General features: G+C 71.3%; 45 protein-coding genes, 1 tRNA gene and 2 rRNA genes. 22 read left to right on the top strand and 26 right to left on the bottom strand.

The genetic code is table 11. The features are described from left to right. Window positions 1-259: 259 nt before the first annotated feature. Both NOSIN_RS26350 and NOSIN_RS26345 read left to right on the top strand, forming a co-directional pair. Window positions 260-1627 (top strand): serine/threonine-protein kinase, encoded by a 1368-nt coding sequence (locus NOSIN_RS26350; protein WP_077693307.1) that lies wholly within the window; start codon window positions 260-262, stop codon window positions 1625-1627. Between the two features lie 136 nt (window positions 1628-1763). Continuing rightward, a complete protein-coding gene (locus tag NOSIN_RS26345) occupies window positions 1764-2573 on the top strand; it encodes an alpha/beta fold hydrolase (RefSeq protein ID WP_077693306.1) in 810 nt (269 codons plus the stop codon). A 12-nt stretch (window positions 2574-2585) separates the two neighbouring features. Here the strand turns inward: NOSIN_RS26345 and NOSIN_RS26340 are convergent, their stop codons facing one another. The 3 genes from NOSIN_RS26340 to mca all read right to left on the bottom strand — a co-directional run bounded on the left by NOSIN_RS26340 (window position 2586) and on the right by mca (window position 5828). Continuing rightward, window positions 2586-4619: a thioredoxin domain-containing protein gene (locus NOSIN_RS26340; protein ID WP_077693305.1), complete on the bottom strand. Its 2034-nt coding sequence runs from the start codon at window positions 4617-4619 to the stop codon at window positions 2586-2588. Between the two features lie 91 nt (window positions 4620-4710). Then, a complete protein-coding gene (locus NOSIN_RS26335) occupies window positions 4711-4944 on the bottom strand; it encodes a hypothetical protein (RefSeq protein WP_077693304.1) in 234 nt (77 codons plus the stop codon). 5 nt (window positions 4945-4949) lie between these two features. Continuing rightward, window positions 4950-5828: a mycothiol conjugate amidase Mca gene (mca, locus tag NOSIN_RS26330; RefSeq protein ID WP_077693303.1), complete on the bottom strand. Its 879-nt coding sequence runs from the start codon at window positions 5826-5828 to the stop codon at window positions 4950-4952. 152 nt (window positions 5829-5980) lie between these two features. On the opposite strand from mca, the gene NOSIN_RS26325 reads away from it, so the two are divergent. The 3 genes from NOSIN_RS26325 to NOSIN_RS26315 all read left to right on the top strand — a co-directional run bounded on the left by NOSIN_RS26325 (window position 5981) and on the right by NOSIN_RS26315 (window position 8008). After that, window positions 5981-6442: a DUF4307 domain-containing protein gene (locus NOSIN_RS26325; RefSeq protein WP_077693302.1), complete on the top strand. Its 462-nt coding sequence runs from the start codon at window positions 5981-5983 to the stop codon at window positions 6440-6442. Between the two features lie 136 nt (window positions 6443-6578). Further along, window positions 6579-7079, top strand: coding sequence for a transcription elongation factor GreA (gene greA, locus NOSIN_RS26320; protein ID WP_077693301.1), 501 nt, complete (start codon window positions 6579-6581; stop codon window positions 7077-7079). 419 nt (window positions 7080-7498) lie between these two features. Further along, window positions 7499-8008 carry an RDD family protein gene (locus NOSIN_RS26315; RefSeq protein WP_227015394.1) on the top strand — a complete coding sequence of 170 codons (510 nt, stop codon included), beginning with the start codon at window positions 7499-7501 and terminating at the stop codon, window positions 8006-8008. Between the two features lie 18 nt (window positions 8009-8026). On the opposite strand, the gene NOSIN_RS26310 is transcribed toward NOSIN_RS26315, so the two are convergent. Then, entirely contained in the window at window positions 8027-9178 is a 1152-nt protein-coding gene (locus NOSIN_RS26310) for an FIST signal transduction protein (protein WP_077693784.1), read from the bottom strand. Window positions 9179-9393: 215 nt separating this feature from the next. Here NOSIN_RS26310 and NOSIN_RS26305 point away from each other — a divergent pair, with 215 nt between their 5' ends. Both NOSIN_RS26305 and NOSIN_RS26300 read left to right on the top strand, forming a co-directional pair. After that, window positions 9394-10821 carry a sigma 54-interacting transcriptional regulator gene (locus tag NOSIN_RS26305; RefSeq protein ID WP_077693299.1) on the top strand — a complete coding sequence of 476 codons (1428 nt, stop codon included), beginning with the start codon at window positions 9394-9396 and terminating at the stop codon, window positions 10819-10821. Window positions 10822-11037: 216 nt separating this feature from the next. Further along, entirely contained in the window at window positions 11038-12204 is a 1167-nt protein-coding gene (locus tag NOSIN_RS26300) for a VWA domain-containing protein (RefSeq protein ID WP_236743440.1), read from the top strand. A 39-nt stretch (window positions 12205-12243) separates the two neighbouring features. Here the strand turns inward: NOSIN_RS26300 and NOSIN_RS26295 are convergent, their stop codons facing one another. Then, window positions 12244-13053 carry a GntR family transcriptional regulator gene (locus NOSIN_RS26295; protein ID WP_077693298.1) on the bottom strand — a complete coding sequence of 270 codons (810 nt, stop codon included), beginning with the start codon at window positions 13051-13053 and terminating at the stop codon, window positions 12244-12246. 8 nt (window positions 13054-13061) lie between these two features. Beyond that, window positions 13062-13793 (bottom strand): GntR family transcriptional regulator, encoded by a 732-nt coding sequence (locus NOSIN_RS26290; protein WP_077693297.1) that lies wholly within the window; start codon window positions 13791-13793, stop codon window positions 13062-13064. Between the two features lie 314 nt (window positions 13794-14107). On the opposite strand from NOSIN_RS26290, the gene NOSIN_RS26285 reads away from it, so the two are divergent. Continuing rightward, window positions 14108-14377 (top strand): hypothetical protein, encoded by a 270-nt coding sequence (locus NOSIN_RS26285; protein ID WP_077693296.1) that lies wholly within the window; start codon window positions 14108-14110, stop codon window positions 14375-14377. Window positions 14378-14776: 399 nt separating this feature from the next. Here the strand turns inward: NOSIN_RS26285 and NOSIN_RS26280 are convergent, their stop codons facing one another. Further along, window positions 14777-15922: a cystathionine gamma-synthase gene (locus tag NOSIN_RS26280; protein ID WP_077693295.1), complete on the bottom strand. Its 1146-nt coding sequence runs from the start codon at window positions 15920-15922 to the stop codon at window positions 14777-14779. Window positions 15923-16105: 183 nt separating this feature from the next. Between NOSIN_RS26280 and map the strand changes: the two genes are divergently transcribed. Continuing rightward, window positions 16106-16888, top strand: a complete 783-nt coding sequence (gene map, locus NOSIN_RS26275) for a type I methionyl aminopeptidase (RefSeq protein WP_077693294.1) — start codon at window positions 16106-16108, stop codon at window positions 16886-16888. Window positions 16889-17087: 199 nt separating this feature from the next. Here the strand turns inward: map and NOSIN_RS26270 are convergent, their stop codons facing one another. Together NOSIN_RS26270 and NOSIN_RS26265 are read right to left on the bottom strand one after the other, a co-directional pair. Continuing rightward, a complete protein-coding gene (locus tag NOSIN_RS26270; RefSeq protein ID WP_077693293.1) occupies window positions 17088-17828 on the bottom strand; it encodes an acyltransferase in 741 nt (246 codons plus the stop codon). Between the two features lie 140 nt (window positions 17829-17968). Continuing rightward, entirely contained in the window at window positions 17969-19345 is a 1377-nt protein-coding gene (locus tag NOSIN_RS26265) for a cystathionine beta-synthase (RefSeq protein WP_077693292.1), read from the bottom strand. 355 nt (window positions 19346-19700) lie between these two features. Here NOSIN_RS26265 and NOSIN_RS26260 point away from each other — a divergent pair, with 355 nt between their 5' ends. The 3 genes from NOSIN_RS26260 (at window position 19701) to NOSIN_RS26250 (ending at window position 22720) form a co-directional block, all read left to right on the top strand. After that, entirely contained in the window at window positions 19701-20744 is a 1044-nt protein-coding gene (locus NOSIN_RS26260; RefSeq protein ID WP_077693291.1) for an SGNH/GDSL hydrolase family protein, read from the top strand. 137 nt (window positions 20745-20881) lie between these two features. Next, the gene (locus NOSIN_RS26255) at window positions 20882-22102 is read left to right on the top strand and encodes an acetyl-CoA C-acetyltransferase (RefSeq protein WP_077693290.1); all 1221 of its coding nucleotides are present in this window, start codon (window positions 20882-20884) and stop codon (window positions 22100-22102) included. 366 nt (window positions 22103-22468) lie between these two features. Further along, the gene (locus NOSIN_RS26250) at window positions 22469-22720 is read left to right on the top strand and encodes a DUF4287 domain-containing protein (protein WP_077693289.1); all 252 of its coding nucleotides are present in this window, start codon (window positions 22469-22471) and stop codon (window positions 22718-22720) included. An 89-nt stretch (window positions 22721-22809) separates the two neighbouring features. Here NOSIN_RS26250 and NOSIN_RS26245 read toward each other — a convergent pair whose 3' ends face one another. The 3 genes from NOSIN_RS26245 to pruA form a co-directional block, all read right to left on the bottom strand. Beyond that, window positions 22810-23730 carry a Bax inhibitor-1/YccA family protein gene (locus tag NOSIN_RS26245; RefSeq protein ID WP_077693288.1) on the bottom strand — a complete coding sequence of 307 codons (921 nt, stop codon included), beginning with the start codon at window positions 23728-23730 and terminating at the stop codon, window positions 22810-22812. Window positions 23731-24023: 293 nt separating this feature from the next. After that, on the bottom strand, window positions 24024-24950 hold the full coding sequence (locus NOSIN_RS26240) for a proline dehydrogenase family protein (protein WP_077693287.1): 927 nt from the start codon (window positions 24948-24950) through the stop codon (window positions 24024-24026). Between the two features lie 315 nt (window positions 24951-25265). Next, complete coding sequence (gene pruA / locus NOSIN_RS26235) at window positions 25266-26891, bottom strand: L-glutamate gamma-semialdehyde dehydrogenase (RefSeq protein WP_077693286.1); 1626 nt, start codon at window positions 26889-26891, stop codon at window positions 25266-25268. A 142-nt stretch (window positions 26892-27033) separates the two neighbouring features. Here pruA and NOSIN_RS26230 point away from each other — a divergent pair, with 142 nt between their 5' ends. After that, entirely contained in the window at window positions 27034-28884 is a 1851-nt protein-coding gene (locus NOSIN_RS26230) for a helix-turn-helix domain-containing protein (RefSeq protein WP_077693285.1), read from the top strand. Window positions 28885-29284: 400 nt separating this feature from the next. Here NOSIN_RS26230 and NOSIN_RS26225 read toward each other — a convergent pair. From NOSIN_RS26225 to NOSIN_RS26210, 4 genes are all read right to left on the bottom strand, one after another. Next, window positions 29285-29358: transfer RNA gene (locus NOSIN_RS26225), tRNA-Leu, on the bottom strand. A gap of 152 nt (window positions 29359-29510) precedes the next feature. Then, on the bottom strand, window positions 29511-30887 hold the full coding sequence (locus NOSIN_RS26220) for an NAD(P)/FAD-dependent oxidoreductase (protein WP_077693284.1): 1377 nt from the start codon (window positions 30885-30887) through the stop codon (window positions 29511-29513). 329 nt (window positions 30888-31216) lie between these two features. Continuing rightward, the gene (locus NOSIN_RS26215; protein ID WP_077693283.1) at window positions 31217-32206 is read right to left on the bottom strand and encodes a Ppx/GppA phosphatase family protein; all 990 of its coding nucleotides are present in this window, start codon (window positions 32204-32206) and stop codon (window positions 31217-31219) included. Continuing rightward, window positions 32203-32814: a DUF501 domain-containing protein gene (locus NOSIN_RS26210; protein WP_077693282.1), complete on the bottom strand. Its 612-nt coding sequence runs from the start codon at window positions 32812-32814 to the stop codon at window positions 32203-32205. Before NOSIN_RS26210 ends, NOSIN_RS26215 begins: the two co-directional genes overlap by 4 nt. A 192-nt stretch (window positions 32815-33006) precedes the next feature. Here NOSIN_RS26210 and crcB (NOSIN_RS26205) point away from each other — a divergent pair, with 192 nt between their 5' ends. Together crcB (NOSIN_RS26205) and crcB (NOSIN_RS26200) are read left to right on the top strand one after the other, a co-directional pair. Beyond that, a complete protein-coding gene (crcB, locus tag NOSIN_RS26205) occupies window positions 33007-33459 on the top strand; it encodes a fluoride efflux transporter CrcB (RefSeq protein ID WP_077693281.1) in 453 nt (150 codons plus the stop codon). Further along, on the top strand, window positions 33456-33836 hold the full coding sequence (gene crcB / locus NOSIN_RS26200; RefSeq protein WP_077693280.1) for a fluoride efflux transporter CrcB: 381 nt from the start codon (window positions 33456-33458) through the stop codon (window positions 33834-33836). Before crcB (NOSIN_RS26205) ends, crcB (NOSIN_RS26200) begins: the two co-directional genes overlap by 4 nt. Window positions 33837-33915: 79 nt before the next feature. Here crcB (NOSIN_RS26200) and NOSIN_RS26195 read toward each other — a convergent pair whose 3' ends face one another. Further along, window positions 33916-34287: an FtsB family cell division protein gene (locus tag NOSIN_RS26195; RefSeq protein WP_077693279.1), complete on the bottom strand. Its 372-nt coding sequence runs from the start codon at window positions 34285-34287 to the stop codon at window positions 33916-33918. Window positions 34288-34428: 141 nt separating this feature from the next. Next, window positions 34429-35712 carry a phosphopyruvate hydratase gene (gene eno, locus NOSIN_RS26190; protein ID WP_077693278.1) on the bottom strand — a complete coding sequence of 428 codons (1284 nt, stop codon included), beginning with the start codon at window positions 35710-35712 and terminating at the stop codon, window positions 34429-34431. 474 nt (window positions 35713-36186) lie between these two features. Here eno and NOSIN_RS26185 point away from each other — a divergent pair, with 474 nt between their 5' ends. Further along, window positions 36187-37656 carry an FtsW/RodA/SpoVE family cell cycle protein gene (locus NOSIN_RS26185; protein WP_077693277.1) on the top strand — a complete coding sequence of 490 codons (1470 nt, stop codon included), beginning with the start codon at window positions 36187-36189 and terminating at the stop codon, window positions 37654-37656. Window positions 37657-37772: 116 nt separating this feature from the next. Here NOSIN_RS26185 and NOSIN_RS26180 read toward each other — a convergent pair whose 3' ends face one another. Next, window positions 37773-38534 (bottom strand): MazG family protein, encoded by a 762-nt coding sequence (locus NOSIN_RS26180; RefSeq protein ID WP_077693276.1) that lies wholly within the window; start codon window positions 38532-38534, stop codon window positions 37773-37775. Beyond that, the gene (gene cysC / locus NOSIN_RS26175) at window positions 38534-40144 is read right to left on the bottom strand and encodes an adenylyl-sulfate kinase (RefSeq protein ID WP_077693275.1); all 1611 of its coding nucleotides are present in this window, start codon (window positions 40142-40144) and stop codon (window positions 38534-38536) included. The genes NOSIN_RS26180 and cysC overlap by 1 nt, the downstream gene beginning before the upstream one ends. A gap of 323 nt (window positions 40145-40467) precedes the next feature. Here cysC and mfd point away from each other — a divergent pair, with 323 nt between their 5' ends. Next, on the top strand, window positions 40468-44079 hold the full coding sequence (mfd, locus tag NOSIN_RS26170; RefSeq protein ID WP_077693274.1) for a transcription-repair coupling factor: 3612 nt from the start codon (window positions 40468-40470) through the stop codon (window positions 44077-44079). Between the two features lie 120 nt (window positions 44080-44199). Here the strand turns inward: mfd and NOSIN_RS26165 are convergent, their stop codons facing one another. Then, window positions 44200-45921: a cell division protein PerM gene (locus tag NOSIN_RS26165; protein ID WP_077693273.1), complete on the bottom strand. Its 1722-nt coding sequence runs from the start codon at window positions 45919-45921 to the stop codon at window positions 44200-44202. Between the two features lie 367 nt (window positions 45922-46288). Between NOSIN_RS26165 and NOSIN_RS26160 the strand changes: the two genes are divergently transcribed. Continuing rightward, window positions 46289-46786: a DUF1707 SHOCT-like domain-containing protein gene (locus tag NOSIN_RS26160; RefSeq protein WP_077693272.1), complete on the top strand. Its 498-nt coding sequence runs from the start codon at window positions 46289-46291 to the stop codon at window positions 46784-46786. Between the two features lie 89 nt (window positions 46787-46875). Here NOSIN_RS26160 and sucD read toward each other — a convergent pair whose 3' ends face one another. The 3 genes from sucD to NOSIN_RS26145 form a co-directional block, all read right to left on the bottom strand. Then, window positions 46876-47754 carry a succinate--CoA ligase subunit alpha gene (gene sucD, locus NOSIN_RS26155; RefSeq protein WP_077693271.1) on the bottom strand — a complete coding sequence of 293 codons (879 nt, stop codon included), beginning with the start codon at window positions 47752-47754 and terminating at the stop codon, window positions 46876-46878. A 13-nt stretch (window positions 47755-47767) separates the two neighbouring features. Continuing rightward, window positions 47768-48949 (bottom strand): ADP-forming succinate--CoA ligase subunit beta, encoded by a 1182-nt coding sequence (gene sucC / locus NOSIN_RS26150; RefSeq protein ID WP_077693270.1) that lies wholly within the window; start codon window positions 48947-48949, stop codon window positions 47768-47770. A gap of 379 nt (window positions 48950-49328) precedes the next feature. Continuing rightward, window positions 49329-49739 (bottom strand): cobalamin B12-binding domain-containing protein, encoded by a 411-nt coding sequence (locus NOSIN_RS26145; RefSeq protein WP_077693269.1) that lies wholly within the window; start codon window positions 49737-49739, stop codon window positions 49329-49331. A gap of 146 nt (window positions 49740-49885) precedes the next feature. Between NOSIN_RS26145 and NOSIN_RS26140 the strand changes: the two genes are divergently transcribed. The 4 genes from NOSIN_RS26140 to NOSIN_RS26125 all read left to right on the top strand — a co-directional run bounded on the left by NOSIN_RS26140 (window position 49886) and on the right by NOSIN_RS26125 (window position 53736). Next, a complete protein-coding gene (locus tag NOSIN_RS26140; RefSeq protein WP_077693268.1) occupies window positions 49886-50242 on the top strand; it encodes a hypothetical protein in 357 nt (118 codons plus the stop codon). Between the two features lie 69 nt (window positions 50243-50311). After that, on the top strand, window positions 50312-51751 hold the full coding sequence (locus NOSIN_RS26135) for a DNA-3-methyladenine glycosylase 2 family protein (protein ID WP_077693782.1): 1440 nt from the start codon (window positions 50312-50314) through the stop codon (window positions 51749-51751). Next, window positions 51748-52341: a methylated-DNA--[protein]-cysteine S-methyltransferase gene (locus NOSIN_RS26130; RefSeq protein ID WP_077693267.1), complete on the top strand. Its 594-nt coding sequence runs from the start codon at window positions 51748-51750 to the stop codon at window positions 52339-52341. Before NOSIN_RS26135 ends, NOSIN_RS26130 begins: the two co-directional genes overlap by 4 nt. A gap of 330 nt (window positions 52342-52671) precedes the next feature. After that, window positions 52672-53736 (top strand): M23 family metallopeptidase, encoded by a 1065-nt coding sequence (locus tag NOSIN_RS26125; protein WP_077693266.1) that lies wholly within the window; start codon window positions 52672-52674, stop codon window positions 53734-53736. Between the two features lie 97 nt (window positions 53737-53833). On the opposite strand, the gene rrf is transcribed toward NOSIN_RS26125, so the two are convergent. Then, window positions 53834-53949, bottom strand: a 5S ribosomal RNA gene (gene rrf, locus NOSIN_RS26120). A 92-nt stretch (window positions 53950-54041) separates the two neighbouring features. After that, window positions 54042-57135 (bottom strand): 23S ribosomal RNA (locus NOSIN_RS26115). Window positions 57136-57212: the final 77 nt, after the last annotated feature.

Raw genomic sequence — 57212 nt, 5'->3', positions numbered from 1 at the left:
TGTGCGCCCGTCTGTTTCGAGGGTCACACGTGTATGGGACGTCTACGGTCCCCGTCCGGCTCCGCCCCCGCGAAAATCCACATTTCCTCGCGGCCGTTCACACGGCGCGGAATCCGTCGGGCCGTCTTCGGTGTCCATGGCCGAAGGATCCCGGTACCACCCGGTGAGGGGATCATATAGACGGTAGGCAATGTGAAGGTACAGATGGTGTATTAGTGGGCAGCGACCGCGTATTCACCCCCGACAGACCGAGGCGGAAATGAGCCAACCGGAGGCCTTCGGACGTTACCGCGTCATTCGGCGCCTTGGTTCCGGCTCCTTCGCCACGGTCTGGCTGGCGCAGGACGACCTGCTCAACTATCCGGTGGCCATCAAGGTACTCGCCGAGAACTGGGCGCACCAGATGGACATCCAGTACCGCTTCCTGGAGGAGGCGCGCATTCTGCGCCAGACCGACTCCACGTGGCTGGTGGCGGTGCACGACGTGGACGTGCTGCCCGACGGGCGGCCCTACATGGTGATGACCTACGCCGACCAGGGAAGCGTTGCAGACCTCGTCCAACGAGGTCAACTGCCCTTGGACGAGGTCCTGAGGCTGCTGACCGAGATCGGCCAGGGCATCACCGTGCTGCACAACCACGGCACGATCCACCGTGACATCAAGCCGTCGAACGTGCTGCTCCAGTCGTCACCGGTGGGTCAGCGGGTGCTGGTGGCGGACCTGGGGTTCGCCAAGTCGATCGACGAGGCCTCGGGGTTCACCGCCGCGGCCGGGACGCCCGGCTACATGTCGCCGGAGCAGAGCATCCCCGGCGGTGACCTGGACGTTCGCTCCGACGTGTACTCGCTGGGCGCGGTCGCCTACGAACTCATCACCGGCCGGCCGCCGTCGCGTCCGCCGGTGAGGATTCCCCCTGGCCGGATCCGGCCAGGTCTGCCTCCGGCGCTCGACGAACTCATTCTGTCGGCACTTTCGGTGGACCGGGAAAGCCGTCCTGCGGACGCCAAAACCTTCACCGACCGGGTCAGGACGATCCGTATGGCGCCCGACCTGCCCCAGGCGGTGCCGTGGTGGCAGCGGTACCGGATGCCGTGGCAGCGGACGGCGGCGCTGCTGGTATCCCTCGCCGTGCTGACGGGCACCGTCACGGCCTCGGCCGGCAGTCCGGGCCTGTCCCTGACCACGGTGCGCTACGCCACCCAGCAGCTCCGCGTGCAGGTGCCGCTGGTGTGGGCCCGCGAGTTCCACACCGGCCGGGAGGTGTACCCGGCGGCCGGGACCGGGTCCGAGCCCGAACCGGGGCTGCTGGTGGCGACAGACGCCGACGGGTGGTCCTCCGACGACACGCGGTCCTACGGGGTGTACGCGACGGTGGTGCCGGACGACCGCGGCCTGGGCGGGACCGGCACCGGTCCGTGCGGGAGCGCGCCGAGGGAGCGCGAGCTGGACACCGGCGTCTGGAGGGGCACGGTGTGGGAGTGGCCCGAGTGCGCCGGCAACGGCTCGTTCAGCAGCGCCGCCGTGCACCAGCCGGGCGTGCCGGGAACCGTGTACCTGGAGGTCCGCCAGCCGGGATACCGCCCCGACCTGGTGGACGAGATCATCAACGGCACGTCCGTGAACTGAGCACGCACCGAGGCCGCCGCCTTCGCCCCTTCTCCTCTTTTCCTCCGGCGGGGCCGATGAGTCCGCGCCCCCGCCGGAGTCTGTTCCTGGTGAGGTCCCCGTTCGGTGGGGGCACGCACGAGGAGGAGCAGCGGCCATGGCGAGCACGCACACCCTGGAGACACCCGACGGAACCCTGTACTACGAGGTGCGCGGCGAGGGCCCCGTCCTCGTACTCGCGGGCGCTCCCATGGGCGCGGAGGAGTTCGTCCCCGTGGCGGACGTACTCGCGCGGGACCGCACCGTCCTCACCCACGACCCCCGGGGCATCTCCCGCAGCACCCTGAACGACCCGGAGCAGGACTCCACGCCCGAGCTGCGCGCCGACGACGTCGTCGCCCTCCTGGACGCCCTCGGCGCGGACTCCGCGGACGTGCTGGGCTCCAGCGGCGGCGCGGTGACCGCGCTGGCACTGGCCCGGCGGCACCCCGGCCGGGTCCGTACGGCCGTCGCGCACGAGCCGCCCCTGATGGAGCTGCTGCCCGACGCCGCCGAGCAGCGCGCGGCGATGGAGGACCTCATCGCGACCTACCACCGGGAGGGCGTGGCCGCGGCCTGGGCCAAGTTCATGGCCAACGCCGGATTCCCGGTGGAGGAGGGCGACGGCGCTCCGGCCGAGGAGCCCTCGGAGCAGATGCTCGCCGACAGCGCCCGCTTCTTCGCCCACGAACTGCGGGAGACCGCCCGGTACGTGCCCGACACCGACGCCCTGCGCGGCGGCCCGGTCCGGGTCGTCGTCGGTGTCGGCGCGGACTCCGGCCCCCTGAGCACCTCCCGCTCCTCCGTGGCGCTGGCCGACCTGCTCGGTACCGCGCCGGTCACCTTCCCCGGCGGACACGGCGGCTTCACCGACGATCCCGAGGGCTTCGCCGCCGTGCTGCGCGGGGTCCTGGAGTCCCGGCGCTGAGACGGCGGGGACTCAGCCCCGCAGCTGCTCCCGCAGGTCCTCGGGTGAGGTGACCGGGAGCTTGCAGACGAAGCCCTCGCACACGTAGGCGGTCGGCTGCCCGCCGACCGGCGCGCGGTCGCGCAGCAGCGGCACCCCGCCGTCGTCGCGGCCGTCGCCCCGGGACAGCACGGTGCCCAGCGGCGCCCAGGTCAGCGCGGTGCGCACCAGCTCACCGGTCCGGAGGTCCCCGGGGTCGCCCACCACCGCGACGGCGCGCGGCCCGGTCAGGAGCGCCTCTCCGGTGGCCAGGCCCCATCCGGCGAACCGGGGAGCCTTCTCCGCCAGCACCGCCACCGGCGACAGCGCCTCCTCGGCGGCGGCGCGGTGGCGCTCCGAACCGGTCAGCGCGGCGTGGGCGAGCAGTGCGGACGCCGCCGCCGACCGGCCGGACGGCGTGACGTTGTCGGTGGGGTCCTGCGGGCGGTTGAACAGCTTCTCGGCGTCGTCGGCGGTGTCGTAGAACCCGCCGGCGCCGTCGCCGAAGTGCTCCAGGACGGTGTCCAGCAGGCGTCCGGCCTCATGCGCGTACCGCGCTTCCCCGGTCACCCCGTGCAGGACGAGCAGTCCCTCCGCGACGTCGGCGTAGTCCTCCAGCACACCGGCGCTGGTACCCGGCCGGCCGCCCCGCGAGGTGCGGGCCAGGCGCCCGTCCCGCAGGTGTACGCGCAGCAGCAGGTCCGCGGCCCCGCGGGCGGCCTCCACCAGGTCGGGGCGCTCCAGCAGGACGCCCGCCTCGGCCAGGGCCGCGATCGCCAGGCCGTTCCACGCGGCCACGACCTTGTCGTCGCGCGCGGGGGCCACCCGCTCCAGGCGGGCGTTGAACAGCGCCTCCCGGACCCGCTCGTAGCGCCAGGGGTCGGCGGGCGGCTCGGGCAGTTGGAGCACCGAGGAGCCGTGCTCGAAGGTGCCCTCCTCCGTGATGCGAAACACCTCGGCCGCGAAGGCCGCGTCCTCCCTGTCGAGGACCTCCCGCACCTGGGCGGGGGTCCACACGTAGTAGGTGCCCTCCGCGCCCTCGCTGTCGGCGTCCAGCGCCGAGGCGAACCCGCCCTCGGGCGTGCGCAGGTCGCGCAGCATCCAGTCCGCGGTCTCCCCGGCCACCCGGCGCAGCAGGGCGTGCGTGTCACCCTCGATGACGCCCGGCCCCGGGGGGCGGCGGGCCATACGCGTGTAGGAGCGCAGCAGCAGCGCGTTGTCGTAGAGCATCTTCTCGAAGTGGGGGACGACCCACTCCTGGTCCACCGAGTAGCGCGCGAACCCTCCGCCGAGCTGGTCGTAGATGCCGCCCCGGGCCATCGCCAGCGCGGTCCCGAAGGCCATCAGCCCGGCCGGGGTGGGCTCGTCGGCGGTCTGGAGGGATCCGGTGCGCTCGTCCTGCGCGGTGAGGAAGGACAGCAGCATCGACGGCGGGAACTTGGGCGCGGTGCCGAAGCCGCCGTGCCCGTGGTCGTAGTCGCGCACCAGCGCCTGGACGGCCAGGTCGAGCTGTGCGGCGGAGGGCGGAGGCGCGTCGGGCAGGGTACGCGGGCCGCTGAGCGCCTCCACCACCCGCTTCCCCTGGTCGAGCAGCTCGGTGCGCTGCTCCCGCCAGGCGTTGGCCACGGCCTCCAGCAGGCGCTGGAAGTGGTCGCGCGGGAAGTAGGTGCCGCAGTAGAACGGGGCGCCGTCGGGGGTGGTGAACACGGTCATGGGCCACCCGCCCTGGCCGGTCATGGCCTGGGTGGCCTCCATGTAGACCGCGTCGACGTCGGGGCGCTCCTCGCGGTCCACCTTGACGTTGACGTACAGGGCGTTCATCCGGTCCGCGGTCGCCCCGTCCTCGAAGGACTCGTGGGCCATCACGTGGCACCAGTGGCAGGCCGAGTATCCGATGGAGACGAGCACGGGCACGTCGCGTCGGCGCGCCTCGGCGAAGGCCTCCTCACCCCAGGGCCACCACTCCACGGGGTTGTCGGCGTGTTGCAGCAGGTACGGGCTGGTCGCGTCGCTCAGGCGGTTGGACATGCTCCAACTCTGCCATCCGAAGCCGGGAGCCGTCTGCCTCCCGGGGCGGGAACCGTCCCGTTCCCGCTGGGTCAGGGCGGGAGACGGTCCCTCAGGTCCGCGGGGCGGTGTCCTCCGCGGAGGCGTCCCCGGAGGAGGACCTCACGGCGAAGTCGTCGTCCTTGGGCAGGGCGCGGAGCTTGCCCATGAGGCTGCGCATGAGGAAGTACAGCCCGACGCCGATCGCGAAGACGACGAGGAAGCCCAGGACACCGGGTGTCACGGTGTCGCTGTTGAGTTCGAAGTCGCTCGCCAGCACCGTCGCGGACGGGAGAAGGGTGTTCATACCGCTCATACTCTCACTGCTTCTCGGACGCCCGCGAAGAGGTCCTTCTCAGGGACCTCGGTGTCCACCGTCGAACGCACCAGGTGGTAGTCCTCGGTCGGCCAGGCCTCCGCCACGACGTCGTTGGGCACGGCGAACCAGAACCCGTTGGGGTCCACCTGGGTGGCGTGCGCCTTGAGGGCCTCGTCGGCGAGGTCGAAGTACTCGCTGCAGTGCACGCGCGTGGTGATCTCCCAGCGGGGGCGCTCGCGGTCCTTGAGCCTCTTCATCCACTCCTCGAAGGGGTTCTCCATGCCGCGCGAGGCGAGTATGTCGGCCAGGGCCTCGAACCGCTCGGGCGGGAAGGACACGAAGTAGTACAGCTTGAGCGGCTGCCAGGGCTCGCCCGCGTCCGGGTAGGCGTCGGGGTCGCCCGCGGTGTCGAAGGCGTGCATCGACACCTTGTGGGTCATGATGTGGTCGGGGTGCGGGTAACCGCCGTTCTCGTCGTAGGTGAGGACGACGTGCGGGCGGAACCGGCGGATGGACGCCACGAGGGGTGCGGCGCCCTCCTCGACCGGGAGGGTGGCGAAGCTGCCCTCCGGCAGGGGAGGCAGCGGGTCGCCCTCGGGCAGGCCGGAGTCGACGAAACCGGCGAACTCCTGCTGGACGCCGAGGATCTCCCTCGCCCGGTCCATCTCCTCACGGCGGACCTGGGCGATGTTCTCACGGATCTCGGGACGTTCCATGGCGGGATTGAGGATGTCGCCGCGTTCGCCACCGGTCATGGTGACGACCAGCACGTCGACGCCCTCGTCCACGTAGCGCGCCATGGTGGCCGCGCCCTTGCTGGATTCGTCATCGGGGTGGGCATGAACGGCCATAAGGCGCAGGCGCTCGGACAACGAAGGGTTCTCCTTGACTAGTGGCCGGACGCGGGGCGCGGCCGTCCGGCTCCCCGGTGCCCGGATCGGACGACTCACGCGCGGGCCGCGTGGGGAGGCTGTCAGGTCGGGGATATCTTAGACAACACCGTCCCCTTGTTCGGAGATTCCCGATGCAGCCGACCCCGGAAGAAGACGCCGTGAACAGTGCCGACGAAACCCCGGCCGACACCGCGGCCGAATCCCCGGTCCGTGCCGCGCCGGCGCCCGCGCTGCGCAAACGCCACGGCAACGGCCCGGTCTTCTTCGTCATCGCCGCCGTGTTCGCGGTGGTGAGCGCGGTCGGCTGGGGCTACTCCGTGATGAACTACAGCGGTCTGGGCGGCGGCGTGTACCACCAGGTGGTGTCGTATACGGCGCCCACGCCCCAAGAGGCGACCATCGTCTACGAGGTGAACAGCAGGAACGGCGCCGAGTGCCTGATCGTGGCACTGGACGAGAAGCTCGTCGAGGTGGGCCAGGCGGACAGCGATGTCGAAGCCGGGAACCGAACGGTCACCACGACCGTTGAGACGCTTCGTCAGGCTGCCACGGTAGAAGTGGCCTCGTGTAGGGAACAAGGTTCACAGGACTGATCCACCGAGCCCCTTCCCACCGGCCGGCAGCACCGGTGAGACGTGAGTACCCGTGCGCCACGGCGCACGGTGATATTCTCGTAAGTTCAGCTCAGGCCGCTTGGTGGCCTCTGCTACTAGTACACAAGGAGTTCCCGTGACCCAGACCCGCGATGACAACGTCACCTGGCTCACCCAGGAGGCGTACAACCGGCTCAAGTCCGAGCTGGACCACCTGTCGGGGAGTGGGCGCATCGAGATCGCGGAGAAGATCGAGGCGGCCCGGGAGGAGGGCGACCTCAAGGAGAACGGCGGCTACCACGCCGCCAAGGAGGAACAGGGCAAGATGGAGGCCCGCATCCTCCAGCTCACCGAGATCCTGCGCACCGCGCGGGTCGGCGAGGCGCCCCGTACCGAGGGCGTGGTCGGCCCCGGCATGACCGTCACCGTCAAGTTCGACGGGGACGAGGACGAGGTCACCTTCCTGCTCGCCTCCCGCGAGGAGAGCGGCGCTCCGATCGATGTGTACTCCCCGAAGTCACCTCTGGGGTCCGCCATCAACGGCAGGCGTGTGGGGGAGAAGGTCAGCTACCAGCTCCCGAACAACAAGAGCCTGGGAGTCGAGATCATCGACGCCGTTCCCTACACCGGCATGTGACACACCCAGCGGATCAGGTGGGGGGCGGCGTCCAGCCGCCCCCGCCGCTTTCGGGGGTGTTCCCCGGCCGGGGCGCCCCGCCGCGGACGCGTCCGCTCCCCGAGCGAAAGGCCTCCGAAGGGAAAGGGATCCCTTCGGAGGCCTTTCGCGTCGTAGTCTCGTCATAGTCTCGAAGAGCCCCCCCGCGTACCGGCTTCCGCAGGCCGTCCCACCGACGAACCAACCGAGGAACCTCCGCCGCCATGCCCCCGACCCACTGGAATCCCAAGGATCCCCGTCCCGTCGCGTATCCGCCCCCGAACGGGGGGTGGGGCCCCGCCCCCGGCCAGGGCGCTCCCCCGCCCGGTCCCGGCTGGGGCCGGCCCGTCTCCGGCCCGCCGCAGGGCTGGCCGGGCCCCGGCATGCCGCCGGGACAAGGTATGCAGCCGGTCCAGGGCATGCCGCCGGGGCAGGGCGCGTCCCCGCCCGCCGGGCCGGAGCCGGCCACCTTCGGCCGCCGCCTGGCCGCCCGCACCATCGACTACGTCCTCGCGCTCTTCGCCGCCGCGGCGTTCTTCGTCGTCATGGCCGTCGTGACGGTGGTCCTCACCGGCAGCGACCAGACCACCGACGCCGAGGGCACCCTGTGGGCCGTGCTGTTCGTGTTCGGCTGGGGCCTGCTGCTGTTCTTCTACGACTGGCTGTACCTGGTCACCTGGGGCCGCACGCTCGGCAAGATGATGGTCGGGATCAAGGTGGTGAGCGCCGCCGACGGAGGAAGGCTCAGCCAGGGACAGGCGCTGGGCCGCTCCGCGTTCTTCGGACTCCCCCAGTCGCTGCCGGGCCTGGGCCACGTCTTCACCATGGCCGAGTCCATGGCCGCGTTCGGCGACCGGCGGAACCGCTCCCTGCACGACCGGGTCGCCGGGACCGTGGTCATCCGCACCTGAGGGCCGGCCGCCCCGCTCCTACCCGAAGGCCAGCAGGCAGGCGGTGAACCCGTGCACGTGGTTGACGCCGCCGACCGGGCCGATCTCCCCCGCGGCGAAGAATCCGGCGACGGAGCCGGCGCCGAGGACGCGGTGGACCGCGAGGACGTCGTGGTCGGCGTGCGGGAAGAAGGAGGAGCCGCGGCCGTTGCAGGAGAAGAGCAGGCCGGCGCCGACGGAGTGCTGGGCGCCGAAGTCGGTGAGGCGCCGGGCGAGGTCCTCGTCGGCGGTACCGGCGTCGCGGACCTGGAAGCGGACGGTCTGGCCGATCTCGACCATGTCGCCGATGGTGAGGGCGCCGAGTTCGGGATCGGCTCCGGCGAGGGTGCGGATGAGGAAGTCGCCCTGCTCGTGGGCGTCGGCGTACTCGTCCATGGCGATACCGACGTGCAGGCCCTGCTCTGCGAGCACGCGGTCCTCCTCGGAGAGGTCCTCGACCAGCTCCTCCAGCTTCTCGTAGGCGCTGACACCGGCGAGTTCGAGGAGGAGGTTGCCCTCGGCCTTGGTGACCGTCATGGCCGGGCCGACGGGGCGGCAGCCCTGGCTGACGACGGCGCCGAGGACGTTCTCGCCGCCGACGAGGATCCCGATGGCGCCGTTCTCGGCCACCTCGCCCTCGCAGAAGAGCCGCACGGACTCCTCGCCGCGCATGCCGTCGGCCATGCCGCCGACGAGGGGGAGCCCGCCGAGGGCCTCGGTGGACTCGCGGACGAAGGCCTGTGTGGGGAACTCGTAGGGGTTGGTGAGCAGGACGGCGGCGCGGTCACGCGGCCCCGGCTCGCGCATGCCGACGACGGCCAGGTGGTCCTCCTCGATGATGGTGTCCAGGCGGAACGGGGTGATCTCGACCCCGGGCAGGCTGGCGCACCACACGCTGACCGCGCCCTGGCCCTCGACGCCCCGGCCGCCGCCGATGACCCCGGTGGAACTGCATCCGAGGGTGACGGCGTCCCCCGCCAGCTCCATGACGCGCCCGCCCGCGAGGGTGACCTCATCGGGGTCGGCGCCGCAGACGAAGAAGCACACCAGGTCGGCCGGACCGTCCACCTGTTCCAGGGCGTCCAGTACGGCGCGCTCGGCCGCGTTCACGAGGTCGGCCCCCGTCTTCAGTGCATCGCCGAACCGTGCCACCAACTGCCACCCCCGGTTTCGCCGGCCCTCACGGCCGGACGCAGGACTCCGTCGTCGTGTCCCATTCTTCCACCACAGCGCCAATCGCGGGGTCCGACGGTGCACGGGCCCGGCCCCGGAGCGGGGCGGGCGCACGGGCGGGGCGATGCCTGCGGCCCCGGGGAAGCCGGGGGACTCCGTCGGCGCGGGGCCCGCTCCGGGATAGGTTCGAAGGCGTGAGCGCCCTCCTTCCGCCCCCGGCCCCGCCCCCGCTTCCGCGCACCCTCGCGGCGCTGCGCGAGTCCGGGCACGTCCACCGCCCGGTCGCCGCCGAGGTGCGGGAGAACCTGCTCCGGCGGATGGGCTCCGGGGAGCCCCGCTTCCCGGGGGTGCACGGGTTCGACGCCACCGTGCTGCCGAGGATGGAGCGGGCCCTGCTGGCCGGACACGACATCGTGCTGCTGGGCGAGCGCGGCCAGGGCAAGACCCGGCTCATCAGGACCCTGACGGCCCTGCTGGACGAGTGGTCCCCGTCGGTGGCCGGGTGCCCGGTCAACGACCACCCCTACGCGCCGGTCTGCCCGGCGTGCGTGCGCCGTTCGGCCCGGGAGGGCGACGGCCTGCCGGTGGTGTGGCGGCACCGCGGGGAGCGCTACGGCGAGAAGCTGGCCACGCCCGACACCGGGGTCGGCGAACTGGTGGGCGACGTGGACCCCGCACGGCTGGCGGAGGGTCGCTCACTGGGTGACCCGGAGACCATCCACTACGGCCTGGTGCCGCGTGCGAACCGGGGCGTGTTCTGCGTCAACGAACTCCCCGACCTGCCCGCGCGGGCCCAGGTGGCGCTGTTCAACGTGCTGGAGGAGCGCGACCTCCAGGTGCGCGGCTACAGTCTGCGGCTGCCGCTGGACCTGCTGCTGGTGGCGAGCGCGAACCCGGAGGACTACACCAGCCGGGGACGGATCGTCACCCCGCTCAAGGACCGCTTCGGCGCGCAGGTGCGCACCCACTACCCGCCGGCCCTGGCCGACGAGCTGGCGCTCATCCGGCAGGAGGCGGCGCTGCCCGAGGGCACGGTGGTGCCCGCGCACCTGCTGGAGGCCGTGGCGCGCTTCACCCGGCTGGTGCGCGCCTCCAGGAAGGTGGACGCCCGTTCGGGCGTGTCGGTGCGCTTCTCGGTGACGGCGGCCGAGACCGTGGCGGCCTCGGCGCTGCGGCGGGCGGCCCTGTCGGGCGAGGAGCTCCCGGTGGCGCGGGTGTGCGACCTGCCCGCGGCGGTGGAGCCGCTGCTGGGGAAGGTCGAGTTCGAGATGGACGCTGAGGGCCGCGAGGCCGAGATCCTGCACGCGCTGCTGCGCCGGGCGGTGGCGGAGGTGTTCCGCGAGCGCCTGGGCGAGGCGGACCTGTCGCCTCTCAGCGACCGCTTCTCCGGAGGCGGCACGGTGGAGACCGGCGACCTCGTGGGCGCCGCCGAGCTGCTGCGGCGGGTGGGCGCGGTGCCGGGGCTGGCGACGATGATCGAGCGCGCGGCCCCGGACGCCGAGGACGGGCCGCCCACGCCGGGGCTGGCCGCCGCGGTGGTGGAGTTCGCGCTGGAGGGCCTGTACCTGGAGCGTCGGCTGTCCAAGGACACGCTCCCCGACGGAGGGGTCTACCGCTTCTGACCGGTCGGCCGGAGACGTCGCCGGTGAGCCGCACGAGACCCGGCCATGGACGGTCCTGTACTCATGGGGGGAGTTCGGGTACCGGGCCTCGCCACGGGTACGGGACCGACGTGTGCGGAGCGGGGCTGTGCGCCTTTCCGGTCACGGCATCGGCGGGACCGTCGGCTTCGGGCCCGGGAGGGTGTCGGTGCGTGTGTGCATGGGAGGCGAGTGCGTGTGAGGTTCCGGTACCGGGCGTACATGGGCGGGCCCGATCCCCTGGCAGACCCCGACCCGCCGCCCGAGGAGGCCGTGGCCGCGGCGCGTGAGCTCCTGGCGCTGGTGGCCTCCGGGTCCGCCCTCTGGTCCGGGGCCGCTTCCTTCTCCGAGGAGGACCGGCTGGAACTGGCCGCCCTGACGGGATCCCTGTCCCGGTACGCCGACGGCGACCGCGGCGCCCTCGACGAGGTGGACGCCGTCGCCGTGGGGCGCCTGCTGGACCGGTTGCCGGGCCGGGAGGCCGGGCGGGCCCTGGCGCGCCTGGACGAGGCCGACCACGGCCTGAGCCCCCGAGAGCTGCGCCGCCTGGGCGAGGTGGCCCTGCGCGACGCCGGACTCCCCCGGCGCGGGCGGGGCGCCCGCGGCGGCGTCCACCGCGGCGGTACCGCGCCCGGCGGCGAGCCCACCGGTTCCTCCCTGCCCCTCGGCGAGGACGGTGACCGGCCCCTGGACGCGGTCGCGACCGTGCGCGAGGCCGCGCTGCGCCGGTCCCGCCCCGGTGAGCGGGACGTGGTGCTGCGCGCCGAGGACGTGCGGGTGGTGGAGGCCGAGCCCTCGGAGGCCGCCGCCGTGTCTTTGCTGGTGGACCTGTCCCACTCGATGGCGGCCCGGTCCCTGCACGAGGCCGCCACCCGGACGGCGCTGGCCCTGCACGCCCTGGTGTCCACGTACCGCCCGCAGGACCGGCTGCACCTGGTCGGTTTCGGGGAGCGGGCCCGGGAGCTGTCCCCGGGCGAGCTGGTGGCCCACGACTGGCACAGGGTCCCGGGCACGAACCTGCACCACGCGCTGCGGCTGGCCCGCGCCCACCTGCGGCGCCACGGCGACCTGCGCCCGCAGGTGCTGGTGGTCACCGACGGCGAGCCCACCGCCCATCTGGGCGAGGACGGCGACGCCCGGTTCTCCTGGCCCCCGGCCCCGCGCACGGTGGAGCTGACCGTCGCCGAACTGGACGCGGTCCTGGGCGCGGGCGCGGAGGTGACCTTCTTCCTGCTGGCGGACGATCCCCGGCTGCGCGCCTTCCAGGCCCTGGTGGAGCGGCGTCGCGGCGTGCGGGTGGTGCACGCCGGCGCCGACGAGCTGGGGGCCCTGGTGGTGGACCGCTACCTGGACCGTCCCCGCTAGGCCGTCGGCCCGTCCGCCACCGCACGGGCCGGGGACGGGTCAGCGTTCGAAGATGTTGACGTCGGAGGCCAGGACCAGCAGTTCCTCGGGTGCCTCACCGCCGGAGTAGAGCAGCTGGTGCCGGTTGGCGGGCATGACCGTCTCGGTGAACCGCAGCGGGCGCTCGCCCTCGTAGACCACCCGTTCCTGGACCAGCAGGGGGATGCCCGGCCCCAGGCCGAAGGAGTCGGCCTCGCTCTGGGACGGCATCCGGGCGCCGACGATGTCCCAGTTCCACTCCTCCCGGAGGCCCAGGGACCGCAGGACCGCGGTCACCCCCTCCTCCAGGGGCTCAGGGGACATGAGCGGAGTGTTGCCGGCAATGTCGTACGGGAAGTAGGTGACCTGGGACTGCCACAGGCCGCCCTCGACGAACCGGTCGGAGGAGCGGATGACGACCAGGTCCCCGCGCGCGGCCTCCCCCACCTCGTGGCGCAGCCGCTTGGCCACCTTGGGCCGCATGGTGTCCAGGCTGACCTTGACCTTCTCCTGGACCTGGTGGTACCCGGACTCCCGCAGGTGGGGCTGGTAGCCGGCCTTGAAGCGCTCGGAGTCGCCGCCGCCCGTGACGGGGGTGGCCAGGTGGACGATGGGCCGGTGGTCGGCGACGAAGGCCCCCCGTCCGGCACGGATGGCGATGCGCCCCTCGTCCTGGAGGATGCGCATCCCCAGGCGCGCGGTGGCACGGGAGACGTCGAGCTGCTCGGCGAGCTCCTCCTCCCCCGGAAGCCGCTCACCCGGCCCGTACTCTCCCCTGGCCAGCGCCTCGCGCAGGTGGTCGGCGACAACCGTCTTCCTCGACGTGCTCATGCGTGTGCTCAGTCCCGGTGGTAGGCGTTCATGTTGCCGTGCTCGTACTGGTAGCGGATGCTGTGGCCCGCGTAGACGGTGTGCACCAGCCGGATCGGTCGCTCCTCGGACAGGTCGGTCCGGTGGACGGTCAGCACCGGGACCCCGGGCGGGAGTTCGAGCTGGCCGCCCTCCTGCGGGCTGGGCATGCGGGCCTCCAGCTCGTCGACGAACCCGGCCTGGCGCTGCCCGTGCTCCGCCAGCACCGCCAGGGCGCTCTCGACGTCCTCGGGCAGCATGAGCGGGGTGCCCTCGACGAGGTCCATGGGGTAGTAGGCGGAGCTGATGGAAGCCGAGACCTCCCCGGAGAACCGGTACATGCGGCGGACGACCGTCATGTCGCCCTCGGGGACGCGCAGGCGGCTGGCGATGTCGGGGGTGGCGCTGAGGATCTGGAGTTCCTCCAGGACCTGCCCGGCCATGCCGGACTCGTTGAGGCCGCCGGAGCCGCCCCTGCTGCGGTTGGCGTGGAAGGTCTCGGGGACGACGTCCTGGACGAAGTGCCCGCGGCCGGGACGGCTGATGATCAGCCCCTGGTTGCGCAGCATGCCCAGGGCCAGCCTGATCGTGTTGCGCGACGCCGCGAAGCGCTCCTCCAACTGCTTCTCCGAGGGCAACTGACCGCCCCGGGGCAAGACTCCCTCCTGCACCTCACGCCTCAGGATCCGAGCGATCTGTCGATATCTGCTTTCAGCCCGCATACATCAGTCCTCGCCGGGGTACTAGACCAACAACCTAGCTTGTACCAACAAGGTGATCGGTACACCAGACGAACAGGTCCATCTGGTCAGCATGAACCCATCTTAGATGAAGGCCACCCTAAGTACACGGTTCCGCGGCCGGGAGGACCTACGAGAAGGGAAGAACCAACGGTCCCCGTCACTTCGACCCAGGCGCCTGACCCCAGCGCAACACCTTGATTGGAACCGCATCAGGTGAGACACCGCGCAACGTCCCCTCGCTCGGCCGGGGGGCGCACAGAACGCAGATAGGAACCTCCCCCAAGGAGAACAGAATGATCCCCATCCTCATCGCGCTGGTCGGAGTCGTGCTCCTGGGACTGGCCACCGGGTTCTTCCTCGCCGTCTCCATCGGCATCCGCCGCCGGGACAGCCGGGGCACCTACCGCTCGCTGCGCGACGACGAGGAGAGCACTCCCCTCTCCCGCACCGGAAGCCTCGTGGTGGGGCTGCGCTTCCGCGACGGCGGGCACACCGCCCCCGACCCGGACCACGCCCCCTCCGGCCGCGTTCCCTCCTCCGGCCGCACGCCCACTCCGGTCTGACCCGGGAAACAGCGAAACGGCGCCGCAGAGCACGGCGCCGCACGGGATGAGCACTACCTGGTACCGGGGACGAGCCGCGACGGGTCCGGCAGCGCGGCCGGGAACCCGCGCGGCACACGACCGGGTGGGAGCCCCCGCCGACGTCCGGGCAGGCGCCGGGCGGGGCCGGCACACGGCCTCCGCGCCCTCCGTACTTCCGGGCCTTCGGCCCCGGGCCTCCAAGCCGTGTTTCCTTGAAGCTCCGCCCGCTTCACCTCGTGCCCGGACGCCGCAGGCACGGGAACCCCTGGTCCCTACGGTGCGCCCGCCCATACCTCACGGGCGCACCCGCGCGACCTCCGGCAGCCCCGTCGGCGCCCCCGCTCCCGGCGGCACAGGACCGGGTCCACCGAACAGAACCTAGCCCTCCAGGGCCCTCAGCAGGTCGGCCACCAGGTCGTCAGCGGACTCGATGCCCACGGAGATCCGCACCAGGTCGGCCGGAACCTCCAGCGTGGAGCCCGCGGTGGACGCGTGCGTCATCCGCCCGGGGTGCTCGATCAGGGACTCCACACCGCCCAGGGACTCACCGAGGGTGAAGACCTCGGTCCGCTCACACAGGGCCAGCGCCGCCTTCTCCCCGTCGCGCAGGGCGAAGGAGACCATCCCGCCGAAGGACCTCATCTGCCGTTCGGCGGTCTTGTGCCCCGGGTGGCCCTCCAGTCCGGGGTAGAACACCTTCCGCACCGCCGGGTGGTCCTCCAGCGCGGCCACGACCCGCTCGGCGTTGGCGCTGTGGCGGTCCATGCGCACGCCCAGGGTCTTCGCGCCGCGCAGGGTCAGCCAGGAGTCGAACGGGCCCGGGATGGCGCCCATGGTGTTCTGGTGGAAGGCCAGGCGCTCGCCCAGCTCGGCGTCGGAGACCACCAGCGCTCCCCCGACCACGTCGGAGTGCCCGCCCAGGTACTTGGTGGTGGAGTGCACGACCACGTCCGCGCCCAGGGTCAGCGGCTGCTGGAGGTAGGGCGAGGCGAAGGTGTTGTCGACCACGTGCAGGGCGCCGGCGTCGTGCGCGATCTGGGCGACGGCCTCGATGTCGGTGATGTTGAGCAGCGGGTTGGTGGGCGTCTCGGTCCACACGACCCTGGTCTCGGGCCGGACGGCCGCGCGCACCGCCTCGGGGTCGGACTGGTCGACGGCGTCCCACCGCACACCCCAGCGCTCGACCACCTTGGAGACCAGGCGGAAGGTACCGCCGTAGGCGTCGCCGGGGATGATGATGTGGTCGCCGGGCGAGAGGACCGTGCGCAGCAGGGTGTCCTCGGCGGCCATGCCCGAGGCGAACGCCAGGCCGCGTGTTCCGGACTCCAGGGCGGCCAGGCACTCCTCCAGGGCCGCGCGCGTGGGGTTGCCGGTGCGCGAGTACTCGTAGCCCTGGCGCAGACCGCCCACGCCGTCCTGGGCGTAGGTGCTGGTCTGGTAGATCGGCACCACCACGGACCCGGTGCCGGCGTCCGGCTCCTGCCCCGCGTGGATGGCCAGCGTTTCAAACCCGTCGAACTTCATGGGGCCACAATAGTGCCCTCCGATCTCCCCGTTCCCGCTTTCCGTCCGTGCGGTGGCGCGTGCGGGCGGGATCACCCCGCACCCGGCTCCGCGGGAGGCGGTCGGCGACCCGATCACGGCCACGACTCCAGGACCGGTATAGTATGGACGGTATAGTTATTGGTTGCGCGAGAGAGGCGCCGCATGATCGAGATCCTGAAACCCGCCGAGCTGGCCCGAGCGAAGGACACGGGCGCCCTGGTCGCCGACATCCTGCGGACGGTGAAGAGCCGTAGCACGGCCGGCACGAACCTCCTGGACATCGACCGGTGGGCCGAGGCCATGATCGTCGAGGCGGGAGCGCAGTCCTGCTACGTCGACTACGAGCCGTCCTTCGGACGCGGCCCGTTCGGCCACCACATCTGCACGGGCGTCAACGACGCCGTGCTCCACGGACGGCCCTACGACTACACGCTCGCCGACGGCGACCTGCTGTCGCTCGACCTCGCCGTCTCCCAGGACGGAGTCGCCGCGGACGCCGCCATCAGCTTCGTCGTGGGCGGGTCCGAGCCCCCGGAGAGCGTCGCGCTGATCAGCGCGACCGAACGCGCGCTGGACGCGGGGATCGCCGCCGCCGGCCCCGGGGCCCGCGTCGGAGACGTCTCCCACGCCATCGGCTCGGTCCTCAGCGAGGCGGGGTACCCGGTCAACACCGAGTTCGGAGGTCACGGCATCGGATCGACGATGCACCAGGACCCGCACGTTCCCAACACCGGACGGCCCGGCCGCGGGTACAGGCTGCGACCCGGGCTGATGCTGGCGCTGGAGCCGTGGGTCATGGCGGACACCGCCGAGCTCGTCACCGACGCCGACGGCTGGACCCTCCGAAGCGCGACAGGCTGCCGGACGGCGCACAGCGAGCACACGATCGCCATCACCGGCGACGGAGCCGAGATCCTCACCCTGCCGAGTCGGGCGCGACCGTGAGCACGCCCCGACCGGTGCGGCCGGGCCGTCTTCCTCGGAGCCGCGCCGCGCCTCGCCTCGTACTCGGACGCCGAGGGTACGGGGCCCTCGGCCCCCGCGGCGGGCCCGCTCGTGTCTTCACGGGCGCACCCGCGGGACCTCCGGCAGCCCCGTCGGCGCCCCGCTCCCGGCGGCACGGGACCGGGTCCGCCAACAGGACCTAGGCGGGCGGGAAGTGGGTGGACGAGCCGGGCCGGGGCGGCTCGGCGGGAACCTCCGGAGGCAGGCCGGTGACCGGGGTGGGCACCCGCGTGGGGGTCCCGTTCTCGCGTAGTGGCGGCTCCCAGCCCAGTTCGGGGTCGTGGGTGCGCACGACCTTGCCGGGCACGCCCGCGAGGACCGCGTGGTCGGGGTAGGTTCCGGGCCTCACCACGGTGCCCGCCGCCACGACCGAGTTGCGCCCCAGGTGCACGCCGGGGAGGATCACCGCGTTCGCGCCGATCCAGCTTCCTGCGCCGATGCTGACCGGGTCGTCCACCGGCCACTGGAGACCGACGGGGACCTCGGTGTTGCCGTAGGCGTGGTTCTGGTCGGTGATGTAGACGTAGGGGCCGGTGTACACGTGGTCGCCGATGTCGACGGACTTGTGGGCGACGATGTGCGAGCCCCGCCCGATGGCGCAGCCGGAGCCGATCCGCACGACCGTGCCCGGGCCGAGGTCGTAGTCGGGTCCCATCCCGGCGGCGAGGGTCATGTCCCCGCCCAGGACGGTGTGCACGCCGATCTCGATCCAGGGCTCGCCGTAGAGGGTGGCCGTGGGAAAGGCGATCGCGGAACCCGTACCGAAGCGCGCGAACCTGCGGGCCGCCTTGGAGTCGGCCCGGATTTCGGCCTTGGTCCGGGCGTACGACCAGATGGAGCGGATGATCCAGGACAACAGCCGCGACACGCGTGCTCCCATTTATTACCTACCAGTAACTGTCGCGAACATTAGCAGTGTCCGAGTATGCGATGACATGTCCGGGCGGCATGCGGCGGGGCCCGAATCGCGTTCGGTTCGAGCGCGTTCCGGGCCCCGTCGCGGGGTGCGTGCGGCCGGCCTCAGCCGGACAGGTGGGCGAGCAGGTCCTGGCGGGTGAGAATCCCCACCGGCTTGCCGTCGCGCAGCACCACGAGGGCACCGGACCCGCGCAGCAGGCGGACGCAGTCGCTCACCGGGGTCCCGGTGCCGACGGTGGCCAGCGGCTCGGCCATGTGGCTCTCCACCAGGTCGTCCAGCTCGGCGCGGCCGTCGAAGAGGGCGTCGAGGAAGTTGCGCTCGGCGATGGAGCCGACCACCTCGGCCGCCATGACCGGGGGCTCCTCCTTCATCACCGGAAGCTGGGAGACGCCGTACTCGCGCATGATGGCCACCGCGGTGCCGACGGTCTCGTCCGGGTGGGTGTGCACGAAGTCGGGCATCTCCCCGCCCTTGGCGGCCAGCACCTCGCCCGCGGTGGCCTCCTCGGTCTGCGCGGACAGGAAGCCGTAGTCGGACATCCACTCGTCGTTGAAGATCTTGCCGAGGTAGCCGCGGCCGCCGTCGGGCAGCAGGACGACGATGACGTCGTCGGAACCGGCGTCCCTGGCCACCCGCAGAGCGGCCTCGACGGCCAGGCCGCAGGAGCCGCCGACCAGCAGGGCCTCCTCGCGGGCCAGGCGGCGGGTCATCAGGAAGGAGTCCTTGTCGCTGACGGCCACGATGTCGTCGCACACGGAGGTGTCGTAGGTACCGGGCCAGATGTCCTCGCCCACGCCCTCGACCAGGTAGGGGCGGCCCGAGCCGCCGGAGTAGACCGAGCCCTCGGGGTCGGCGCCGATGATCCGCACCGCCCCGTCGGAGACCTCCTTGAGGTAGCGGCCGGTGCCGCTGATGGTGCCGCCGGTGCCGATACCCGCCACGAAGTGGGTGATACGGCCCTCGGTCTGCTCCCAGATCTCGGGGCCGGTGGCGTGGTAGTGCGACTCCGGGTTGTTCGTGTTCTCGTACTGGTTGGGCTTCCAGGCGCCGGGGATCTCGACGGCCAACCGGTCGGACACGGAGTAGTAGGACTCGGGGTGGTCGGGGGCGACGGTGGTCGGGCAGACCACGACCTCGGCGCCGTAGGCGCGCAGGACCGAGAGCTTGTCCGAGCCGACCTTGTCGGGGCAGACGAAGACGCAGCGGTAGCCCTTCTCCTGGGCGACGATGGCCAGGCCGATCCCGGTGTTGCCGGAGGTGGGCTCGACGATGGTGCCGCCCGGTTTGAGCTCGCCGTTCTTCTCCGCGGCCTCGACCATGCGCAGGGCGATGCGGTCCTTGACCGAACCGCCCGGGTTGAAGTACTCGACCTTGGCGAGAACGGTGGGAGCGTTCGGGCCGAGGACCTGTGTGACCTTGTTCAGACGGACGAGAGGTGTGTCCCCGACCAGGTCGATCAGTGAGTCGTATACCCGCACTTGTGCTCCCTCAGCATCATGGCGACCGGGTTTCGGCCCGCCGTTTCCTCGCCCCGGTGACGAGTCCGGGGCCTGGGCCGGTCCGGCCCGTCTCAATCCGACTCTAATGGTCTCCACCAGCGGGTTCGGCGCCCCCGGAGAAGCGGTGGACCGATCCCCTCGGGTGGAGTCCGGAGAGGGCGCGCGACCCGCTCGGCGGTGTCCACCCTCCCACTGTCCCGAAGGCACGGGATCCCTCACTCCGGGGCGCGGAATGTGTGCCGCGCGGGTACGTGATTCCGGGGCCGCCCACCGGTAGCCTCACTCGTATCCGGCCCGCTCCAGGGGACGCGGGTCCGAGCCTCGGAGGTGTCCGGTGCTGCGAGCCGCACGCGCACGGCGCATCGCCGCCGCCACCGCGTTCGGCGGCGGCGGACTCACACTCGTGGGCGGCGGCACCGTCGCGCTCCTCTACCTCCAGGCCCGTATGGCCCGCCGCGCGGTCGGCTCCCCACCGTGGGACCGGCCCGTGGTCGACGGCGTCTACGGCGACGGCGGGGGCCCGCCGATCCGCATGCTGATGATGGGCGACTCCACCGCCGCCGGCTTCGCGGTCGAGCTCGCCACCGAGACCCCGGGCGTCCTCCTGGCGACGGGGCTGGCCGCCGCCGCGGAGAGACCCGTCCGCCTGCTCTGCACCGCCTCCCCCGGCGCCACCTCCGCCCACCTGGCCGCCCAGGTCGAGCGCGCACGCGCGCTGGAGGAGGGCCACCGCCACGACCTGGCGGTCGTCTTCATCGGCGCCAACGACGTCATCCGCCGCGTGCGCCCGGGCGACGCCGTCGCCCAACTGCGCGAGACCGTGCGCGGCCTGGTCGGCCACGGCACGGCCGTGGTCGTGGCCACCTGCCCCGACCTGGGCACCGTCCGCCCCCTCGGCTGGCCGCTGCGCTCGATGGCCCGCCGCGCCTCCCGCCAGCTCGCCGCCGCCCAGACCATCGCGGTGACCGAGGTCGGCGGGCGCACGGTCTCGATGAGCGACCTACTGTCGGACGATTTCCGGTCAGACCCAGTTTCCATGTTTGGGCCTGACCGATTTCATCCGTCAGCCCTCGGGTACTCGCAGGCCGCCTTCGCCGTGCTGCCCTCGGCCTGCGCCGCCCTGGGCCTGCTCCCCGAGCTGGACGAGGCCGAGCGCACCAGCGGGATCCTGCCGGTGGACCGCGCGGCCGTGGTCGCCGCCGAGACCCCCGGTACGGAGGTCTCCCGTGCGGGCGCGCACGTCAGCGGGCACACTCGTGGCAGGCGCGGACGCTGGGCCGCGCTCGTCCGGGGCCCGTTCCGCGCCCGGGGAGGCCAGGAGGGCCTGGAGGGGACCGGCGCGCCCGGGACCGCCGACCGTTCCGGAGAGAGCGGATGAACGGCGCCCCCGAGTGGCGCGCGGGGACACCGGACGGGTTTACTGGTCGGTAACAAGCGATGCTGGACGCCGGCGGCGCGCCGACCACCGCACGGTCCAGCTCCACACGCAGCACCTCAACCGTTAGGGACGCAGTCATGCCCGAAGCAGTCATCGTCGCAACCGCCCGCTCCCCGATCGGCCGTGCCTTCAAGGGCTCGCTCAAGGACATCCGGCCGGACGACCTGACCACCCAGATCGTCCGCGCGGCGCTGGACAAGGTCCCCGCGCTGGACCCCAGGAAGATCGACGACCTGATGCTCGGCTGCGGCCTGCCCGGCGGCGAGCAGGGCTTCAACATGGCCCGCATCGTGGCCGTGCAGCTGGGCCTGGACACCGTCCCCGGCACCACGGTCACCCGCTACTGCTCCTCCTCCCTCCAGACCACCCGGATGGCCTACCACGCCATCAAGGCGGGCGAGGGCGACGTGTTCGTCTCCGCCGGAGTGGAGACCGTCAGCCGGTTCGTCAACGGCAGCAGCGACGACGGCAAGAACGAGAACCCGATCTTCGACGAGGCCAAGAACCGCACCGCCAAGCGCGCCGAGGGCGGCGCCGGGACCTGGACCGACCCGCGCGAGGACGGCAGCCTCCCCGACGCCTACATCGCGATGGGCCAGACCGCCGAGAACGTCGCCCAGATCACCGGCCTCTCGCGCGAGCGCCAGGACGAGTTCGCGGTGCGCTCGCAGAACCTGGCCGAGAAGTCCCTCGACAACGGTTTCTGGGAGCGGGAGATCACCCCGGTGACCCTGCCCGACGGCACCGTGGTCAGCACCGACGACGGCATCCGCCGCGGCACCACCTACGAGAAGGTCTCCGGGCTCAAGCCGGTGTTCCGCCCCGACGGCACCGTCACCGCGGGCAACGCCTGCCCGCTCAACGACGGCGCCGCGGCCCTGGTCATCATGAGCGACACCAAGGCCGCCCAGCTGGGCATCACCCCGCTGGCCCGCATCGTGTCCACCGGCGTGACCGGCCTGAGCCCGGAGATCATGGGCCTGGGCCCGGTCGGGGCGTCCAAGCAGGCGCTGGCCCGCGCCAACATGGCCATCGGCGACATCGACCTGGTCGAGATCAACGAGGCCTTCGCCGCGCAGGTGCTGCCCTCCGCCGACCAGCTCGGCATCGACGTCGACAGCCAGCTCAACGTCAACGGCGGCGCCATCGCGCTCGGCCACCCCTTCGGCAGCACCGGCGCCCGCATCACCGGCACGCTGCTCAACGGCCTGCAGACCCACGACAAGACGTTCGGCCTGGAGACCATGTGCGTCGGCGGCGGCCAGGGCATGGCGGCCGTCTTCGAGCGCCTGAGCTAGTGGGACGGTGACGAACACCTGAGCCGGCCCCGCCCCCGTCCTCGGGGCGCGGGGCCGTGGTCGCGGAGGAGGACCCGGAGGTGTTCCGGGTCCTTCGCCGTGTTCGGGCGCCTTCGCCGTGATCGACGCCCGTGGCCTGGTGCGTGTGCTTCGAACGCTTTGTCCCCTGGCCGCCCGGGGATATCAGCACTGTCGGAACACGTGCGGCCCTCCCTCCGCCGCATCCGTGTTCGGCTACGTAGCACCTCCGGGCAAACGTTCCCGCACCGGCAAGGTAAAAGCTGGTGACCGGGGCTTGTCCAAAACGTGATCCTGATGCAGGGTCGCAGATAAGTGCCACACGCCAACGCGCTGCCGGAGGTGCCTATGTCGGTAACCCACTCGCCGGAGATCCACGCCAAGCTCATCGAACGCATCCCGGTCGTCACCGGCCGAGGACTCCACGAGTGGTTCGACGCCCTCGACAAAGGACCGGGCCTGGTCCGCTGCCAGGACCGGTCGAACTGGCTCGCCGACGAATACGACCTGCCCCAGTGGTACGCACAGGCCCTCGTGACGGAGTACGACCGCCGCCGCAGGAACCGCTCCATTCCCGCTCCCCGCCCCGGGAGGGTCTGACCCGCCGCCGGCCACGGCCGGACACGAGGCATGACGAAGGGGCCGCCCCCGGAGAAGATCCGGTCGGCGGCCCCTCTCGTACGGGCCGGCTATTCGGAGAACATCGTCTTGATGATCCAGAGCAGGCGCAGGATCTCGATGTAGAGCCAGACCAGGGAGACCGTCAGGCCGAAGGCGAACTGCCAGGCGAACCTGTTCGGCACACCGGCCCTGAGGCCCTCCTCGATGCCGCGGAACTCCAGGGCCAGGGTCAGGGCGGCCAGGACGACGAACACGATGCCCACGAGCAGGCCCAGCGGGCTGGGCTCGCGGATGCCGAGGCCGCCCGCGACGAAGAAGCTCAGGACGAAGTTGACCAGCATCAGGGCGGCGGCGCCGAGCACCGCGTACGTGACGGCCTTGACGAAGCCGTCGGTCACCTTGATGATGCGGAACTTGTACAGGGCGAGCATCACGCTGAACACCACGACGGTGGCGATCACCGCCTGGGTGACGAGCGCGCCGCCCGCGGCGGCGTCACCCGTGCTGGCCTCCAGCATGAGGCCGAAGAACGCGGACAGTCCGCCGACGACCAGGCCCTCCAGGGCCGCGTAGGAAAGGACGGCCGCGGGGTTGGTGATCTGCTTGAAGGCGATCACCAGACCCAGGACCAGGCCGCCGATGACGCCCACGACGGTGAGCAGCAGGGCGAGGCCCGGGGCCACACCGAACAGGAAGTAGTTGGCGACGCCGAGGAGCGCGACGACACCGAGCGTCATCCCGGTGCGCACGACCACGTCGTCGATGGTCATCGGCTGGCTGTCGGCGCTGCGCACCGGGCCGCCGGGGTAGCCCTGCTGGGGGTAGGACTGGCCGTAGCCCTGCTGCGGGTACGGCTGTCCGTAACCCGGCTGGCCATAGCCCTGCTGCTGACCGTAGCCCGGCTGGCCGTAACCCTGCTGGGGATACCCAGCCGGTCCGGCCTGCTGGAGCGCCCGCTTAAGAGCGGGGTTGGAACTCCGCATCCGCATGTCTCGTCAAGGCCCTTTCCACGCGTGGTTCACTGCCCACAAAGTAACGTACGGGCTTCGTACCGAGTTCCACCGGCATGGTCACCGTTGGGCAACGGGCTCCCGGGGCCCGGGGCCTGTTCGGTGGACCCGGTCCTGCGCCGCTGGGGGCGGCGCGGGCGCCGACGGGGTCGCCGGAGGTTCCGCGGTTGCGCCCGTGGGATGGGAACGGGCGCACCGTGGGGGCCGGGCGTCCCCGTGTCCTCGGCGTCCGAGCACGAGGCGAAGCGAGCGGGGCCCCAGGGAAACGCGGCCTAGTTGCGCGTGACCAGCGAGCGGGCGAAGAACAGCATGTTCGCCGGACGCTCGGCCAGGCGGCGCATGTAGTACCCGTACCACTCGGTGCCGTAGGGGACGTAGACGCGCACGCGCTTCCCCTCGGCCGCGAGGCGGACCTGCTCGGCGTCACGGATGCCGTAGAGCATCTGGTACTCGTAGTCGTCCGCGCCACGGCCGTTGGCCGCGGCCAGCTCGCCGGCGATGGCGACCATGCGCGGGTCGTGCGAGGCCACCATCGGGTAGCCCTCACCCTCCATGAGCACGCGCAGCGCGCGCACGTACGCCTTGTCCACCTCGGCCTTGTCGCGGAAGGCCACCGAGTCGGGCTCGTCGTAGGCGCCCTTGCACAGGCGCACGCGCGAACCGGCGCCGCTCAGGTCGCGGCAGTCCGCCTCGGTCCGGCGCAGGTAGGCCTGGAGCACCGCACCCACGAACGGGAAGTCCTGGCGCAGCTCGCGCAGGATGCCCAGCGTGGAGTCGGTGGTGGTGTGGTCCTCCATGTCCAGGGTCACCGTGGTGCCGACCGCCTGGGCGGCCTCGGCGATCTGGCGGGCGTTCTCCAGCGCGATCTTCTCGCCGTCCTGGTCCAGGAACTGGCCCACGGCCGAGAGCTTGACCGACACCTCGGCGCGGTCGCCCAGGCCGGCCTCGCCCAGCGCGGCCAGCAGGTCCTGGTAGGCGGTCACCGTGGCCGCGGCCTGGACCGTGTCGGTGGTGTCCTCACCCAGGAAGTCCAGGGTGACGTGGCGGTCCCGGGACAGCTCCCCGACCGCGGGGAGCGCCTCCTCCAGGGTGGCGCCCGCGACGAACCGTTTGACCATGGCCCGGGTGACGGGAGTGCGCTCGACGATCTCGCGGCAGGTCGCGGACCTGGCGGCGAGCAGCAGGGGCTTACGAAGCATGGTGACCTCGACGAAGACGTGCGCGAGCCGGTCGGCTGGCGCGGGCGGGGCGCGGCCGGGGGTGTCCCGGCCGCGCCGGTGGATTCGGGCGGGTTCCGGACCCCCCTCAGGACGGAAGGGGGCCCGGAACCCGCTGTCAGCCCTGGTGGGCGAACGCCTGTTCCGGCCTTGGGTCGTTCGGGCGTCCGCGGGGTCCTGGAGGTGCCGGACGTGCGATCGCGAGGAACGAGCCATCGCACGGGAGACACCGAAGGTTCCCGCTCTTTGGGCGCCCGGACACGGGGCGAAGCCAAGCGGAGCCCCCGAGGGGCGCTGTCACCCCTGGTGGGGGTAGGAGGAGACCGTCGGCGCGACGAACGTCTCCTTGATGGCGCGCGGGCTGGCCCAGCGGGACAGGTTCTGGGCCGAACCCGCCTTGTCGTTGGTGCCGGAGGCGCGGGCGCCGCCGAAGGGCTGCTGGCCCACGATGGAGCCGGTCGGCCGGTCGTTGACGTAGAAGTTGCCCGCGGCGAAGCGCAGCGCCTCGGTGGCCTTGGCGACCGCGGCGCGGTCGTTGGCCAGGATGGCGCCGGTCAGGGCGTAGGCGGAGCCCTCGTCGACGACCTTGAGGATCTCGTCGAACTTCTCGTCCTCGTAGACGTGGACGGCGACGACCGGGCCAAAGTACTCGGTGCGGAACACGTCGTGGGACGGGTCCGAACCCTCGATGATGGTCGGGCGCACGAAGTAGCCGACGGAGTCGTCGGCGGTGCCGCCCGCCAGGATGTCCAGGGTCGGGTCGGACTTGGCGTCCTCCAGGACCTTGGACAGCTTGTCGAAGGCGCGGCGGTCGATGACGGCGCCGATGAAGTTGGACAGGTCCGTGACGTCGCCCATGGGCAGGGCCTCGGTCTCGGCGACGAGGTCCTCGCGGACCTTCTCCCACACCGAGCGGGCGACGAAGGCGCGCGAGGCGGCCGAGCACTTCTGGCCCTGGTACTCGAAGGCGCCGCGCACGATCGCGGTGCGCAGGATCTCGGGGTCGGCCGAGGAGTGGGCGACGATGAAGTCCTTGCCGCCGGTCTCGCCGACGATGCGCGGGTAGGAGCGGTAGTTGGAGATGTTCTCCCCGACGCTCTTCCACAGGTGCTGGAAGGTCTTGGTGGAACCGGTGAAGTGCACCCCGGCCAGGTCGGCGTCGTTGAGGGCGACGTCGGAGACGGCCAGGCCGTCACCGGTGACCATGTTGATGACGCCGGGGGGCATGCCCGCCTCCTCCAGCAGGCGCATGGTCAGCTCGGCGGCGAACTGCTGCGTCGGGGAGGGCTTCCACACGACCACGTTGCCCATCAGGGCCGGGGCGGTGGGCAGGTTGCCCGCGATGGCGGTGAAGTTGAAGGGGGTGATCGCGTAGACGAACCCCTCCAGCGGACGCTGCTCCATGCGGTTCCACACGCCCTTGACGCTCAGCGGCTGCTGGGCGATGAGCTCGCGGGCGTAGGAGACGTTGAAGCGCCAGAAGTCGATCAGCTCGCACGCCGAGTCGATCTCCGCCTGCTGGACGGTCTTGGACTGGCCGAGCATGGTGGCGGCGTTGATGGTGGCGCGCCAGGGGCCGGAGAGCAGTTCGGCGGCGCGCAGGATGATGGCGGCGCGGTCGTCGAAGGACATCGCGCGCCAGGCGGGAGCCGCGGCCTTGGCCGCCGCGATCGCGTCGCGCGCGTCGTCGTGGGTGGCGTTGCGCATGGTGCCCAGGACGGCGGAGTGGCGGTGCGGCTGCACGACGTCGATGGGCTCGCCACCGCCCATGCGGCTCTCGCCGTCGATGCGCATCGGCAGGTCGATGCTCCGGCCCCCGAGCTCCTCCAGCTTGGCCACGAGCTCCTCGCGCTCGGCGCTGCCGGGCGCGTAGGACAGAACGGGCTCGTTCTGCGGCAGAGGGACGTTGGTAACGGCGTCCATGGGCACCTCCCCAATGAAGTATGTCCCTGAAACAAGCAGGGTCTGGCTGATTCAACGCTCTCAGAACAGGGGCGTGCGAACCTTGTGGGGCAGGCCACTCTTGGCCCGCCTTGTTTGTTCACTAGGACAAAATGGGACACATATGAGTAATGAAGCCCCGCCCAACGTCCCGTTTCCCATCCCCGACGACAGTTCCCACGGCCTCGGGCCCGGGACGGGCGTTCCTCCTGCTCAGAGCGGATCATCCGACGAGGGGGCGACGGGCATCCCCCTGCGCAGGCTGCTGCTGGCGCTCGGAGACCCCGTCCTGGACGTGGCCGCGGCCCCGGGCGGGATCGATGTCCAGGTGGACAACGTCGTCATCCTCGACCCCGAGGACCGCGCGGAGGTGCGCGAGGGGGACCTGGTGCTGCTGATCGGGGCGCGGGGGGCCTCGGCGCGGCGGCTGCTGCGGACGCTGGCCGAGCAGGGCGCCACGGCGGTCGCGGTCAAGGCCAGCGGACACGCGCCCCAGGAGGAGGTGCTGCCGCCGCCCTCCGGGACGAGGCCGGGCCGGTCCCGGCCCGGCGCCACCGACGAGTCGAGGGCGCTGCGCGCCGAGGCGCAGGAGTCGGGGATCGCGCTGCTCTCGGTCCGGCCCGAGGTGCGCTGGGACCAGTTGCAGTCGGTGTGCCAGTCCATCGTGGACGACGCCCGGCTGACGGCCGCCGAGGACCTGAGCGAGTCCAGCGGCGACCTGTTCTCCATGGCGCAGACGATCGCCCAGCTCACCGGGGGCCTGGTGAGTATCGAGGACGCCGCGAGCCGGGTGCTGGCCTACTCCAGCGGCGCGGAGGTGGACGAGCTGCGGCGGCTGTCGGTGCTGGGGCGGCGCGGCCCGGAGTCGTACCTGGCGCTGCTGCGCGAGTGGGGGGTGTTCGCCAAGCTGCGCGCCGGTGAGGAGGTGGTGCGCGTGGACGAGCACCCCGAGCTGGGCATCCGGCGCCGGCTGGCCGTGGGTATCCACGCCGGGCGCCAGCCGCTGGGCGCGATCTGGGTGCAGGAGGGGTCGCGGCCGCTGGCCGAGCACGCCGAGGAGGCCCTGCTGGGCGCGGCGCGCACCACCGCCCTGCAGATGATCCGGCAGCGCACCCAGGCCAGCGCGGGGCTGCGGCTGCGCGAGGACCTGCTGTCGAGCCTGCTGGAGGGCCGCATCGACGCCGGCGCCCTGGCCGACACGGTGGAGGTGCACGCCGACCGGGGCGCCCTGGTGGCGGCGTTCGCGATGGCCGAGGCCGCGGAGGGGGCGGGCGAGGAGCGGACCGGGCGCCCCGACCGGCCCGAGCGCGAGCTGCGCCGGCGCCAGATGGTCGACCTGGTGTCGGTGCACACGGCGGCCTACCGGCGCAGCGCCCTGGTGACCGAGCTGCGCGGGCGGGTGTACGTGCTGCTGCCGGACCTGGCGCGCGGCCGCGAGGGGTGGCGCGGGGTGGAGCAGTCGGTGCTGGCGCTGACCCGCAAGACGGTGTCGGCCGCGCGCGCGTCCCTGGGCCTGGAGGTCCAGGCGGCGGTGGGGTCGCTGGTGGAGCGGCTGGGCGACGTGCCGGACTCACGGGCGGAGGCGGACCGGGTGCTGGACGCGATGGGCCGCGACCTGCACCGGGGCGTGGACTGGGAGGTGGCGACCATCTCCGACGTGCGCTCGCGGGTGCTGGTCAGCGAGACCCTGGCGCGGCTGCGGGAGGACCCCTCCCTGCGTGATCCGAGGGTGAGCCGGCTCGTCGAGCACGACCGCGCGGGCGGCGCCGACCTGGTGCACTCGCTGCTGGCCTACCTGGAGGCCTTCGGTGACGCGCGTTCGGCGGCCGAGCGGCTGCACATCCACCCGAACACGCTGCGGTACCGGGTGCGCAGGGCGGCGGCGGTGAGCGGGATCGACCTGGGCGACCCGGGCGAGCGCCTGTTCACCCAGCTCCAGCTGCTGATGGAGCAGCAGGGCACCGGGCACCCCTAGGCGAGGCACGGCGAAGGGCGCCGGCGGGGTTCTGGAGGACTCGAAGCGCACCCTCCGAGGAACGAGGACGGTGCACGCAGAGACCGAAGGTTCCCGCCCTGAAGACACCCGAACCTGTGCCGGGAAACGCAGTGGCGAGGCACGGCGAAGGGCGCCGGCGGGGTTCTGGAGGACTCGGAGCGCACCCTCCGAGGAACGAGGACGGTGCACGCAGAGACCGAAGGTTCCCGCCCTGAAGACACCCGAACCTGTGCCGGGAAACGCAGTGGCGAGGCACGGCGAAGGGCGCCGGCGGGGTTCTGGAGGACTCGGAGCGCACCCTCCGAGGAACGAGGACGGTGCACGCAGAGACCGAAGGTTCCCGCCTTGAAGGCGCCCGGACCTGTGCCGGGAAACGCAGTACCCCCGGTCGGACTCGAACCGACACTTGTGACCCTTTTAGGGGGCCTGCCTCTTCCATTGGGCTACGAGGGCGAGCCCATCATACCGGGCGGGTCGATTGCCCACTTTGATTGAAGTTGGCCGGATTGGGACAAGAAAGGACCGGCTCCCCAGGGAAACCGGTCCTCCCGTGCGCCACACCGGGCGGCCGCGCCGGTGGGCGTGGCGGGGCGCCCGGAGCGGTGTCAGCTGACCCGGCGCAGGCGTCCGTCCTCGACCTGCGGCTGGCTGGCCTCCTCGAAGGCCTGGCGGGGCTCGGCCATCTCCGGGAGCGCGGCGAAGTCGCGGCGCAGGAGGAAGGCGAGCGTCCAGTCCGAGAGCACCCGCATCTTGCGGTTGAAGGTCGGAACCGCGAACAGGTGGTAGGCCCTGTGCGCGTACCAGGCCAGGCGGCCGTTCAGCTTGATCTTCCCGAACAGCTGGGCGGCGCCCTTGTGCAGGCCGAGCCCGGCGACCGCGCCGAGGTTCTTGTGGCGGTAGGCCTTCAGCTCGGAGCCGCGCAGGCTGGCGATCACGTTGTCGGCGAGCACCGGGGCCTGACGGACCGCGTTCTGGGCGTTGGGCGGGTAGTAGCCGCCGTTGCCGTCGGGCACCTGGGCGTTGTCGCCGCCCGCGAAGACGTTCTCGGCGCCGTTGACGGTGAGGTACTCGCTGGTGTCCAGGTGGCCCTTGGGGCCGAGCGGCAGGTCACTGGCGGCCACGACCGGGCTGGGCTTGACGCCCGCGGTCCACACCAGGGTCCCCGCCTCGAACTCGGTGCCGTCGCTGAGCTTGACGCGCTGGTCGACCGCCGACTCCAGGAAGGTCTTGAGCCGGACGTCGATGCCGCGGCGGCGCAGCTGGTTGAGGGCCTTGGTCCCGACCTCGGGGCCGACCTCGGGCAGGATCTTGTCGGCCGCCTCGATGAGGTAGAACTGCACGTCCTCCAGGTCGATGGAGGGGTGGAGGCGGACCGCGTCGCGGACCAGGTCCTCCAGCTCGGCGATGGCCTCGGCACCGGCGAAGCCGCCGCCGACGAAGACGAAGTTCAGCGCCTTCCTGCGGGTGGCCTCGTCGTCGGTGGAGTCGGCGATGGCGAGCTGGTTGAGGATGTGGTTGCGCAGGTATGCGGCTTCCTCGACGGTCTTGATCCCGACGCCCCACTCGGCCAGGCCGGGGATGGGCAGGGTGCGCGAGACGGCGCCGGCGGCCATGACCAGGTAGTCGTAGGCGATGGTCTCGGGCTCGCCCGCGTTGGGCTCGTAGCGGACCGTGCGGTCGGCCTGGTCGATGCGCACGACCCTGCCGCCCAGGACACGGGCCCTCTTGAAGACCTTGCGCAGCGGGACGACGACGTGACGGGGAGAGATGCTGCCGGCCGCGGTCTCGGGCAGGAAGGGCTGGTAGGTCATGTAGGAGTTCGGGTCGATGACGGTAATCCGCGCCTCACCGGCCCCGAGCTTCTTCTCCAGCCGCCTCGCGGTGTACATCCCGAGGTAACCGCCGCCGACGATGAGGATGTGCGGGATCTCCGCCTCGTCCCCTCCGCCGTGTACCAGCCGGTAGTTCCTGCTCTCGGTCATCACGTATCCGCCCTAACGGTTCCTTGTGTGTGGCGCCCCCTCTTCCCAGGGGCCGCGAGGTCGTCACGGTCTTCGGTCCCCGCGCCGCGGTCGCGGTGGGGTGCCGCCCGGGCCGGAGCGGGTGCTTCGACCCACTTCGGTGGGTGCTTGTGCATTCTTTCACAAGCATCTGCCGACAGAGAAGGTTCACATCGACCCACCTTCTCACCACTTCCCAGCCTGCGAAGATCATGTCTTCGCAGGTCACAGGGGTTGTGAAAGCATTCACAAGGCCTCGGCGAGGTGACGCGTCTCACCTGGCGCGCCCCTGGCGAGGCCCCGGAGAACCCCTAGACGAGGCTCCAGGCGACACCGTCGAGAATGTCGTGCTCACTCGCCGTGAAGAAGTCCGCGCCCGTGCGGGCGAGCACCCGGGACAGCACCAGCGCGCCCGCGCCGATGACGTCCACCCGGCCGGGGTGCATGACACCGATCCGCGACCGCTCGGCGGAGGTCGCCCGGAGCAGCTCCCCGGTGATGCGGTCCAGGTCGTCGGCCCCCACGCGGGCGTGGTGGATGCGCTCGGGGTCGTACTCGGGCAGGTCCAGGGCGATCCCCGCGACGGTGGTCGCGGTGCCCGCGACGCACACGACCGAACCGGCCTCGCGCAGCGGGACCACGCGCTCGACCTCGTCCAGCGCGGCCTCGATGTCCGCGGTCGCCGCCTCGATCTCCTCGTCCGTGGGAGGGTCGCCGCGCAGATGGCGCTCGGTCATGCGCACACAGCCGATGTCCACGGACAGCGACGCGCGGACCAGCTCGCCGCCCTCCCCCTCGCTCGGGTCGCCGCCCAGGACGAACTCGGTGGAGCCGCCGCCGATGTCCACCACCAGGAACGGCGGGGACAGCCGGCTCTCCCCGTCCTCGGCCGCCTCGGCCTCGAACTCGGCGGTGGCGCCCACGAAGGACAGCTCCGCCTCGTCCAGGCCGGTGACCACCTCGGGCTCCACGCCCAGGATCTCGCGGACGCCGTCGATGAACACCTGGCGGTTGCTCGCGTCCCGGGTGGCACTGGTGGCGACCATGCGCACCGCGTCCGGGCCCAGCGGGATGCCGTGGCCCTCGATGGCCTCGGCGTAGCCGCGCAGCGCCTCGAAGGTGCGCTCCAGGGCCTGGGGCGCGAACGCACCGGTCTCGTCCACCCCCTCGCCCAGGCGCACGATCTCCATGCGCCGGTCGACGTCGACCACCTGCACCTCGTCGTCGCCGACGTGGACGACGTCGGCGATCAGCAGGCGGACGGAGTTCGTTCCGCAGTCGATGGAGGCGACACCGCTCATGACCCGTTCCCTTCGGCGCCCTCGGAGGCGCTCTCGTCGACACACACGCACGGTCCCTTGTCCCACCAGTGCGGCAGCTCCTCCAGCGCCTCGGCGCCGAAGGGGTTGGTCCCCGGCTCCGCGAGCTCGTGGGCGACCAGGGCGTGCAGGCACTTGACCCGGGTGGGCATGCCACCGGTGCTCTGCATGCCCTCGGGCAGCGGCTCGACACCGTCCAGCCGCGCCTGCTCGGAGCGCTCGGCGAGGTAGGACTCGTGCGCCCTGGTGTAGGCGGCCCGGAGCTCGGGGTCGTGCCCCAGCCGCTCCTGCATCTGGCGCATGCGGCCCTCGTTCTCCATCCGGCCGATGGCCGAGGCCGCGCGCGGGCACGTCAGGTAGTACAGCGTCGGGAAGGGCTCGCCGTTCTCCAGGCGGGGCGCGGTGCGCACCACGTCGGGCAGGCCGCACGGGCAGCGGTGCGCGACCCCGCGCACCCCGCGCGGTGCGCGGCCCAACTGGAGTTCGACGGCGGTGGTGTCGCGCTCGGCGACCGGACCGGTGCGCCCGGCGGCGCCGGTGGGCCCGCCTGCGTCGACGGGTCCGGGAGCGGGGTGATCTGCGGAAGTCATGGCGAACCCAGCATAGGGCCGACACGGAGTAATCTGGGCTCGCGCGCGGGCGCCGTCCGTGGCACCGCTCCCCCGGGATGCGGTGTGCCGCGTCGGGGCCCGCCGTCGCCGGCCGCGTCCGCCGGCGGTCGCGCCTCGCGCGGCGCTCTCCGGCCGACAGGCGGCATCCACCGAACACGCCCTGGGAGGACCATGCCCACGAGCGAACGCCTGGCACCGCGCGGGACCCGGGTGCCGGGCACGGCGGCGATGACCGGTATCGCCGCCTGCGGCGGGGCCGCGGGCGCGATGGCCCGCCACCTGGTGTCGGTGGCCTGGCCGACCCCGGACCAGGGCCTACCGTTGGCCACCCTGGCCGTCAACATCACCGGCGCCGTGCTCATCGGCGTCCTGGTCACCGCGGTCACCGGCCCCAGAGCCGCACCGCCGTGGGTCAGGCAACTGCTCGGCACGGGCTTCCTCGGCGGGTTCACCACCTACTCGGCGCACACCCTGGGCATCGGCCTGCTGCTGGCGTCCGGCCGCGTCCTCCCCGCCGTGGCCTACATGGCGCTCACCCTGGTCGGGGCCCTGGCCGGCGTCGCCCTGGGCGCGTGGCTCGCGGGGCTCCTGGTCCGCGCGCCGGACGGCGGGAGGCACCCGTGAGCTGGGAGCTGTGGGCCGCGGGCCTGGGCGGCGGCGCCGGTGCGGCCCTGCGCCACCTCGTGGACGGGGCCGTCCGCCGGATGGTCTCCGACCGGCTTCCCTGGGGCACGCTCACCGTCAACACCGCGGGCACCCTGCTCCTGGGCCTGGTCTTCGGCGTCGCGTCCGCGACGGCCGTACCGCCCCAGGCGTGGGCCCTCGTGGCCGTCGGGCTGTGCGGCGCCCTGACCACGTACTCGACGTTCTCGCACGAGGTCCTCGCGCTGGCCCGGAACGGACGTCCGCTCACCGCTGCGGCCTACGCGGCCGCGACGGAGTGCTGCGCGCTGGGCGCGCTGGGCGCCGGGGTGCTCCTGGCCCGCGCGCTCCCCCTCTGAGGCGGGCGGGGTCGGCCGCACGCTCCCCGGTGCCCCGCACCGCGACGCGCTCCCCCTCCGAGGAGGCCGGCGGGAACCCTCAGAGCCCGTCGTCGGGCGGCGGGCTGTCGGCCTCCTCCACCGAGCGCCACAGGGCGGCGAACCAGGGCTCGCTGGGTTCGGTGTCGGCCTCGGCGCCTTCCTCGGCGCCGGGCCGGTCGACGATGTAGGTGGTCTCACCGGGGTACTGGTAGTGCAGTCGGACCCGGGCCTCGCGCTCCACGTAGGAGTCCTGGGAGAGCAGCTCCTCCCGGCGGCGGAGCTCGCGCACGGTCTCCTCCATGCGCGCCTGCTCCTCCTGGAGCTGGTCGATGTGTGTGCGCTGGGCGATGTACTCGCGCAGCGGGTAGGCCAGGCTGAGCGCGATCACGCACACCACGAGCGCGAGGATGGCCGCGCGGCTGGTGAGCATGGGCCGCACCCCGGGGGTGCGGCCCGTGCCCGTGCCGACGGGTCCCGTCCTCCGGGCAGGGTCATGCCCGGGCCTGTCGGCTTTGGTCGCCTTCTTGGCCTTTGAGGGCTGCTGCTCGGATTCGCGGGACACTGGGGCAGACTAGCCGCGCTTGGCGAAACGCGGGAAGGCCGACACGCCCGCGTACACGGCGGCGTCGTCGAGCTCCTCCTCGATGCGCAGCAGCTGGTTGTACTTGGCGACCCGCTCACTGCGCGCCGGGGCGCCGGTCTTGATCTGTCCGGCGTTGGTGGCCACCGCGATGTCGGCGATGGTGGTGTCCTCGGTCTCCCCGGAACGGTGGCTGATCATCGCCGTGTAGCCGCTGCGCTGGGCGAGGGAGACCGCGTCCAGGGTCTCGGTGAGGGTGCCGATCTGGTTGACCTTCACCAGCAGCGAGTTGGCGCTGCCCTCCAGGACACCGCGCTGGAGCCGCTCCGGGTTGGTGACGAACAGGTCGTCGCCCACGATCTGGATCCGGTCGCCGAGCTCGGCGGTGAGCTTCTTCCAGCCCGCCCAGTCCTCCTCGTCGAGGGGGTCCTCGATCGAGACGAGGGGGTAGGCGGCCACCAGGTCGGCGTAGTAGGCGGTCATCTCCTCCGCCGAGCGCGTCTTGCCCTCGAAGGTGTACACGCCGTCGGTGCAGAACTCGGTGGCGGCCACGTCCAGGGCGAGCGCGATGTCGGTGCCCGGGGTGTAGCCCGCCTTCTCGATGGCCTCCACGATCAGGTCGAGGGCGGCGCGGTTGCTGGCCAGGTCGGGGGCGAAGCCGCCCTCGTCGCCCACGCCGGTGGCCAGGCCGTGGGACTTGAGGACCGACTTGAGGGAGTGGTAGACCTCCGCGCCCCAGCGCACGGCCTCGGCGAAGGTCGGCGCGCCGATCGGAGCGACCATGAACTCCTGGATGTCGACGTTGCTGTCGGCGTGCGCCCCGCCGTTGAGGATGTTCATCATCGGCACCGGGAGGACGTGCGCGTTGGGACCGCCGACGTAGCGGAACAGGGGCAGCCCGGCCTCCGCGGCGGCGGCCTTGGCCACGGCCAGGGAGGCGCCCAGGATGGCGTTGGCGCCGATCCGGGACTTGTCCGGCGTGCCGTCCAGGTCCATGAGCGCGCGGTCGATGATGCGCTGCTCGTCGGGAGCGTGGCCGAGCAGCTCGTCGGCGATCTCGTCGTTGACGGCCGTGACGGCCTTGGTCACGCCCTTGCCTCCGTAGCGGTCGCCGCCGTCACGCAGCTCCACGGCCTCGAACTGGCCGGTGGAGGCACCGCTGGGGACGCCCGCGCGTGCGATGGTTCCGTCGTCGAGCAGAACCTCGACCTCGACTGTCGGGTTGCCCCGGGAGTCGAGGATCTCCCGCGCCTGTACTGCCTCGATGGACGCCACAGTTCTCTCCGTCTCTTCGGGTTTCTCGGACCACTGGTTCAGGACCCGACACGAGACTAGCGACCTCACCCCGCGAGGGAAGCGCGCACCCGGTCGAATTGGTCTAGTCCATAGCGGACATGCCCGATTCCGGCCGGCGCCTCCCGGTGCCGCGCGCCCGGATCGGGCCCGCCGCCCGTGACACGCCCGTCCGCACCGCCCCTTCCGCTCCCCCGCGTGGGCGGCGTCGCCGGCGGGCCGGCCGCCGCAGCGGAGGCCCGGGACCTGGGCTTCCCCGCGTCCGCACGGCGCCGAGGGAGGGTTCCGGGCCGGACACCGGCCGCCGGGCGGGTGGACACCGGAAGCCGGGCGTCGGCACGTCACCGGACAGGCGCCGTCCCACCGCCTATAGTGCGGAGGCGGACGTGCACTCCGGGCCGAGGTGCCCGGCCCGGAAGCTTCGGGCCCCACACGGACGGCGGAACGGCAGACGACATGGGCAGCCCCGAGACCGGGCCCGACACCGCGGGCGCCGCCGCCGAGGTCCCGCCCCGAAGACCCGGGCGCCGTGCGGAACTCGTCCTGCTGGTGGCCGCCCTCCTGACCGTCGCCGCGACCCTGCTGTCGGCGTCGCTGTCCGTCACCGGGGGCCTGGCCACCGCCCCGCTGGTCTACCTGGGCGTGCTCTGCGCCGGAGCGGTCGGCCTGCACGTGGCACTGCGCCTCACCGCGCCCCACGCCGACCCCGTCGTCATGCCGGTGGCCACCGTCCTGAACGGGCTGGGCCTCACCATGGTCTGGACCCTCCAGATGACCGGGTTCGACCCGGGGCACGGCGACGCCGACCGGCAACTGCTGTGGACCGGGACGGGCATGGTGCTGTGCGCGGCCACGGTCGTGCTCGTGCGCCGACCGTGGCGGCTCAGCATGTACACGTACCTGATCGCGACGGCCGCCCTGCTGCTGCTCCTGCTGCCGCTGACCCCGCTGGGGCACGAGGTGCTGGGCGCCCGGCGGTGGATCCTCCTCGGCCCGTTCAGCATGCAGCCCTCGGAGTTCGCCAAGGTGCTGCTGGTGGTCTTCCTCGCCTCCTACCTGGGGCGGCGGCGCGAGGTGATGGCCCTGGTCACCCGCACGGTCAGGATCGGGCGCCTCAAGGTGTTCAGCGTGCCGCGCGCCCGGGACCTCGCGCCGATGGCGGTCGGCTGGGGCATGGCCATCCTGCTGCTGGTGGGCACCAAGGACCTGGGAACCTCGCTGCTGCTGTTCGCCACGTTCCTCGCGGTGCTCTACGCCGCCACCGCGCGCAAGTCGTGGGTGCTCATCGGCCTGGTGGCCTTCGCGGGCGGGGCGTACGCGGCGTACCTGCTGTTCGCGCACGTGCGCAACCGGGTGGAGATCTGGCTCAACGCCTTCGACCCCGACGTGTACGGGCGGCCGGGCGGCAGCTTCCAGATCGTGGAGGGCATGTTCGCGCTGGCCGGGGGCGGCCTGACGGGCACCGGGTTCGGCGACGGCTTCGTCCAGGAGGTGTTCGCCGCCGACAGCGACCTGGTCCTGGTGTCGGTGGGGGAGAAACTCGGGCTGACCGGGCTGCTGGCGGTGCTGCTCCTGCTGTTCCTGCTGGCCGAGCGGGGTTTCCGGATCTCCCTGGAGGCCCGCGACTGGTTCCTGAAGCTGACCGCGCTGGGGTACGCGTTCCTCACCGCGTTCAACGTGTTCATCGTGCTGGGCGGGGCGACGCTCATCATCCCGCTGACCGGTATGACCACCCCGTTCCTGTCGGCGGGCGGCTCGGCGCTGACGGCCAACTGGGTGATCGTGGGACTGTGGCTGGCCATCAGCGAGAGCGCCCGGCGGCCCCAGGAGGCGTCGGGCTCCGGACCGGCGCCCGACGACCCCTCCACCGAGGTGATCCGCCTACGCGAACCGCCCGGGCCGCCGCGGCGCCGGCGCGAGGACTGAGCGGGCCGGCCCCGGTCCTCCCGGGTGATCTTGCTCCTGGTGGCACTCTCGACCGCCGACAGTGCCGCTGGGAGCAAGATCACCGCTGTCGGGGGCCCGACTCGGCGGTCAGCGCGTCAGGCGTTCCCGGACTTGGCCCAGTAGGCCCGCCACTCCTCCTCGGACAGCTCCCGGGGCTCCCGCCCGTCGGCTCGGGCCGCTTCCTCGGCCGCGCGCACGCGGGCGTCGAACCGGCGGGCCGCCGCCCGCAGGTCGATCTCGGCGTCGCGGCCCCGGTCGCGCTCGGCCGAGACCGCCGCGAACAGCTCGCCGCCCTCGGCGCCGTCGTCGTCCACCAGGTCGGCGGGAAAGCCGTTGCGCACCGCCCTCTTCTGCAACTCGTGGGCGAGCATCACGGCGGGCTGGGCGAACGGCACCCCGTCCAGCACGGAGGTCCGCCCGTCGCCGCCTCCCGCCCTGGCCTTCTCCGCGCGCTCGGCGGCCTTGATGGTCTCCCAGTTGGACCGCACCTCATCGGCGCCCGACACCTCCGCACCGCCGAACACGTGCGGGTGGCGGCGGGTCATCTTGTCGATGATGGCGTCGGCGACGTCGTCCACCGTGAACCGCGCCGGGTCGCCCTCGGGGCGCTCGGAGGCGATCGCCGCGTGGAAGACCACCTGTAGCAGCACGTCGCCCAGTTCCTCGCGCAGCAGCGCGAGGTCGCCCTCCTCGATGGTCTCCAGGGTCTCGTAGGCCTCCTGGATCAGGTACTTGGCCAGCGACCCGTGGGTCTGCGACCTGTCCCACGGGCACTCCCGGCGCAGGGTGTCCATCACCTCGACCAGGCGCAGCATCCGGTGCCCGACCGGCCGGGTACCGTCCCGGGTCTCGTCCATCACTCCTCCTCCCCGGCCCGCGCCGACCGGCCGTCGTGCTCGGGCAGCCAGCCGCCCCCACGCAGGGCGGCCATCACCCGGGCCACGGACTCGGCCGGGTCCATCCCCTCGGTGTCCACCACCAGGTCGGCGTCCCCCGGCTCCTCGTAGGGGTCCGAGATCCCCGTGAACGCGGGGATCAGCCCCGCACGCGCCTTGGCGTACAGGCCCTTGCGGTCGCGGGTCTCGCACACCTCCAGCGGCGTGGCCACGTGCACCAGGAAGAAGTCGCCGAACTCCTCCACCATCGCGCGCACCTCGGCCCTGCCCCTGTCGTAGGGCGCGATCGGCGCGCACACCGTGACCCCGCCGTGCCGTGTGACCTCCGAGGCCACGTACCCGATCCGGCGGATGTTCAGCTCCCGGTGCTCCCGGGAGAAGGTCAGCTCGCTGGAGAGCATGCGCCGCACCACGTCGCCGTCCAGCAGGGTCACCGACCTCCCCGAACGGCGGATGCCGTCGCACACCCCGCGGGCGATCGTGGACTTGCCCGACCCGGACAGGCCGGTGAACAGCACGGTCAGGCCCCTCCTGGTCCGGGCCGGGCGCAGCCGCGCCAGTTCCGCGCCCACGCGGGCCGGGGTGAACCAGGAGGGCAGCTCGCGCCCGTGCGCCAGCTCCGCCTCCACCTGCTCGTCGGTCAGTTCGGACCGGGCCTCGCCCGGGTCGACCCGGGTGAGCGGCAGCCACAGTCCCTCCACGGAGGAGTAGCGCCACGGTTCGGGGTCCAGCACGGTCAGGGGAGGGCGCTGGGCCATGACCCGCTCGACGTCGGGGCCGTCCCCGCCGGTCACCGAGAGCATGTGGGTGGCCCCGTAGGCGGCGGCCACGTGCGCGGCCAGCGCCACCTCCCGTGCCCCCCACACACCGCCCAGCACTCCCCGGGAGCGGTCGGCGCTCCGGGGCAGCGTGCACACCACGAAGGAGGTGCGCGCGGGCAGCAGGGGCTCCGCGGCCAGCACCGCCGTGGCCATCCCCTCGTCCTCCAGGCCGGTGTCGACGATCACCAGCACCTCGGCGCGGACGCCGTCGCCGTGTACCCGGCCCAGGGCGTCGGCCTCGGCGCGGATCTGGTGCAGCGCCCGGTGGTGCAGGGGCCGGTCGGTGACCACGGCCAGCAGGGGGCGGCCGGAGGGCTCCAGCTCGCGCTGGGCCCGCACCTCGGAGGGCGAGGGCCGCAGTTCGCGCAGCACCCCGTACGTCGGCGGGCGCAACAGGGTCACCGCGCCGGCCAGGCGGTGGCGCCCGTCGGCGCCTCGCCAGTGCTCGGACGCCTCGAGTCCGGCCAGCGGCGCGCCCTCGGGGTCGGTGAGGATCAGGTGTTCGACTCCGGACAGCTCCGCGGGAACCTCCAGGGTGACCGGAACCGGCCAGGGCCGCCCGTCGGGCAGACGGCCCTCCTTCTCCACGGTCTCCGCCTCGTCCCCCGTCATGAAACCGGGCAGCGGGTAGGCGCCGTTGAGAATCAGCTCCAGGTGGGCGAGCCCGTCCGGACCTGGGGCGAAGACCGGGGCGTCCGACCGCTCGACGCCGGGTTCCGGCGCACTCCCGCGCCTGTTGGCACTCACCACGCGGCTCCTCTCCTACCAGGGTCCGGGAAACGTCACCAGCGTATGCCCGAAGCACCGGGCGCCCCGGACCGCACCGTCGCGAACGGAATAGAAGCAGTTCGGGACCGGTTTTACCCGATACGCGCCGCCGCCCGTGCCCGGGCCCGGAGAGCGGACGGCCCGGGGCGGTCCCGTGTCGCCGGTTGTCCACACCCCACCCGCGCGGAGCCGCCGGACTCGATAGTCTGGGAGGTGCCGGGCGTCCACCTTCCGCAGCCGCCTCTGTCACCGTGCGGGCCGCGACCACCACCGCCTGATCCGGACCACTTCCACTTTCTGGTGCTATGAGCCTCATTGGACTTCTCGCCGACGTCTCCAGGGACCCGGCGCTGCACACCGCGATCGAGGCCGCCCGGGGCGGCCGCGATCCCCATCTCGACCTCGTCGCCCCGGCGGCGCTGCGCCCCTTCATGGTGGGGGCGCTGGCCGCGGACGCGCCCGTGGGCGCACAGCGGACCGTGCTCGCCGTCACCGCCACCGAGCGCGAGGCCTCCGACCTGGCCGACGCGCTGGGCTCCCTGCTGCCCGAGGACTCGGTCGCGCTCTTCCCCGCGTGGGAGACCCTGCCCCACGAGCGGCTCTCTCCGCGCTCGGACACCGTCGGACAGCGGCTGGCCGTCCTGCGCCGCCTCGCCCACCCCGACCCCTCCGACCCGCTGACCAGCCCGCTGCGGGTGGTCGTGGCCCCCGTGCGCAGTGTCCTGCAGCCGCTGGTGGCCGGCCTGGGCGACCTGGAGCCGGTGCGCATCCGCCCCGGCGACGAGACGTCCATGGAGGACGTGGTCGCCGCCCTGGCCAACACCGGCTACGCCCGCGTGGACCTGGTCGAGAAGCGCGGCGACATGGCCGTGCGCGGCGGCATCCTGGACGTGTTCCCGCCCACCGAGGAGCACCCGCTGCGGCTGGAGTTCTGGGGCGACACCGTCGAGGACATCCGCTACTTCCAGGTCGCCGACCAGCGCTCCATCGGCCCCGACGGGGGCGGAGAGGGCGGCCCGCGCACCACCAGCGCGGCCTCCGGGCTGTTCGCGCCGCCCTGCCGGGAGCTGTTGCTCACCGACGCCGTACGCGGGCGCGCGCGGGCGCTGGCCGAGGAGCACCCCTCCCTCGCCGAGACCCTGCACAAGATCGCCGACGGCGTGTCGGTGGAGGGCATGGAGGCGTTCGCGCCGGTGCTCGCCGAACGCATGGAGCCCTTCTTCACCTACCTGCCCCAGGACGCGATGGTGGTGGGGTGCGACCCCGAGCGCATCCGCACCCGCGCCGTGGAGCTGGAGGCCACCAGCGCCGAGTTCCTCGACGCGTCCTGGATCAACGCCGCCTCCGGCGGTGAGGCGCCCATCGACCTGGGCGAATCCGCCTACATGTCCATCTCCGACCTGCGTTCCACCGCCTCCGAGCTGGGCCTGCCCTGGTGGGGGCTGACCCCGTTCACCGCGGGCGAGGACGGCGGCCCGGGCGAGGAGGACGACTCCGTCATCGTCGGCGCGGCGGCCGCCGACACCTACCGGGGCGACACCGAGCGGGCCCTGGCCGACATCAAGGGCTGGCTGCACGACAACTGGAGCGTCGTGCTGGTCACCCAGGGGCACGGACCCGCAGAGCGCCTGGTGGCGATGCTGCGCGACGCCGGACTGGGCGCCACCCTGGCCGCCGACCTGGACGAGCGGCCCAGGGACGCGGTCGCCACGGTCACCACCGGGCTGGTCGAGCACGGGTTCCTGCTGCGTTCGGTGCACACGGTGGTGCTCACCGAGACCGACCTGGCGGGGCAGAAGTCCTCCACCCGCGACATGCGCCGGATGCCGAGCAGGCGCCGGGGCACGGTGGACCCGCTACAGCTCAAACCGGGCGACTACGTCGTACACGAGCAGCACGGCGTGGGCCGCTACCTGGAGATGGTCAGCCGCCAGGTGCAGGGCGCCACCCGCGAGTACCTGCTCATCGAGTACGCGCCCTCCAAGCGCGGCCAGCCGGGAGACCGCCTGTTCGTGCCCACCGAGCAGTTGGGCGAGGTCACCCGCTACGTGGGCGGCGAGGCGCCCACGCTGTCCAAGATGGGCGGCGCCGAGTGGAATAAGGCCAAGAACCGCGCCCGCAAGGTGGTCCGGGAGATCGCGGGCGACCTCATCCGGCTGTACTCGGCCCGGCAGGCCTCCCCCGGCCACGCGTTCGGACCCGACACCCCCTGGCAGCGTGAGCTGGAGGACGCGTTCCCCTACGTGGAGACGCCCGACCAGCTCGCCGCCATCGAGGAGGTCAAGAAGGACATGTCCCTGTCGGTCCCGATGGACCGGCTGATCTGCGGCGACGTGGGCTACGGCAAGACCGAGGTGGCGGTGCGCGCCGCGTTCAAGGCGGTGCAGGACGGCAAGCAGGTCGCGCTGCTGGTGCCCACCACGCTGCTGGTGCAGCAGCACATGTCCACGTTCACCGAGCGGTACGCGTCGTTCCCCGTCACGGTCAGGCCGATGTCGCGGTTCCAGACCGACGGCGAGGTGGAGCTGACCCGGGAGGGGCTGCGCAGCGGCGAGGTGGACATCGTCATCGGCACGCACCGTCTGCTGTCGTCGGAGACCCGCTTCAAGGACCTGGGCCTGGTCATCGTCGACGAGGAACAGCGCTTCGGCGTGGAGCACAAGGAGGCGCTCAAGCGGCTGCGCACCCAGGTGGACGTACTGGCGATGTCGGCCACACCCATCCCGCGCACGCTGGAGATGGGCCTGACCGGCATCCGCGAGATGACCACGATCCTCACCCCGCCCGAGGAGCGCCACCCGGTGCTCACGTTCGTGGGGCCCTACGAGGACAAGCAGATCGCCGCCGCGATCCGCCGCGAGCTGATGCGCGAGGGACAGGTGTTCTTCGTGCACAACAGGGTGGCCTCCATCGACAAGGTGGCGGCGAACATCAAACGCCTGGTGCCCGAGGCACGGGTGGCCTTCGCGCACGGCCAGATGAACGAGCAGCAGCTTGAGAAGGTGATGGTCGACTTCTGGGAGAAGAACTTCGACGTGCTGGTCTCCACGACCATCGTCGAGTCCGGCCTGGACGTGCCCAACGCCAACACCCTGATCATCGACCGCGCCGACACCTACGGGCTGTCGCAGCTGCACCAGTTGCGCGGCCGGGTGGGCCGCGGGCGCGAGCGCGCCTACGCGTACTTCCTGTACCCGCCGGAGAGGCCGCTCACCGAGACCGCCCACGAGCGGCTGGCCACCGTGGCCCAGCACACCGAGACGGGCGCAGGCATGTACGTGGCGATGAAGGACCTGGAGATCCGGGGCGCGGGCAACATCCTGGGCGCCGAGCAGTCCGGGACCATCGCGGGCGTGGGCTTCGACCTGTACGTGCGCATGGTGGGTGAGGCGGTGGCCGAACTCAAGGGCGACCCCGAGGCGGCCAAGGAGATCGAGACCAAGGTCGAGCTGCCCATCAACGCGCACATTCCGCACGACTACGTGCCGGGCGAGCGGCTGCGGTTGCAGTCCTACAAGCGCATCGCCAGCGTCACCAGTGAGGAGGACGTGCTCGCCGCCTACGAGGAGCTCACCGACCGGTACGGCACTCCGCCCGAGCCGGTGGACAACCTCATGGCCGTGGCCCGGTTCCGTGTGCTGGCCAAGTCGGCGGGGCTCTCCGACGTGGTGATGCAGGGCAACCAGATCCGCTTCGCCCCGGTGGAGCTGCGCGAGTCGCAGGAGCTGCGGCTGCGGCGGCTGTACCCCAAGACCATCCGCAAGGAGGCCACCAAGACCCTGTTGGTCCCGGTCCCCAAGTCCGGTGGCCTGGGCGGCAAGCCGCTGCGGGACCTGGAGCTGCTCAAGTGGTGCTCCGACCTGGTGAACGCCATCTTCGAGCCCGCCAGGCGCAAGCCCGCCGCCCAGGAGGACTAGGTTCCGGGGACTCGGCGCCTTCGCCACCGAGGGTGGTGGGGGCGCCGACGAGGCTGCCGGAGGTTTCGCGGGCGCGCCCGTGAGGTAGGAGCGGGCGCGCCGTAGGGGCCGAGGGTTCTCTCAGGACTGAGGTGCGTCGGTCTGGTCGGGTTCGGCCTCGTAGGTGATCCCGTACAGCTCCTCGGACTCCTCGTCCTCGGCGGGGCGACGGCGCCACCAGCGACCGCCCTCGGCGCGCCGGGCCCTGCGCTCCTCGCGCCTTTGCTCCCGCAGCTCCCGGCGGGCCTGCCTGTGCGCCGCCCGCTCGGCGGCCCGGTCCGTCCTCTCCGTGTCCTCCCGGCCGTCCTGGTCCGGGGTTGGCCGGGACTCCCCGTCCTCACGGCGGCGTAGCGGCGTCACCGTGGCCAGTCCCTCCCCGACCGGCACGTCCGGGGGCAGCTCCGGTTCCGGGCGGGGCTTCGGTTCCGGCCGGGGCTTCGATCCCGGGCGGGACTCCGAAACGGAGTGGGGCTCCGGGCGGGGCTGCGGCTCCGGACGGGGCTCGGGCGCCCTCCTCCCCCGGGCGGAGCGCGGTCGCGACGGGTGCGATCCGCGCGTGTACCACCAGTTCGCGGCCCACGCGGCCACGGCGGCGGCCACACCCACCTCCAGTGCGGCGACCAGGCCCACCTGCCACGCCGACGGACCCATCTCACTCAGTCTCTCGCCGCCGAGCGGCCCCCCGGCCACCTCGGCCAGCGCCGCACACAGTGTCCCCGTGGTCACCCCGCACACGAAGCCCCACAGCGGAGCCGCCTCGCTGACCGCGTCGGGAGCACTGCGCTGGGTCAGCACACCACCCAGCGCACCCGCCGCGAACGGCACCGCGAGCGCGATCAGGGACGCCACCGGAGCGGCTCCGTTCTCGGGCACCGCGGCCAGCATCGGCAGCACCGGCAGGGCGCCCGCCGACACCCCCGTCGGCGCGACGACGGTTCCCGTCCCCACCGCGAAACCCGGCCCCAGTGCGTAGCACACCGAGAACACCACGGCGTTGGGCAGGTAGGCCAACTGGACGACCAGCAGCAGCGCACCGCCAACCAGGCCCGGACGCAGGGTCCGCGTCATCTCGACCGCCTCGGGCAGGCTGAACGCCAGGGCCACCAGGAACAGCAGCAGACCGCCCAGCAGGAGCGTCCCCGTGGAGACGAGCATCCCCACCAGCAGGGACCGCGGCCGGGCGGGCATCAGGTCCAGCAGGTCCCGGACGGACACCCCCTTGTCGAGCGTCATCTGGCGCAGTGCCCCCAGGCCGCCGGCCAGGAAGGCGATCACGAACCCCATGGCCAGCGCGCGCGGCATACTCGGCTCGACGGACTCGGTACGCGCCACCAGCGCCAGGGTGCCCGCTATCGCCGCGTAGGGCCCGGCGATGGCCAGCGCCGCCCGGTACACGTACCGCAGGCGGGGGATCGAGCAGGAGCGCGCCAGCCACCGCCCCGACCGGTACAGCAGCAGCCCCGGAAGCAGGACCAGGCCGAGCGGCAGCAGGGCGATCTGCCCGTCGGGCACCGAGAACGACACGTGGTGGCCCACCAGCCAGGCCAGTACCGCACCCCGGAGGATGTCGCCGATCTCCTCGCCGAAGGCGTCGTGCGGCGCGGCCACCCACCCGATCATGGCCAGGGTGATGATCACCGCCAGCCCCAGCCCCGCGGCCGTGGCCGCGGCGATCCCGCCGGTGGAGTAGACGGGCCTGGGCGCGTCGGCGACCCTGGCGGATGCAGCGGACCCGTCGGCGGCACTGGCCCGCGGGCGCTTGGGGGGACGGCCGCGGTCGGGAGGAGATCCTGGCGTACTCACCCGACTTATGCTGCCAGGGACCGGAATGCTCCACGCCATCCCGGCCGCGCGTGTCGTGCCGGTACGCACGAGACCCGGCCGCTCCACTCCCCCGCCTGCTCCGGCCCGGCTCCCGGCCCCGGGCTCCTGACCGGGGACGGAAGGCACACCGCGCCTTCCGTGCCGTGCGGCCTCCCCGCCCCCGACACCGGTGCCTGCTTCCAGCCCGTCGTACGAGCGGCCGCACACGGCGGTTCCCCCGCCGCTCAGCGGTGGGGCGGAGCCGCCGTGGACGCGGAAACGCTCCAGGAGGGGGAACCGGACCCGCGCGGCCCCCGTCGTACCCTGTGAGTCCGGCACCGCCCCCCGCCCGAATGGAACGATCCGCATGGCAGGTCCCGAACCCGACCACTATCGCCTCTCCGACGACGAGCGCGACCAGGCGCTGGAACGGCTGCGGACGGCGTTGGAGGAGGGCCGGCTGGACTTCGACGAGCACGAGGCCCGCTCGACCACGGCCCTGAACGCCGTCACCAACCTGGACCTGGTGCCGCTCTTCGAGGACCTGCCGGCACGGCTGCGACCGGGTTCCGTCACCGGGACCGCCGACACCGCGCCCGCCACCCGTGGGTCCGCACCCGTGGAGAGAGGCGCCGCCGAGCACGGCAAGGTGGACCGCAAGGACCGCGGCCCCAACCTGGGCGGCTTGATCGGCTGGAGCGGCTTCCTGTTCCTCGTGTGGGGCCTGCCCGCCATCATGTCCGGCAACGTCACCTCCATCGCCGTCTTCTTCGGGTTCTTCTTCCTGCTCGTGGTCCCCGGCCTCACCACCGTCATCATGCGCAGGCGCCGTGGCGGCGGCTCCGGGGAGCTCGGTAGCGGCTGAACCTCGGAAGGAGCCCCACGTACACAAGGCTCCGCCCCACCGCGGTGCGGCGGGGCGGAGCCTTGTGTGGAAACTACGCCTTGGGCGGGCTAGAACAGCTCGCGCGCCAACTGGGCGGTTTCGCTGGGGGTCTTGCCGACCTTGACGCCGACGGCCTCCAGCGCTTCCTTCTTCGCGGCGGCCGTGCCCGAGGACCCCGACACGATCGCGCCCGCGTGGCCCATCGTCTTGCCCTCCGGAGCGGTGAAGCCCGCCACGTACCCCACCACCGGCTTGGTCACGTGCTCCCGGATGAAGTCCGCGGCCCGCTCCTCGGCGTCACCGCCGATCTCACCGATCATCACGATCACATCGGTGTCGGGATCGGCCTCGAAGGCCTTGAGCGCGTCGATGTGCGTGGTCCCGATGATCGGATCCCCACCGATGCCCACCGCCGAGGAGAACCCGATGTCACGCAGCTCGTACATCATCTGGTACGTCAGCGTGCCCGACTTGGACACCAGCCCGATCCGGCCCGGCTTGGTGATGTCGGAGGGAATGATGCCCGCGTTGGCCTGACCCGGGGTGATGAGCCCGGGACAGTTGGGGCCGATGATGCGCGTCTTGTTGCCCGTGGCCTGGGCGTGGGCCCAGAACGCGGCCGTGTCGTGCACCGGGATGCCCTCGGTGATCACCACCGCCAGGCCGATCCCGGCGTCCACGGCCTCGAACACCGCGCCCTTGCAGAACTTGGGCGGCACGAAGATCACCGTGACGTCGGCGCCGGTGGCCTCCATGCCCTCGGCCACCGATCCGAAGACCGGCACCTGGGTGCCGTCGAAGTCCACGCTCTGGCCCGCCTTGCGCGGGTTGACCCCGCCCACGATCTGGGTGCCCGAAGCGAGCATCCGGCGGGTGTGCTTGGTGCCCTCAGAGCCCGTCATGCCCTGGACGAGCACCTTGCTGTCCTTGTTCAGGAAGATAGCCATGGTGTTGTGTCCCCTACTTCGCCGCGAGCTCGGCGGCCTGTGCGGCGGCGCCGTCCATCGTGTCGACCTGTCGCACGGCCGGGTGGGCGCGCTCGGTCAGGATCTCACGGCCCAGTTCGGCGTTGTTGCCGTCCAGGCGGACGACCAGCGGCTTGCTGACGTCCTCGCCGCGGCTCTCCAGCAGTTCCAGTGCCTGGACGATGCCGTTGGCCACGGCGTCGCAGGCGGTGATGCCGCCGAAGACGTTGACGAACACGCTCTTGACCGCCGGGTCGCCCAGAATGATCTCCAGACCGTTGGCCATCACCTCGGCCGAGGCGCCGCCGCCGATGTCCAGGAAGTTGGCGGGCTTGACGCCGCCGTGGCCCTCGCCGGCGTAGGCGACCACGTCCAGGGTGGACATGACCAGGCCCGCGCCGTTGCCGATGATCCCGACCTGGCCGTCGAGCTTGACGTAGTTCAGGCCCTTGGCCTTGGCGGCGACCTCGAGCGGGTCGCCCTCCGCGGCGAAGGTGAGGCTCTCCAGGTCCTGGCGGAACTCGGCGTTCTCGTCCAGGGTGACCTTGCCGTCGAGGGCGATCACACGACCGTCCGCGGTCAGGATCAGCGGGTTGACCTCGACGAGGGTCGCGTCCTTGCCCGCGAAGGCGTCCCACAGCTTGGAGATGATCTCGGTCGCGCCCTGGGCGGCGGCCTCGGGCAGCTTGCCCGCCCTGACGATCTCCGCGGCGACGTCGGCGGGGGCGCCGGTCAGCGGGTCGATGGCGATCTTGGCGACCGCGTCGGGGTTGGTGACGGCGACCTCCTCGATCTCCACACCGCCCTCGGCGGAGCAGATCGACAGGAAGGTGCGGTTCGCACGGTCCAGGAGGAAGGAGAAGTAGTACTCCTCCGCGATGTCGGAGGCCTCCTCGACCAGGACACGGTGCACCGTGTGGCCCTTGATGTCCATGCCCAGAATCTGCTCGGCCTTGGCCTGGGCGTCCTCGGGTCCGTCGGCGACCTTCACACCGCCGGCCTTACCGCGGCCACCGGTCTTGACCTGCGCCTTGACAACGACACGGGACTTTCCGGAGGCGGCGAACTCCTCGGCGATGGCACGTGCCTCAGCGGCCGTGCTCGCCACCTTTCCCTGGGGTACGGGAACCCCGTACTCTGCGAAGAGTTGCTTCGCCTGGTATTCGAACAGGTCCACGAGGGTCCGTCCTTGTAACTCGCTGGCTCAGGATGTCTACCGGGGTGGCCTCGTCCTGATCGGCTGTGATCCACTGACGCGTGTCACACGACGCAAAGCCCGGTGGGCTGAGCCGCTAGATCGAGATCGCCGCGGCGTTGCCACCCGCGACATGCGCAAAGCTTAGTCGCCTGGAATCCGGCCGCCGGACACCGGGGCCGTGTTGACCGGTCCCGTCACACTCACAAAAGCCGCTCACGCGGCATCGTGGAAGCCCTCACATGGGAGAATCTGTGACGAGGGACACCGCGGATCACACCGCGGGGCGTCCTTTCACCCGGGGCCGGGCTCTGCGGCGGATGCGACCAACGTCACTCGCCGGCCAGGGCCGAGGAGCCGGTCAGGCGGCGTGCGCCGGACGGATGTTCGTACGCACCCAGTCGGCGATCTCCGCCGTCGGAGCGCCCGGCGTGAAGATCTTCGCCACGCCCATGCGTTCGAGCTCGGCGATGTCGGCGTCGGGGATGATCCCGCCGCCGAACACCCGGATGTCCTCGGCGCCGTTCTCCTTCAACAGCTCCATCACCCGGGAGAACATGGTCATGTGGGCCCCCGAGAGCACGGACAGCCCGATGGCGTCGGCGTCCTCCTGCAGGGCCGCGGCCACGATCATCTCGGGGGTCTGGCGCAGACCCGTGTAGATGACCTCCACCCCGGCGTCGCGCAGCACGCGGGCCACGATCTTGACACCGCGGTCGTGCCCGTCCAGTCCCGGTTTCGCGACGACGACCCGTGCTGCGCCCTCGGCCATGACAAACCCCTCACGAACGTTTTCCCCGGTCGCCCGGCCCTCCTTGTGAGAGGTCCCCGGGTGTCGGGGAGGAGATGATCAACTCGTGTGAAGCGTAACGCAGGTCACTTCCGGATGGAGAGCGCGGGGACGGGTATCTTCCGAGCATGGGAGACGATGTCACCGAATTCGACCAGATCAGCACGGAGAACCTGCGGGACAGCGCCATCGAACTGGCGCGTCGGCGGTGGGACCTGCGCTTCTTCTGGCGGCTCCTCGGACTGATCCCGGCCGCCGAGGCGGCCGCGGGCCATGAGGAGGCCAGCGAGGCGAGCGTCGCCCAACTGTCCGGCTTCGTCTACGAGGCGCTGTCCGCCGAGACCGACCCCGAGGTCCAGGAGGCGCTGCGCCCGTTCTACGTGCAGTACCTCCGCGAACACGGCGAGACCGCGGACGACGTGCGCGGCGACGGGGAGAGCGGCGGGCCGGGAAGGTCCACGGCCCCGGGGAACGGGACCCCCTGAGCCCCTCGGGGTCGATGTCCGAAAACCGCCAGCTTCCGGTCCGTCGCATCGGCGATCATGGGTGGCGTGATGGACGACGACCAGCGCTACCGCGCCGTACACAGCAGGGACGCCCGCTTCGACGGGGTCTTCTACACTGCCGTGCGCACCACAGGCATCTACTGCCGTCCGAGCTGCCCCGCCGTCACCCCGAAACGGGCCAACACCCGCTTCTACCCGACCGCCGCGGCCGCCCAGGAAGCGGGGTTCCGCGCCTGTAAGCGGTGCCGCCCCGACCTGACTCCCGGGTCCCCGGAGTGGAACCTGCGGGCCGACGTGGTGGGACGCGCGATGCGGCTCATCCAGGACGGCGCCGTGGACCGGGGCGGCGTCGGCGCCCTGGCCTCCGCCGTCGGCTACAGCGAGCGCCAGCTCAACCGGCTGCTGACCGCCGAGGTGGGCGCGGGGCCGCTGGCCCTGGCCCGCACCGAGCGCGTCCAGACCGCACGGGTGCTGGTGGAGACCACGGACATGCCGATGGCGGACGTGGCCTTCGCCTCGGGGTTCGCGAGCGTGCGCCAGTTCAACGAGACGATGCGTGCGGTGTTCGACCGCTCTCCCACCGAGATGCGCGCCATGAGGCGCACACCGGTCGGCGAGCCGGGAACGGTCACGCTGCGGCTGCCCTACCGGGAGCCGATCGACCTGGCGCGGATGCTGCGGTTCCTCGGGGACCGCGCGGTGCCGGGCGTGGAGGAGTACCGCGACGGGGTCTACCGCAGGACGCTGTCGCTGCCGCACGGACCCGCGACCGTGGAGTTGTCGGAAGGGGCCGGATCCGGGCACGTGCTGTGCCGTCTGCGCCTGTCGGAGTCACGTGACCTGGCCGACGCGGTGCGCCGCTGCCGCAGGCTGCTCGACCTGGACGCCGACCCCCGCGCGGTCACCGAGGTCCTGGGCGGGGACCCGCTGCTGGGACCGATGGTGGCCGAGCACCCGGGCATGCGCTCTCCGGGCCACGTGGACCCCGCCGAGCTGGCGGTCCGGGCCGTGCTGGGCCAGCAGGTGTCGGTGCGCGCCGCCCGCACGTTGGCGGGACGGCTGGTGGAGCGGTTCGGCGAGCCTCTGAGTACCGGCCCGGACGGCGGTCTGACGCACGTGTTCCCCTCCCCGGACGTGCTGGCCGACGCCGACCCGACCGACCTCTCCATCCCGGTCGCACGTGGGAGGGCCCTGGTGGGGCTGGCCGGGGCGATCGCCTCGGGCCGGGTCGACCTGGGTCCGGGCTGCGACCGGGACGAGGCCGAGCGGAGCATGATGGAGCTGCGCGGCATCGGTCCGTGGACCGCGGGCTACGTGCGGATGCGCGGCCTGGGTGATCCGGACGTGTTCCTCCACGGGGACCTCGGTGTCCAACAGGCGCTGGGGGCCGGGGGCGGGAGGGACACCCTGGCATGGAGTCCCTGGAGGTCCTACGTCACCCACCTGCTGTGGGCGTCGCTGGTGAGAACGAGAGAGGAACTGGCATGAGCACGGAGCAGGGAGTGGAGCAGGAGATGCTGCCGCTGGACGTGGAGCCGAAGGCTCCCCCGAGGAGAGCGACGGTGGAGTTTCGTGCTCCCCGTCCCGGACCGACCCGGTACACGATGATGGGCTCGCCGGTGGGCGAGCTGGTCCTGTTCGGTGACGGCGAGGCCCTGGGCGGGGTGCTCACCGCCGGCAAGGACGACAGGACCAGGGGCTTCCCGAAGGACTGGGTGTCGGACCCGGAGCCGTTCACCGAGGCCGTACGACAACTGGAGGCGTACTTCGCGGGTGAACTGAGGGAGTTCGACCTACCGCTGGCCCCGGCGGGTACCGAGTGGCAGCTGAGGGTGTGGGCGGCGCTGACCACGATTCCGCACGGAGAGACGGCGAGCTACGGGGAACTGGCCGCGGAACTGGGGAGGCCGACGGCCTCACGCGCGGTGGGGATGGCCAACGGACGCAACCCGATCAGCATCATCGTGCCGTGCCACCGGGTGATCGGCGCGGACGGCTCGCTGACGGGCTACGCGGGCGGGCTGGACCGCAAGCAGTTCCTCCTCGGCCTGGAGAGAAGGGTCTCGGACGCCCGCTGACGCCGGCACGGCCACACCGAGCCCCGTTCCCTGAGCCCGAGCTCCGGGGAGCGGGGCTCGCCGTCTCACACGACACGGGGTCCGGACCCCTCGGGCGGTGGCGGCGGCCGGGGACCGGACCGGGGAGGGGACAGCGGGGAAGGGGCGCGGAACGGGGGAACGCCCGACGCGTGGGTCGGCGGAACCGCCCCGAAGCGCCGCGCGAAGCCCGGTTCGCCGAGGGGAACCGGGTCCATCCCTTGTCCACGAGTCACCGATTGGTTACCCTGCGGTGGTCACACGATCACACCTTTTCGTGTCGAATCTGTTCCTTCACCCCTGAGGAGCTGCTTGACCTCCCCCACTGCCCCCACCGCCCCCAACCGTTTCCGACCGGGCCCCCGTACCGGATACGCGGGCGCTCTGGCCGCCACAGCGGCCGCCGCCCTGCTCACCTCCGTCTCCGTGGCCCACGCCCAACCCGTGGCCGACACCGCACTGGCCCAAGCCGACAACGTCGAGATCACCGTCGACACCGCCGCCAAGGACCTCCCCGGCCAGGGCGCGGGAGCGGCGGCCGAGGACGTCCTGGCCGACGCGGTGGTCTCGGACGTCCTGGAGTTCCGCGGTTCCGGGATCTCCACGCTCGCCGCCCAGGAACGCGACGTCCGAGTCGACGTCCGCGAGGCCTCCGGCGACTCGGCCTTCGGCGTCGCCATCGTGACCGCACCGACCGGGTCCGAGGAGAACCCGTACGCCTGGCTGTTCGCCGCCGAGTACCGCGGTGGCGACTGGACCGTCGGCCTGGAGGGGACCGGGGAGTTCTCCTCGATCCTCGCCGACTCGACGCTGCTGGCCGAGGAGGAGCGGGAGGCCGTCGCGGCCTCCACCGATCCCGAGGGGGTCAGGACGGCCGCCTACACCGGGATCGGCCTGCCCTTCGCCATCGGCACGTACCAGGTCATGACCGGCGGCCCCCACGGTTTCAGCTCCGGCTATCCCTACAGCTCGGTGGACTTCTCCGGCGGCGACCGCGCCGTACGTGCTGCCCGCGGCGGGTACGCCTACAGCCTGTGCACCGGGTGGACCCGGGTGATCCACGACAACGGCTACTCCACCGACTACTACCACCTGGAGAACTACCAGTGGCTGCCCGGCAACAACGTCGGGGTGGGCCACTACCTGGGCAGCCAGGGCAACAGCGTCTGCGCCGGCGGCTCCTCCACCGGGGCCCACGTCCACTTCGCACTGCGTGCCTACAGCGATCCCAACGCGGCGGGCTGGTACGTCGCACTGCACGGAAGGACCCTGGGCGGGTGGACCTTCGTGGAGGGCGCCGCCTACGGCGGTTACGCCTACCGCAACGGTGTCGGCACGGTGTACCCCGGCGGAGCGATGTACAACTACGGGTTCTAGGAACGCGGTTCTAGGAACGCGTTGAATTCACAAGTGAACTAGCACAGACACAAAAAAGGAGGGGGCCGCCCACAGGCGACCCCCTCCCCAAGAAAAACCGTGGCAGCAACCTACTCTCCCACCCCACCACAGGGCAGTACCATCAGCGCAAAGAGACTTAACGACCGGGTTCGGAAAGAGACCGGGTGTGACCCTCCAGCAATAACCACCACGGAAACCAACACCCACAACCACTCAACCCACCCAAGGGGAGCAGCCACGAGCAAGCTTCGTGAACAAGTGTGCGCGAACATCCAATTATCTGCAGCGGACAAGCCCTCGGCCTATTAGTACCGGTCAGCTCCACCCCTCACAGGGCTTCCACACCCGGCCTATCAACCCCGTCGTCTACAGGGAGCCTTACCCTCTCAAAGGAGGCAGGAGACCTCATCTCGAAGCAGACTTCCCGCTTAGATGCTTTCAGCGGTTATCCCTCCCGAACGTAGCCAACCAGCCATGCCCTTGGCAGGACAACTGGCACACCAGAGGTTCGTCCGTCCCGGTCCTCTCGTACTAGGGACAGCCCTTCTCAAGTCTCCAACGCGCACAGCGGATAGGGACCGAACTGTCTCACGACGTTCTAAACCCAGCTCGCGTGCCGCTTTAATGGGCGAACAGCCCAACCCTTGGGACCAACTCCAGCCCCAGGATGCGACGAGCCGACATCGAGGTGCCAAACCATCCCGTCGATATGGACTCTTGGGGAAGATCAGCCTGTTATCCCCGGGGTACCTTTTAGCCGTTGAGCGACACCGCTTCCACACGCCGGTGCCGGATCACTAGTCCCAGCTTTCGCTCCTGCTCGACACGTCCGTCTCACAGTCAAGCTCCCTTGTGCACTTACACTCAACACCTGATTACCAACCAGGCTGAGGGAACCTTTGGGCGCCTCCGTTACTCTTTGGGAGGCAACCGCCCCAGTTAAACTACCCACCAGACACTGTCCCCGAACCGGATCACGGTCCAAAGTTAGATGCCCGAAACAGTCAGAGTGGTATTTCACCAACGCCTCCACCGCCACTAGCGTGACAGCTTCACCGGCTCCCACCTATCCTACACAAACCATCCCAAACACCAATGTCAAGCTATAGTGAAGGTCCCGGGGTCTTTCCGTCCTGCTGCGCGAAACGAGCATCTTTACTCGTAGTGCAATTTCACCGGGCCCATGGTTGAGACAGTGGGGAAGTCGTTACGCCATTCGTGCAGGTCGGAACTTACCCGACAAGGAATTTCGCTACCTTAGGATGGTTATAGTTACCACCGCCGTTTACTGGCGCTTAGATTCCCAGCTTCGCGGGGCGAACCCCACTAACCAGTCCTCTTAACGTTCCAGCACCGGGCAGGCGTCAGTCCGTATACAGCGTCTTACGACTTCGCACGGACCTGTGTTTTTAATAAACAGTCGCTTCCCCCCGCTATCTGCGACCCCACCCAGCTCCGACCGCGAAGGTCTTCACCAGACAGGGCTCCCCTTCTCCCAAAGTTACGGGGACAATTTGCCGAGTTCCTTAACCATGGTTCACCCGAACGCCTCGGTATTCTCTACCTGACCACCTGCGTCGGTTTAGGGTACTGGCCACACACGAACTCGCTAGAGGCTTTTCTCGACAGCATGGGATCACTCACTTCGCCTAAAACGGCTCGGCATCACGTCTCAGCCACACGAGAGGCGGATTTGCCAACCCCTCGGCCTACACGCTTACCCCCGGACAACCACCGCCGGGTAGAGCTACCCTCCTGCGTCACCCCATCACTTGCCTACTACGGGATCGGATCCCAGACCAGTCCAGAGGCAGTTCCCGAAGGAACCACCAAGAACCAGCGTGGTTAGCATCACCCGATTCAGCATGGACGCTCGTGCACGGGTACGGGAATATCAACCCGTTATCCATCGACTACGCCTGTCGGCCTCGCCTTAGGTCCAGACTCACCCTGGGCGGATTAACCTGCCCCAGGAACCCTTAGTCAATCGGCGGCAACGTTTCTCACGTTGCTTTCGCTACTCATGCCTGCATTCTCACTCGCACACCCTCCACCACACGATCACTCGGCAGCTTCTCCGGATGCACGACGCTCCCCTACCAACCCACGCTCAAAGAACGTAAGCTTCACAGCTTCGGCGGTGTGCTTAAGCCCCGCTACATTATCGGCGCAGAACCACTTGACCAGTGAGCTATTACGCACTCTTTAAAGGATGGCTGCTTCTAAGCCAACCTCCTGGTTGTCTCAGCAACTCCACAACCTTTCCCACTTAGCACACGCTTAGGGGCCTTAGCTGATGATCTGGGCTGTTTCCCTCTCGACTACGAAGCTTATCCCCCGCAGTCTCACTGCCGCGCTTCACTTCACCGGCATTCGGAGTTTGTCTGACGTCAGTAACCTGGTAGGGCCCATCAGCCAAACAGTCGCTCTACCTCCGGCAAGAAACACACGACGCTGCACCTAAATGCATTTCGGGGAGAACCAGCTATCACGGAGTTTGATTGGCCTTTCACCCCTACCCACACCTCATCCCCCAGGTTTTCAACCCTGGTGGGTTCGGGCCTCCACGAGGTCTTACCCCCGCTTCACCCTGGACATGGGTAGATCACTCCGCTTCGGGTCCACAGCATGCGACTCAACCGCCCTATTCAGACTCGGTTTCCCTACGGCTACCCCACCCGGGTTAACCTCGCCACACACCATGACTCGCAGGCTCATTCTTCAAAAGGCACGCCATCACCAAAGACAAGCTCCAGCTCTGACGGCTTGACAGCACACGGTTTCAGGTACTATTTCACGACCCCTCACCGGGGCACTTTTCACCTTTCCCTCACGGTACTAGTGCACTATCGGTCACCAGGACGTATTTTGGCTTAGCAGGTGGTCCTGCCAGATTCACACGGACTTTCACGGGCTCCGCGCTACTCGGGGACACACCAACACCTAGGCTCTTCCTTCACCTACAGGACTCTCACCCGCTCCGGTTCCGCTTCCCAACGGATTCAGCTAGAAGAACCACTCAGTGCTCCAGGCCGACAGACCTGGACAGGTGCACCCCACAACCCCGCACACGCAACGACTGCCGTCTATCACACGCATGCGGTTTAGCCTCATCCCCGTTCGCTCACCACTACTAGGGGAATCACTGTTGTTTACTCTTCCTACGGGTACTGAGATGTTTCACTTCCCCGCGTCACCACCAACTGCCCTATACATTCAGGCAGCGGCAACCCGACACAACTCGGGCTAGGTTTCCCCATTCGGACACCCACGGATCACAGCTCGGTTGACAGCTCCCCGTGGCCTATCGCGGCCTCCCACGTCCTTCATCGGCGCCTGGTGCCAAGGCATCCACCGTGTGCCACTATCACTTGGCCACTACAGATAATAAGATGCTCGCGCACACTATTCACAAATCAAAACACCAACCGCATACTCCGACACCACTCACACCC

It is taken from the genome of Nocardiopsis sinuspersici (genome assembly GCF_001998325.1).
GTDB classification, from domain to species: Bacteria; Actinomycetota; Actinomycetes; order Streptosporangiales; family Streptosporangiaceae; genus Nocardiopsis; species Nocardiopsis sinuspersici.
This window is presented reverse-complemented; position numbering and strand designations above follow the sequence as displayed.

What these genes read in the sequence shown, in the direction of transcription:
- NOSIN_RS26230 (WP_077693285.1), top strand. Translation starts at nt 27,034, where the DNA reads ATGAGTAATGAAGCCCCGCCCAACGTCCCGTTTCCCATCCCCGACGAC.
- NOSIN_RS26255 (WP_077693290.1), top strand. Translation starts at nt 20,882, where the DNA reads ATGCCCGAAGCAGTCATCGTCGCAACCGCCCGCTCCCCGATCGGCCGT.
- NOSIN_RS26280 (WP_077693295.1), bottom strand. Translation starts at nt 15,922, where the DNA reads ATGAAGTTCGACGGGTTTGAAACGCTGGCCATCCACGCGGGGCAGGAG.
- NOSIN_RS26325 (WP_077693302.1), top strand. Translation starts at nt 5,981, where the DNA reads ATGCAGCCGACCCCGGAAGAAGACGCCGTGAACAGTGCCGACGAAACC.
- NOSIN_RS26350 (WP_077693307.1), top strand. Translation starts at nt 260, where the DNA reads ATGAGCCAACCGGAGGCCTTCGGACGTTACCGCGTCATTCGGCGCCTT.
- NOSIN_RS26185 (WP_077693277.1), top strand. Translation starts at nt 36,187, where the DNA reads ATGGGCAGCCCCGAGACCGGGCCCGACACCGCGGGCGCCGCCGCCGAG.
- NOSIN_RS26180 (WP_077693276.1), bottom strand. Translation starts at nt 38,534, where the DNA reads ATGGACGAGACCCGGGACGGTACCCGGCCGGTCGGGCACCGGATGCTG.
- NOSIN_RS26215 (WP_077693283.1), bottom strand. Translation starts at nt 32,206, where the DNA reads ATGAGCGGTGTCGCCTCCATCGACTGCGGAACGAACTCCGTCCGCCTG.
- crcB (WP_077693281.1), top strand. Translation starts at nt 33,007, where the DNA reads ATGCCCACGAGCGAACGCCTGGCACCGCGCGGGACCCGGGTGCCGGGC.
- NOSIN_RS26270 (WP_077693293.1), bottom strand. Translation starts at nt 17,828, where the DNA reads ATGGGAGCACGCGTGTCGCGGCTGTTGTCCTGGATCATCCGCTCCATC.
- NOSIN_RS26335 (WP_077693304.1), bottom strand. Translation starts at nt 4,944, where the DNA reads ATGAACACCCTTCTCCCGTCCGCGACGGTGCTGGCGAGCGACTTCGAA.
- NOSIN_RS26210 (WP_077693282.1), bottom strand. Translation starts at nt 32,814, where the DNA reads ATGACTTCCGCAGATCACCCCGCTCCCGGACCCGTCGACGCAGGCGGG.
- NOSIN_RS26160 (WP_077693272.1), top strand. Translation starts at nt 46,289, where the DNA reads ATGGCAGGTCCCGAACCCGACCACTATCGCCTCTCCGACGACGAGCGC.
- NOSIN_RS26240 (WP_077693287.1), bottom strand. Translation starts at nt 24,950, where the DNA reads ATGCTTCGTAAGCCCCTGCTGCTCGCCGCCAGGTCCGCGACCTGCCGC.
- NOSIN_RS26245 (WP_077693288.1), bottom strand. Translation starts at nt 23,730, where the DNA reads ATGCGGATGCGGAGTTCCAACCCCGCTCTTAAGCGGGCGCTCCAGCAG.
- NOSIN_RS26145 (WP_077693269.1), bottom strand. Translation starts at nt 49,739, where the DNA reads ATGGCCGAGGGCGCAGCACGGGTCGTCGTCGCGAAACCGGGACTGGAC.
- NOSIN_RS26195 (WP_077693279.1), bottom strand. Translation starts at nt 34,287, where the DNA reads ATGCTCACCAGCCGCGCGGCCATCCTCGCGCTCGTGGTGTGCGTGATC.
- NOSIN_RS26340 (WP_077693305.1), bottom strand. Translation starts at nt 4,619, where the DNA reads ATGTCCAACCGCCTGAGCGACGCGACCAGCCCGTACCTGCTGCAACAC.
- NOSIN_RS26135 (WP_077693782.1), top strand. Translation starts at nt 50,312, where the DNA reads ATGGACGACGACCAGCGCTACCGCGCCGTACACAGCAGGGACGCCCGC.
- NOSIN_RS26295 (WP_077693298.1), bottom strand. Translation starts at nt 13,053, where the DNA reads ATGAGCACGTCGAGGAAGACGGTTGTCGCCGACCACCTGCGCGAGGCG.
- NOSIN_RS26140 (WP_077693268.1), top strand. Translation starts at nt 49,886, where the DNA reads ATGGGAGACGATGTCACCGAATTCGACCAGATCAGCACGGAGAACCTG.
- pruA (WP_077693286.1), bottom strand. Translation starts at nt 26,891, where the DNA reads ATGGACGCCGTTACCAACGTCCCTCTGCCGCAGAACGAGCCCGTTCTG.
- mfd (WP_077693274.1), top strand. Translation starts at nt 40,468, where the DNA reads ATGAGCCTCATTGGACTTCTCGCCGACGTCTCCAGGGACCCGGCGCTG.
- NOSIN_RS26315 (WP_227015394.1), top strand. Translation starts at nt 7,499, where the DNA reads ATGCAGCCGGTCCAGGGCATGCCGCCGGGGCAGGGCGCGTCCCCGCCC.
- NOSIN_RS26290 (WP_077693297.1), bottom strand. Translation starts at nt 13,793, where the DNA reads ATGCGGGCTGAAAGCAGATATCGACAGATCGCTCGGATCCTGAGGCGT.
- NOSIN_RS26285 (WP_077693296.1), top strand. Translation starts at nt 14,108, where the DNA reads ATGATCCCCATCCTCATCGCGCTGGTCGGAGTCGTGCTCCTGGGACTG.
- NOSIN_RS26345 (WP_077693306.1), top strand. Translation starts at nt 1,764, where the DNA reads ATGGCGAGCACGCACACCCTGGAGACACCCGACGGAACCCTGTACTAC.
- NOSIN_RS26250 (WP_077693289.1), top strand. Translation starts at nt 22,469, where the DNA reads ATGTCGGTAACCCACTCGCCGGAGATCCACGCCAAGCTCATCGAACGC.
- NOSIN_RS26220 (WP_077693284.1), bottom strand. Translation starts at nt 30,887, where the DNA reads ATGACCGAGAGCAGGAACTACCGGCTGGTACACGGCGGAGGGGACGAG.
- map (WP_077693294.1), top strand. Translation starts at nt 16,106, where the DNA reads ATGATCGAGATCCTGAAACCCGCCGAGCTGGCCCGAGCGAAGGACACG.
- NOSIN_RS26130 (WP_077693267.1), top strand. Translation starts at nt 51,748, where the DNA reads ATGAGCACGGAGCAGGGAGTGGAGCAGGAGATGCTGCCGCTGGACGTG.
- sucD (WP_077693271.1), bottom strand. Translation starts at nt 47,754, where the DNA reads ATGGCTATCTTCCTGAACAAGGACAGCAAGGTGCTCGTCCAGGGCATG.